Here is a 40,722-nt window from a genome sequence, read left to right as displayed (position 1 = left end):
GGTCAGCGGGGTTGCGCTGGTTGGGGGTGGGGCGTTGTTGCTTGGACGGTGGTGACCGGGCGTGTCCCGTTCCGAGTGGGGGTGACCTTGCTGGGCGCGACCTTGTGGGTGGTCACCTTGCGTTGGGCGGCTGCCAGTTCCGCAGCGCATGCGAAGAGCAGCTCGCCTACGGCGTCGCCAAGGCAGCTCGGCTCCGCCTTCGCCATCGGCTTGAGGTGGCGTGGGTGTATTGGGTTTGGTGGTTGGTGAAATACTTGGGTGAACTAGCCGTGGTGAAAGGTGGGTTCAGTGCTGCGTGGGGATGTCGGGCTTGAGCTGGGCCAGCGGGTCGCGCTTGCGTTGCGCGCTGCGCTGGACGTGGACATCACCGCCGAGGAAGCGCTGATCCGACCGTCCAACCGCGACGGTGCTGACTATCAGTGCAACGTGGCGATGAGTCTTGCCAAGAAGGTTGGGAAGAACCCTCGGGAGGTTGCCCAGCTGATCGTCGAGCACCTGGACGCTGGTGATGCGCTGGAGGCTCCGGAGATCGCTGGGCCTGGCTTCATCAACCTGAAGCTGAAGAGGGAGTGGCTGGAGCAGGAGACTGCGAAGCTGCTCAGCGACGCGCGGGTTGGTGTGCCGGTCACCGAGGCGCCTCGGCGGATCGCCATCGACTACAGCAGCCCCAACGTTGCGAAGGAGATGCACGTCGGCCACCTGCGGTCGACGATCATCGGGGACGCGTTCTGCAAGCTCCTGACGTTCGCCGGGCACGAGGTCATCCCGCACAACCATCTCGGTGACTGGGGCACGCCGTTCGGGATGCTGATCGAGCATCTGACTGACGAGGGGCATGGGGCCGATCATCAGATTGGCGACCTCAACGCGTTCTACCAGCAGGCTCGGCAGAAGTTCGACGCTGATCCGGCGTTCGCGGACCGGGCTCGGCGGCGGGTCGTGTTGTTGCAGGGTGGGGACGAGGCCACGCTCGCGTTGTGGCACGAGCTGGTGGGGGAGTCGCAGCGGCACTTCAACCAGGTCTACGAGCTGCTTGAGATCGGGTTGACGGCCGAGGACAACTACGGCGAGAGCTTTTACAACCCGTATTTGGCGGACACGATCAACGAGCTGCAGCAGAAGGGGCTCGTCGAGACCAGCGACGGTGCGCTGTGCGTGTTCCCGCCCGGTTTCACGAACCGGGAGGGTGATCGGTTGCCGCTGATCATCCGGAAGAGCGACGGCGGGTACGGGTACGCGACTACGGACTTCGCCACGGCGCGGTACTGGGTGCGGGAGCGCAAGGTCGACCAGCTGATCTACGTGGTCGGGACGCCTCAGGCGCAGCACTTCCAGATGATTTTCGCTACGTCCAAGCAGGCCGGGTGGCTGGACGACGCGCACACGGCGGTGCACACGGGGTTCGGCACCATTCTCGGGTCGGACGGGAAGACCATTCGGACGCGGGCCGGTGGGACGATCAAGTTGATCGACCTGTTGAACGAGGCGGTCGAGAACTCGTACAAGGTGATGCCCGAAACGTCCGAAGTGGAGGGTGCGGAGAAGGACGCGCTCGCCAGGACCATCGGGCTCGGGGCGGTCAAGTACGCGGACCTCTCCAACGACCGGGAGAAGGACTACGTCTTCACCTGGGAGAAGATGCTCGCGACCACGGGTGACACGTCGGTGTACATCCAGTACGCGAACGCCCGGGTTCTCTCGATCGGGCGCAAGGTCGGGCGGGAGGCGCCGGGCGACGCGCCGCTGGTGTTGCAGGAGCCGGCCGAGCGGGATCTGGCCCTGAAGCTGCTGCAGTTGCCCACGGCTGTCCAGGCGGCGATCGACGAGCTCGCTCCGCACAAGCTCACGAACTACCTGTTCGAGACGGCCACGGCGTTCTCGACGTTCTACAACCACTGCCCGGTGGCCACCGCGGAGAGCCAGGAGCTGCAGGACTCGCGGCTGCACCTGCTCACGCTGACGTCGCGGGTGCTCACGCTGGGATTGTCTTTGCTGGGCATCGGGGCACCCGAACGGCTCTGACAGGTTTACCCCTGGTCAGACCACGGGTACGCAGTGATCGCAACTCTTCCGCCCATTCAAGGGAGTCGCGATGACCTGCACGACCCGTCTGCCCAAGCCGGTCACCGACGTGTGGGACTGGCAGATGGAAGGGCTGTGCCGCGGCCAGAACAGCGCGGTCTTCTTCCACCCGGACAACGAACGCGGGTACGCCCGTGAGGCTCGGGAGGAGAAGGCGAAGGCCATCTGCGCGCACTGCCCGGTGCTGGCGCAGTGCCGCGCCCACTCGCTCGAGGCTCAGGAGCCGTACGGCGTGTGGGGCGGCATGGGGGAGGACGAACGGCGCCAGATCATCGCGGCCACCCGGCGCCGTGTCCGCGTCGCGAGCTGAGCACCTGGAGGGCTGGCCATGAACGGCGCTTTCGTGGACCTCAGGTCCACGAAAGCGCCGTTCATGGCCAGCGACAGTCGGTGGCCCTACTCCTCCAGCACGTCTCGCAGCTGCCGCAACGTCTTCGCGAGCAGCCGCGAGACGTGCATCTGCGAGATCCCGACCTTCTGCGCGATCTGCGTCTGCGTCATGTTGCCGAAGAACCGCATGATCACGATCTTGCGCTCCCGCTCGGGCAGCTTCTGCAGCAGCGGGTGCAACGCCTCGCGCTGCTCGATCATCGCGATCTCGGGGTCTTCCTCGCCGATGGTCGAGCCGAGCGAGATCGACGAGTCCTCCGACATCAGCATGTCGTCCAGAGACGCGCTCTGGTAAGCGTTTCCGGCTGCGAGTCCTTCGTGGACCTCGTCGCGTGACAGGCCCAGGTGCTCGGCCAGTTCCGACGGGGTCGGGGCGCGGCCGAGGGACTGCGACAGCCGCGAGGTGCCCGCGTTGATCGCCAGGTGCAGTTCCTTGAGGCGGCGTGGCATCCGCACCGACCAGCTGGAGTCGCGGAAGTACTTCCGGACCTCGCCCATGATCGTCGGCACGGCGAACGAGAGGAAGTCGCTGCCGCGGTCCGGGTCGAACCGGTCGACGGCGTTGATCAGGCCGACCGTCGCCACCTGCACGAGGTCCTCGTGCGGTTCGCCGCGGTGGCCGAAGCGGCGGGCGATGTGCTGGGCGACCGGGAGGTGCTCGGTGACGAGCCGGTCCCGCAGCACCTCGCGCGCCGGGCCCGGTGTGGTCACGGCCAGCTCGGCGAACAGCGGAGCGAGGTGGTCGTAGTCACCGCCCGAGCGCTTGGGCGCCTCCTCAGGGGAGGTTTTGGTCGCCTCCTCCGAGCTCGTCACGCATCCACCGCCCCTGCCGAAGACTTCACGAGGCCGATGTGGACCACGAACCCTTCGGTCTCCTCGACTCTGGTTTCGACCGAGTCCGCGAGCGCGGTCAGCACCCGCCAGCCGAAACTGCCCTCGTCGGGCCCGGCCGCGGACTTACCCGCGATCTTCGCCGACACGTGGACGGCGCCCTTGCCGTCCACCGCGAAGTGACAGCTGAGCACCGCGTCATCGGCGGCCATCGTGATCAGCGTCGAGCACGTCTCGTCCACGGCGAGCTTCAGGTCCTCGATCGAGTCGAGGTCGAAGTCCTGTCGCATCGCGATGTCCGCGGCTACCGCGCGCACGATGGACAGCTGCGTGGGATCCGCGGCCATCCGCAGTTCGACCCCTGACAATTGCGTCACACCCACCTCGTAGTCCGTTCTGCTGAAGGCCGGCATGTCATTGCCGTACCCGAATCGATCCCGTTTCACACGTGTATTGGCAGCGCGCCCCGGGAAATCACCTGCTGGAGGCAAGCGATCACGGGAGGAGCGCTGTGCTGGTGCATGAGGACTTCCTGGCTCTCCGCTTCCCCGCCGACCCACGTGAAGTTGCGCCATTGCGACATCAGTTGCGCGAATGGCTGCAGGACAGCGGGTTCACCGAGGACGAGGCGATCGACCTCGTTCTCGCGGTCAGCGAAGCGGTCAACAACTCCGTCGAACACGCCTATCCGGCCCCCGCGCGGGGCACCGTCGAGGTGAGCGCACGCATCGGCGACGACGGAGCGGTTCATGTCGAGGTCACCGACCACGGCCGATGGCGCGTGCCGCCGCCCGCGCTCACCACGCGTGGCCGGGGTCTCCTGCTCATGCGGGAGAGCGTGGACGAGGTCGAGATCGCTCGCTCGGCGAACGGCACCACCGTGCGGCTCACCAGAACGCGGGTGTCCGTTCCCGCTGAACGCCCGGCCCCACCGGAGTATGAAGTGCACGTGTACGAGACCTCCTCCGGTGTCGTGGCCGTCGTGCGCGGGAATGTGCCGGTGACGGCCGGCCCGTCACTGCGCCGGACGCTCATCACGGCCGCGCGCGGTGGCAGTGTGCCGTTGACCGTCGACCTCACCAGGCTCGGTGAGCGCAAAGGCGGTGTCGAGCACGCGTTGCGGGCCGTTTCCGAAGCACTGGAGGCGGCGGGGAACCGCCTCACCGTGTGCCCGCGCTAGTTGATGGCGGCGTCGACGGACTCGTGGACGCTGAACACCTCGCCGAGGCCCGTGGCCTCCAGCGGCCGCGTCACGGCTCGCGCCTTGGCCACCACCTTGAGGTTGGCGGAGTGCTGCGGTGCCATTCTCGCGGCCTCCACGAGCACCGCCAGGCCGGCCGAACCGAGGAATGTCACGCCGGTCATGTCCACGACGAAGGTGCCTCCGTCGGCCAGCCCGTTCATGAGGGCTTCGCGCAACGAGGGCGCGGACACCATGTCGACCTCACCGGAAACGGCGAGGACGGACACGCCGGCCGCGGGCTGCCGCACCGACAGCTCGATGGTCTGGTCCGCACGCGGGTCCTGCACAGTCACCGATCTACTCCCTCTTGGACATGGGGAGCCGCCACTGCAGCGGCCCCTGGCGCGGCTGCTGGCTCAACCGCTGCGGTCCCACCGTACGGGAGAGACCGCTCGACAGGACAGGTCATGCAGTCCGTACCCAAACGGGGTGGGACCCAAACACGGGTGCGTCACTTCCTGAGGCCGTCCCAGAGCGCTCTCGCGGTGTCGAACGCGATGCGCGGCGGCTCGACGGGCTCCTCCGCGCCGTCCTCCAGCGTGCCGCCCACGACCAGCACCAATGCGGTCGCCACGTCCCGCAGTTTCACGTTCGCGTGCTGGCTCGCCCGCACGAGCAGTTCGAAGGCCTCGGCGGGCGCGCACGGCCGCGCTCCCATCACCAGGCCCTTCGCCTGTTCGATGTACCGGCGGTGCTGCACCATCCGGACCATCTGGTCGGCCCGCAGCACCTCACCCGCGCAGAACTCGACCACCGAGGCGGCGGTCGCGACGAGCGGTTCGATCTCCTCGATGGCCTTCAGGTCCTCGACCCTCGGCGCGTGATCCAGGTAGACGGTCAGGACCACGGGCCCGCTGTCGCCCCAGCTGCCCGGCACCGCGACCACGTCGACACCACCGACCTGGCCGGACGTCTGCCGCTCGTCGCGGGAGGCGACGACGAGCGGTCCCTCGTCACTGTCGAGCTGCAGCTGGTCGAGGTCGGCCGCCCGGCCGACGGCGCGCAGCAGCTTGCCGTCCGGCCACACGCTCAGGCCCACACCCACGCACCCGTCGAGTTGCGCGGAGAGGTGGTCCATCAACCGGGAAATGAGCTCGGTACCGAATTTCGCCTGGTCCACGCAGGAAGGTTAGGCCCTGCCGAACGCGGACGGACGCCGTGCGGTCATCGGTGTACGACGAACGGTTGCGTAGGCAAGCAACCCGCCATCTGTCGAACTTCGGACCCGAACAGCTCGGCGCGCCGATTGATCCAGTTAACGCTAAGGACCCAAACAGGACACGTGTTCTGAACCACAGTCCGACAGAATTCGTTCTCAGGGATAACGCCGGAGCCCCGGTGCGCGACATCCCAGATGTCACGGAGGGACTGAAATGAGAACCGCCATGGAAACCCAGCCGCAGCAGGACGCAGAGTCCGATTCAGCGCTGCCCACCACGCCGTGCAGCGTGGTCTGGAGCCGGGGCCACGCCTACGTGCTCGAGGGTTTCCGCGCTCGCTGGGTGGGCCGTGACGACCGGGGCCGCCCGCACGCCATCACCGGTGCGGAGATGCAGCGCCGCGGCTGGACGTTCACCCGGACAGCCTGAGCACGACCCGCAAGGAACCGAACACCCCGCACCAGCCCGCAGCCAGTCGCAACCGCGCCGTGACGCCATCCGGCAGCCGTTGCGCAGTCACTCGTTTAGAGTGCGGGTGTGCGTGATCCGGCTGATCGCCTGCTGACGATTCCGAACCTGCTCAGCGTGTTGCGGCTGGCCGGTGTTCCGCTCTTCCTGTACCTGTTGCTCGGACCCCGCGCGGACGGCTGGGCGCTGCTCGTCCTCGTCTTCGCGGGGCTGTCCGACTGGCTGGACGGCAAGCTCGCCCGCTGGCTCAACCAGATGAGCAACCTGGGAGCGCTGCTCGATCCCGCCGCCGACCGCCTCTACGTGTTCTGCACGCTGCTGGCGTTCGTGATCAGGGACATCGTTCCGCTCTGGATCGCCCTCGTGCTCGTGGGGCGAGAAGTCGTCGTCGGCATCTGCCTGCTGGTCCTGCGCGGACGGGGCTGGGGCCCGTTCGAGGTCACGTACCTGGGCAAGGCCGCGACGTTCAACCTGCTGTACGCGTTCCCCCTGCTGCTGCTGGCGCAGGGCGACTCGGCGTGGGCCCAGGTCGCCCAGCCGTTCGCCTACGCGTTCACGGCCTGGGGCGGGGCGCTCTACCTGTGGTCGGCGCTGCTGTACGTCTACCAGTTCTTCCTGGCCCTGCGGGTCACTCCCGACCGGGCCGCGTGAAAAGATCACCCCATACAGGTTCAGCACGAGGAGCGCAGTCAGTTGATTCCCGAGGAGCTTCGCTACACCGAGGAACACGAGTGGGTCGCCAGCACGGGCGAGAACACCGTGCGCGTCGGCATCACCGACTACGCCCAGGAACAGCTCGGTGACGTCGTCTTCGTCCAGCTGCCCGAGGTCGGCCACACCGTCGCCGCCGGCGACACGTTCGGCGAGGTCGAGTCCACCAAGAGCGTGTCCGACCTCTACTCGCCGCTCGATGGTGAGGTCATCGCCATCAACGACGCGTTGGTGCAGGCGCCGGATTCGGTCAACACCGACCCGTACGGCGAGGGCTGGATGGTCGAGATCCGCCTGAACGACGCGGACGCGCTGGAAGGCCTGCTGGACGCGGACGGGTACAAGGCCTTGGTGGAGAAGGAGTGACGTCGATCTTTCGCCGGATCTTCGGCCGGAAGGGGAGCCGCTCCTCGGGTGGCGACTCGAACGCGATAGGTTTTACCGGAAGTGACGGATCCAGCAGCAGGAGGAGAGCTCAGGTGAGCACGAACGACGGCCCAGGCGTTCCGCCGGAGCAGTCCCCGGAGCGGACCTCCGTCTTCCGGGCGGACTTCCTCCAGGAGATGGAGGGCGGCGCCGAGGCGCCCGCCCAGGAGCCGGCCGTTGCCGGTGTTGACGCACTTCCCGCCGGTTCCGCGCTGCTCGTGGTGAAGCGCGGCCCCAACGCCGGGTCCCGGTTCCTGCTGGACCGCGACACGACGAGCGCAGGGCGCCACCCCGACAGCGACATCTTCCTGGACGACGTGACGGTCTCGCGCCGCCACGCCGAGTTCCGCCGGGAGAGCGGCGAGTTCGTCGTCATCGACGTCGGCAGCCTCAACGGCACCTACGTGAACCGCGAGCCGGTCGACCAGGCCGTCCTCGCGAACGGTGACGAGGTCCAGATCGGCAAGTTCCGCCTCGTCTTCCTGACGGGTCCTGGCTCCGCGGGAGCCTGACGCGTGACGGCCGGGCGGCCACAACGTGGGGGACTGAGCATCGGGGCGGTGCTCTCGCAGCTCCGCCCCGAGTTCCCCGAGGTCACCATCTCCAAGATCCGCTTCCTGGAAGCGGAGGGGCTGGTCCGCCCGGCACGCACGGCCTCCGGTTACCGCCAGTTCTCCGTGGCGGACGTCGAGAGGCTGCGTTTTGTGCTGTCCGCACAACGCGACAGATACCTGCCGCTCAAGGTGATCCGTGAGCAACTGGACGCCGCGCCGGTGGACTCTTCAGCGTCCAATGCGGTGTCAAGGCTCGATCTGCTTTCCCAAACCGGAATCAGCGCCGAACAGCTGTCCCAGCTGGAACGCGACGGTTTGCTGCGCCCCGGCCCCGCCGGCCGTTTCACCACCGAGGACATCGCGACGCTCCGCACGATCCGGACGATGACCGGACTCGGCGTCGAGCGCGAGCAGCTGCGCGCGGTTCGCGCGGCAGCGGATCACGAGGTGGTTCTGCTGAAGTCCTTCTCAGATCCCGAGACGGTTCGGGAATTGGCTGACCTGTTCACCTCGTTGCACACGTTGTTGGTAAGAGCGGGCCTGCGTCAATCGTCTTGATCACGTTCTGCCCGCAACAATTGAGCACACGGCCCGCTTGGCGGGTAGCGTCGAACGCATACGCCGGGGGATGCTCGGGAGACGAACCGGGTACTCCCCAACGAGTAAGAGGGAGGCGAGACCCGATGAGCGAGATGCGCGTCGTGGGCGTCCGGGTGGAGCTGCCCCAGAACCAGCCGATCCTTCTTCTGCGCGAAACCGAGGGCGAGCGGTACCTGCCGATCTGGATCGGCTCCGTCGAGGCCACGGCGATCGCACTCGAACAACAGGGTGTCCGCCCCGCCCGTCCGCTGACGCACGACCTGCTGAAGGACGTCATCGGAGCACTGGGACGCAACCTCGAGCAGGTGCGGATCACCGACCTGCAGGAGGGCACGTTCTTCGCCGAGCTCGTGTTCGACGGCGACGTGCGGGTCTCCGCGCGACCCTCGGACTCGGTGGCGCTGGCGTTGCGCGTGGGCGTGCCGATCCACGCCGAGGAGTCCGTGCTGGCCGAGGCCGGCCTCATCATCCCGGACGAGCAGGAGGACGAGGTGGAGAAGTTCCGCGAGTTCCTCGACTCGGTCTCGCCGGAGGACTTCCGCGGAGCGGATACATAGGCACTGTCGCGGAGCGGATACACAGGCACTGTCGCGGAGCGGACACGTAGGCCCAGCGGGGGCGCTGACACCTGATTTGCAGCGTGTCGCTGTCCGTCTCGTTTGGAACCGGCGTAGCCCGCAGGGGTTTCGCTCATTTGGGCTACGTTCCGCGCTCTTTGGCCGCTAAACGATCACTAAACGTCACATGAACGTCCCAGTTCGGGTGACGCTATGACTCTCCACCTGAGGTTGAGGGTCGACACTCCCCGCGCGTCGCGTTGACCTGCCCTCTGACCGGTCTTACCGTCGAACTCGAGTGGACGTCACCGGTTCGTGCGAGCTGACGTGGTGGCTTGACGGCTTCGACTTTCGTGGCCGTGGCGAGGGGAGGCAGGCGTGGCCGAGGAAGCGCCCGTGAGGGCCGAATCCGGGCAGCAGGGTGAGCTGTTCCCGGACTCCTCGCTGCCGGACGAGCTCGTCGGCTACCGGGGTCCCGCGGCGTGTCAGATCGCGGGCATCACGTACCGGCAGCTCGACTACTGGGCCAGGACCGGACTCGTCGCCCCGACGATACGGATGGCTCACGGCTCCGGGAGCCAACGGTTGTACTCCTTCAAGGACATCCTGGTCCTGAAGGTCGTGAAGAGACTGCTGGACACCGGCGTCTCGCTGCAGAACATCAGGGTCGCCGTGGACCACCTGCGCCGCCGCGGCGTGCAGGACCTGGCGAAGATCACCCTCTTCTCCGACGGCACGACCGTCTACGAGTGCACCTCGCCGGAAGAGGTCGTCGACCTGCTGCAGGGCGGTCAGGGTGTGTTCGGCATCGCGGTCAGCGGTGCGATGCGGGAGATCTCCGGAACCATCCACGAGTTCCCGGCCGAACGTGCGGACGGCATGGAGATCGCTCCCATGACCGAGGACGAGCTGACCCGTCGCCGGCGGGAGCGCGCTACCGGTTGAGACGTTCGTCGCCTCCCTGGCGACTAGTCGGGCTGCCTGCGGGTATTCTTCGCGGGTAGTCGCTGAACTCAGGCGGGAGAGACCGGGTTTCGAGCCCGGCGCCGAAGGAGCAAATCCCTCCCCGGGAACCTCTCAGGCATCCAGGACCGCGTGAGCGAGACGCCTCTGGAAAGTGGACCCTTCGGGGTCCCGCCGACGGTGAAAGCCCGCTGCTGTGTGGTGGGTGAACCTCTCAGGCGCCCCTCGGGGTACGGACAGAGCGGGGAGGGCACAGGACACGTGTGCCCGCAGCCACCCCGGAGGCGTTTGATGACGCAGGACCGCATTCCGCTCGCCGCTCTCGAGCACGGCACCCCGTTCGCCGACCGCCACGTCGGTCCGCGCCCCGCCGAACTCGCGCGCATCCTCGACGTCATCGGCGTCGGATCGCTGGAGGAGCTGGCCCAGCACGCGGTGCCCTCGTCGATCCACGAGCGCGACCTCGTGCTGGATCTACCGGCCCCGGCCACCGAGACCGAGGCGCTCGCCGAACTGCGTGAGCTCGCGGCGCGGAACCGCCCGATGACGCAGATGATCGGCCTCGGCTACTACGACACCGTCACGCCGGGCGTGATCCTGCGCAACGTGCTGGAGTCGCCCGCCTGGTACACCGCGTACACGCCGTACCAGCCGGAGATCTCGCAGGGCCGTCTGGAAGCCCTGCTGAACTTCCAGACCATGGTCGGCGACCTGACCGGGCTGCCGGTCGCGAACGCGTCCATGCTGGACGAGTCGACCGCCGCCGCCGAGGCGATGACGCTGGTGCGCCGCGCGGGTCGCTCGAAGTCGAACAAGTTCGTCATCGACGCGGACACGCTGCCGCAGACGCTGGCCGTCATCGAGACGCGCGCAGAGCCGCTGGGCATCGAGATCGTCGTCGCCGACCTGTCGCAGGGCATCGAGGGCCTCGGCCTGGGCGGCGACTTCTTCGGCGTGCTGCTGTCCTACCCCGGTGCGTCGGGTGTCGTGCGCGACCAGGCCGGGTTGATCGAGGAGATCCACGCCGCCGGTGCGCAGGCCGTCGTCGCCGCCGACCTGCTCGCGCTGACGCTGCTGCGCGCGCCGGGCGAGATCGGCGCGGACGTCGTCATCGGCACCACGCAGCGCTTCGGCGTGCCGATCGGGTTCGGTGGCCCGCACGCCGGTTACATGGCCGTCCGGTCCGGGTTGGAGCGTCAGCTGCCCGGCCGTCTCGTGGGTGTCTCCGTCGACGCCGACGGGTCGCTGGCCTACCGCCTGGCCCTGCAGACGCGCGAGCAGCACATCCGCCGCGAGAAGGCCACGTCGAACATCTGCACCGCGCAGGTGCTGCTGGCCGTGATCGCCTCCATGTACGCCGTCTACCACGGTCCCGAGGGCCTGCGCGCCATCGCGACCCGCGTGCACCGCCTGGCCACCGTGCTCGCCACGGGCCTGTGCGAGGCCGGTCTGGATGTCGTGCACGGCGAGTTCTTCGACACCGTCGAGGTGCGTGTTCCCGGTGAGGCCGCCGCGGTCGTCGAGAAGGCCCGCGCCGCCGGCATCAACCTCCGCAAGGTCGACGAGGACGTCGTCGCCATCGCGTGCGACGAGAAGACGACGCGGGCCCACCTCCTCGCGGTGTGGGAGGCCTTCGGCGTCACCGGGTCCGATGTGGACGCGATCGACGCCGACACCGCGGACGGCATCCCGGCCGACCTGCGCCGCACGTCGGACTACCTGACCCACCCGGTCTTCCACGCGCACCGCTCCGAGACCGCGCTGCTGCGTTACCTGCGTGCGTTGTCGGACAAGGACGTCGCGCTCGACCGCAGCATGATCCCGCTCGGTTCCTGCACGATGAAGCTGAACGCGACCGCGGAGATGGAGTCCATCACCTGGCCGGAGTTCTCGACGCTGCACCCGTTCGCGCCCGTCGAGGACGCCGCCGGGCTCCTGCAGATCGTCTCCGATCTTGAGGCCTGGCTGGCCGAGGTCACCGGCTACGACGCGGTGTCGTTGCAGCCCAACGCCGGTTCGCAGGGCGAGTTCGCCGGCCTGCTGGCGATCCGCGCGTACCACCGCGCGAACGGCAACGCCGACCGCGACGTCTGCCTGATCCCGTCGTCCGCCCACGGCACCAACGCCGCGTCCGCCGTCATGGCCGGCATGCGCGTCGTCGTCGTGAAGTGCGACGACAAGGGCAACATCGACATGGGCCACCTGCGTCAGACGGTCGCGGAGCACGCTCAGGACCTGGCCGCGATCATGATCACCTACCCGTCGACCCACGGCGTGTACGAGGACACCGTCCGCGAGGTCTGCGGCCTGGTCCACGACGCGGGCGGCCAGGTGTACGTCGACGGCGCGAACCTCAACGCGTTGATCGGCCTGGCCCGCTACGGCAAGTTCGGCTCGGACGTCTCGCACCTGAACCTGCACAAGACGTTCTGCATCCCGCACGGCGGCGGTGGCCCCGGCGTCGGCCCGATCGGTGTCCGCTCGCACCTCGCGCCGTTCCTGCCGAACCACCCGCTGCAGCCCACCGCGGGCCCCGCGACCGGTGTCGGGCCCATCAGTGCCGCCCCGTGGGGTTCCGCGTCGATCCTGCCGATCTCGTGGGCCTACGTGCGCATGATGGGCGGCGACGGCCTGCGCCGCGCGACCCTGACGGCCGTGGCCGCCGCGAACTACGTGGCCCGGCGGCTGGACGAGCACTACCCGGTCCTCTACACCGGTGAGGGCGGCTTCGTGGCCCACGAGTGCATCCTCGACCTGCGGCCTTTGACGAAGGCCACCGGCGTGACGGTGGACGACGTCGCCAAGCGTCTCGCCGACTACGGCCTGCACGCCCCCACGATGTCGTTCCCGGTCGCCGGCACGCTGATGGTCGAGCCGACCGAGTCCGAGGACCTCGCCGAGATCGACAGGTTCATCGACGCCATGATCGCCATCAAGCGCGAGATCGACCGCGTGGGCGCGGGCGAGTGGCCCGTCGAGGACAACCCGCTGCGCAACGCCCCGCACACCGCGGCCTGCGTGACGGTCGGCGAGTGGAACCACCCGTACACCCGCGAGGAGGCCGTGTACCCGGCCGGTACCGGTGCTCCGAAGATCTGGCCGCCCGTCCGCCGCATCGACGGCGCGAAGGGCGACCGGAACCTGGTCTGCTCCTGCCCGCCGCTTTCCGCGTACGGCAGCTGACCTCTCGTAGGAAGGAAACGGGCGCACTCGGGGGTGCGCCCGTTTCTGCTGTCCTGGTGCGCTAGACCCCTGCGGGGCAGGCGGGGTCGCCGCAGTCCTCGTCCTCGCTGAGACCCGGCTTGTTCAGGTCGTGCTCGAACGCGAAGTGGAAGCACTCGTAGTGCATCCGTTCGAACAGCTCGAAGTCGTCCTGGCTCAGCTCGACGGTCTCACCGCATCGCTGGCACGTCTGTTCCTCTGACACCGGCGAATCGTCTCACCCGCGCCGTGCGAACAGGACAGCCCCGTCCGTGCCGAGCAGCCACTGCGCCTCGACGTCGAATCCGGCCTCTGTCAGCCATTCCGCGACCCGCTCCGGCCGTCGCAGGTGGACGTTCACCCGCATCGGATGCCCGCCGTAGCCCCGCGTCTTCCGGTTCGTCCGGTCGCCGACGTGGAAACCGAGCTGCAGCAAGCCGTTCGGGCGCAACGCGTCGTGGAAGTGCTTGAAGACCGTGGGCACCTCGTCGTCCGGCACGTGGATCAACGACCACCACGCGAGGATCCCGGCCACGGAGACGCCGAGCGGTTCGGTCATCGATCCCACCTCGAACCGCAGCCCCGGATGGGTGCGCCGGGCCAGTTCGATCATCCCGGGCGACAGGTCCACGCCGAACACGTCCGCGCCGAGCGCGTGCAGGTGCGCGGTGACGACGCCGGGACCGCAGCCGACGTCCGCGACCGGCCCGTCGGCCTGCTCGGCGAACAGTCGCAGCGCCGCGCGCAGGTGCGGCAGGTCAGCGAGAAGTCCGCTGGTGTACTCGGCATAGCTGACCGCGACCGTGTCGTAGGAATCGCGGGTGTCGGTGAGCCAGTCACTCACTGAACGGCTCCGGCCGGTGCCGTCCGAACAGCGCCAGCGCGGCGATCCAGGTGTCCGGGTTCCCGTCCCAGTCCAGCGCCTTGATCTGGTCCGCCGACCGTCGTCCGCCGATCGCCCGCATCAGCTCGAACGACGTCGTCCGCAACGTTCCGGCGGGCTCACCGTGCCCCAGCACCCGATCTCCGTGCTCCAGCGTGATGCGCAGCGCCGGCACGTCGTTGTCCCGCATGCGCTGATCGAGCTGCTGCAGCGGTTTGGTGAGCGCCGCCCGCACGTCGACGCTGTCCCGTTCGCCGGGAACTCCCAGTGCCGCGCGGAGATCGTGCTCGTGCGCGATCACCTCGGCGATCAGCACGGAGCCCATGGGAGTGTCGAACAACGGCTCGGCGCGCTCACGGTTCGCGTCCCACTCCGCGAAGGCGTCCTCGAGGGAGTTGTCGCGGCGGTCGCGCACCTGCCGTTCGCCCCACTCACCGGACTCGACACCGTCGAACCGGCGGTCCACGAAGTCGCGCAGACCGCCGGCGAGGTGTGCCACCACGTCCTTGACCGACCAGCCGGGCGTCGCCGCCACGGGCGTCTGCGGATCACGGCCCTCGACCAGCGAAGTGATCCGTTGCTTGGCCGCGTCGTAGATGGGGGCGTTGGTCATCGTCAGACCTCGTACTCCAGGGTGTAGGTGCCGCTGCCATCCTCCGCCCACTCGATCGTCGCCGCACCTTTCGCGCTCAGGAACTCGCCGGTGCCGTCCACGATCTCGATCACGGCCTCGACGGACGACCGGTAGGCGCCGACGTGCCGCAGCACCAGCGTGCCCTGGTCGCAGGTGATCTCCTCCAGCGCGGTCGTCCAGGCCACGTCGTCGCCGTAGTACATGAGGTAGCGGCAGCTGCCGATCCCGGTGATGTCACCCGTGTAGGAGAACTGGACGTGCGCCTCGGTCAGCTTGCGTCCCTCGACCTCCTTGTAGGACCGGCCGTCCCAGGTGTTCTCGTCCCAGCTCTTCACTTCGATGGTTCCGGTTGCCTTCATGTGGACCACTCTGCTGGCAATTCCTGACAGTTCGTGTCAGGTTTGGTCCGTGAAATCCAGCAGGCTCATCCAGGTCCTCCTGCTCCTCCAGTCGAGGGGCCGGATGACGGCGGACGAGCTGGCCGCCGAACTGGAGGTCTCGCCGCGCACGATCTACCGCGACATCGAGTCGCTGGGAGCCGCCGGCATCCCCGTCTACGCCGACCGCGGCCCCACCGGCGGTTACCAGCTCGTCGACGGCTACCGCACCCGCCTGACCGGTCTGACGGGCGCGGAGGCCCAGTCGCTGTTCCTGGCCGGGCTTCCCGGCCCCGCCGAGGAGCTGGGGCTGAAGGAGTTCGCCGCCGCGGCCCAGCTCAAGCTGCTCGCCGCGTTGCCGACCGAGCTGCGGACGCGGGCCGAGCAGATCCGGCAGCGGTTCCACCTCGACACCCCGACGTGGTTCCGCGGCGACGAACCCACGTCGTTTCTCGCGACGATCGCCGACGCCGTCTGGGAGCAGCGCCGGGTGCGGATGACCTACCGGCGCTGGGGCAACCAGACCGTGGAACGCGAGGTCGACCCGTACGGGCTCGTGGTGAAGGCCGGTACCTGGTACTTCGTCGGCAGCGGCCGCACCTACCGCGTTTCCCGCGTGCTCGCGCTGGACGTTCTGCCCGAGACGTTCGAACGGCCTGGCGACTTCGACCTCGCGCGCTACTGGGCGGAGTGGTCCGAGCAGTTCGAGGCCCGCATGTACGGCGAGCGCATCACGGTCCGCATGACGCGAGCCGGTCTCGACAAGTCCCAGTACCTGCTCAGCGGGTACCAGGCGCGGGTGATCCGCGACGCCGCGCCGCAGCCGGGGGAGGAGTTCGGTTTCCCGACCGAGTCGACCCGCCACGCCGTCGCTGACCTGCTCAAATTCGGTGCGGACGTCGAGGTGGTCGCGCCGGTCGAGTTGAGACGCGAACTCATCGAGACGGTGAAGGCGATGCAGGACGTCTACAACGATGCGAAGCTACGCGCATGGTTCCGCTGATCTCGTTGAACAACGGAGTACGGATCCCCCAACTCGGCTTCGGCGTCTACCAGGTGCCGGAGGACCAGGTGGCCGGTGCGGTCACGACGGCGATCGAAGCCGGCTACCGGAGCATCGACACGGCGGCCGCCTACTACAACGAGTCCGGTGTCGGCGACGCCATCGCGGGTGTCCCCGGCCTGTTCGTCACGACCAAGCTGTGGAACTCCGACCAGGGCTACGACTCGACGCTGCGCGCGTTCGACGAGAGCATGCGACGGCTGCGCCGCGACGTGCTCGACCTGTACCTCATCCACTGGCCCACTCCCACGCGCGACCTGTACGCGGAGACCTGGCGCGCGCTGGAACAGCTCTACGCCGACGGCCGCGTCCGGGCGATCGGCGTGTCCAACTTCCACCGGCGTCACCTGCAGCGCCTGCTCGACGAGTTCCCGACGGTCCCCGCGGTGAACCAGATCGAGCTGCATCCGTTGCTGCAGCAGGAAGATCTGCGCAAGGTCCACAGTGCACACCGCATCGTGACCGAGGCGTGGTCGCCACTGGCCCAGGGCACTCTGCTGGGGCGCGTGGAGATCACCGGGCTGGCCGAGAAGTACGGCAAGACCCCGGCCCAGATCGTGCTGCGCTGGCACGTTCAGCTCGGCAACGTCGTGATCCCGAAGTCCGTCACGCCGTACCGGATCAAGGAGAACATCGACATCTTCGACTTCGAGCTCGCCCAGGACGACATGACGGTGATCGCCGAGCTCGACAACGGCACCCGCACCGGCCCGGACCCCGACCGCTTCAACGCCGCCTGAGTCCTTCGACGAGGTCCGCCGCCCTGGCCGCGCCACCGGCCGTTGTGATCTGCTGTCCCAGCTCCTGGGCACGTTGCCGGTGGCTCGGCCGGGCGAGTACCTGATCCACGGCTTCCCTGAGCTTGGCCGGCTTCCTCCGGACGACGCCGGCACCTGCCAGTTCGACGCGGCGCGCCACCTGCGCCTTGTCCAGCTCCCCGGGCACGACCACCATCGGCACACCCGCTTCGAGCGCCGCCAGCACCCCGCCCCACCCGCCGTTGGTGATCATCACGTCCACCCGCGGCAGCAGCAGGTCGTGCGGGATGAACTCGGCCGCGCGCACGTTGTCCGGCAACACTCCCAAGGTTGCCGTCGGCGCGCCTCCGGTCGTGGCGACGATCAGGACGTCGTCGCTGCTCGCGAACTGCTCGATCGCGGGCTTCAGCAGGTCGTCCGCGCCGGTCTCCAGCGTCCCCTGGGTCACGTGCACGACGGTCCGTCCGTCGAGATCTCCCCACCACGACGGCAGAACGGTCGGCTTGGCCGGACTGATCAACCGCCCGACGAACTCGACCTGCCGCGGCACCCGAACGGTCTCCAGGTTCCGCACCCCTTGCGCCAGCACGAGTTCCGGTGAGTAGAAGGCCTCCAGCGCGCCGGACCTGGGCTCGAGCCCGGCTTCCGCGCGCATCCGGTTGAACATCCCGTCCACGATCAGCCGCGACACCACCCGTGCGATCGGGCGGCTGACGACCAGCGGCGTCACCGCGACCGTCACCCACGGCATCTGCCGGAGCTCAGCCGCCATCGCGGCCCCGAACGCCAGATGATCGGTCACCACCAGGTCGAACTCGGCGTCGATGACGTCACGTGCCTGCGCGGCCCCGGTGCCGACCAGCACGTCCCGGACGTTGGCGAAGTTCGCCCGCATGCCCTTGCCGTCGCCGATGCTCGGAAACGTCTGCGCGAGGTCGGCGTCGTCGAAGTCCGGCGCGTGCTTCCACGGCAACCATTCGGTGCCCTCGAACTTGCCCCGGTACTTCGCCCCCGTGTGCACCACGACGTCGTGACCGCGCCTGACCAGCTCGTTCGAGACCGCGGCGAGCGCGCCGACGTGGCCGGCGAACGGCATGCACGAGACCAGGATCCTCGGTTCCCCCATGCCAGGTCGAACGATCGCGTCCAGGCGGGGGTTCCCGTCAGGCCTTCGTCGACAGCGCCTGCCCCAGCGCCGCCTCGAGCCCGTCCACGTTCTCCACCACCGACACCGACCCACCGGTGGTCTGCGCGATGTCGGTCAGCGCCGCCTTGTCCACGTCCCCGCCGATCGCGATGAAACTGATCGCCAGGTCCGTCCCGTGCAGCTGGGACTTCAGCGCCGCCAGGTCGATCCCGCCGTCCGACGACCCGTCGGTGATCACCACGACCCGGTTCACCCGCCCCGCGACGAACCCGTCGTGCGCCGTCTCGTAGCAGGCCGCGAGGGCGCTGTAGAGCTGTGAGCCCTCGGCGGTCTTGAGGTTGTCGACGGCCTTGCGCAACGCGTCGCGCTTCTCCGTCACCGGCGCGGTTCCGGCCAGCTGCTTGTAGGGCTTCGTGCCGTCGAGGTCGCGCGCGAACTCCCACAGTCCGAACGACCCCGACACCGATCTGTCGATCTGGCCGCGCAGTGCGGCCTTCACCTTGTCCAGCCGGGGTTTCATCGACGTGGAGACGTCCGCGAGCACCGTGACGACCTGTCCACCGCGGTCAGCGGACGCCCAGGCCGAGGAGATCTGCTGCGTGGTCGTCGCGTCGGCGGCCACCAGGTTCTCCGTGACAGGGGCCCAGGAAATGCCGGGCGACGGCGACGGACGGTCCTGAGTGGACTCGACGCGCAGGCCGCCGCGCGCCAGGATGGCCTGCTGCGCGGGTTCGGTCATGAACTCGCGGAACGCCTGTGCCGCACGCTGTTCGGTCTCGCCGACCTCGGCGCCGCCCAGCGCCACGTACGGGAAGTCCGCGACCGGGGCCGGTCCGGCGGGCAGCACGCCGACGAGCGGCTTCGAGGGTGCTTCCTTGCCCGTGTTGTGCTTGAACAGGTCCACTTCGGACACCGGCGTGACGGAGAAGCCCGCCGCGTTGACCGTCGCGCTGTCACCCAAGCGCCTCAACGCGTCGCGCGTCGTCGGCGGAACCTCCGGCGGCACCGTGGCCGCGAGCTTCGTCAGCGCCGCCTTCGCGGCGTCCGACCCGAGCGTCTCCGGCGTCACGGGACCCTTGCCACCGGCCAGCGCCGACTGGATCGCCAGCGCGGACGCCGTGTTCGCGGCCGGGTCGGGCATCGCGACGCTGAACCGTCCCCAGGACTGGCCGAACTTGCTCCAGTCGGTCACCTCGGGCATGTCCGTCCAGCGGAAGTTCTTCAACACGGGCGCGGCAGCCTCGGGGGCCGCCAGCAGCACCGGAGAGGTACCAACGGACTTGGGTGCCGCACCGACGAGTTTGGCGTTCAACGCCGTCAGCCGGTTCGCCCACAACGTCGAGTCAGGCAGCCACGCGTGTGGACGCTTGCCGAGCTTGTTCTCGTCCCAGTTCGTGGTCAGGCCGTCCAACACCGCTGAGGAGTCCGCTGAGGTCACTTCGATCGCGATGCAGTGGTCGTACACCACGGGCCGTGTCTTGCTGTACGCGCGTGCGACCTCCGCGACGGATTCCGCCACGCTCGGTGTCGCGGCGACGCGCAGCACTGAGTCGCCCTCGCTGCAGTTCTGGGCGAGAGCTTGGGAACGCCTGTCGAGCACCCCACCGGCCCACGACAAGACGAGCCAGCCGAGGCCGATCAGCACCACGAACACGACGATGAGCACGGGCCACTTGGCGATCCCACGCTTCACCTTCGCCCGTAGGGCGCGGTGTCGAGACATCGATCCCTCACAACTACTCTGCGGCCCCCGACGACCGTCAGTCACGCTAACAGGTGAACTCTGTCAGCGAAGTGAAGTCACTGTAAGTATCGACTGGCATACGAAAACGAGCCGTTCTCGCAACGGCCGCGCCCGCTCGGCGAACTCGGCCTGCCTGCGCGCGTACTCCGAACGGCCCTCCGGAGACTCGATCCGCACCGGCTCGTAACCGAGTTTCGCCAGGTCGTAGGGCGATGCCTGCATGTCGAGCTCGCGCACGTCAGCGGCCAGCTCGAAGCAGTCGGCGACCAGGTCCGACGGCGTCGCGGGCTCCAGCTTGTACGCCCATTTGAACAGATCCATGTTCGCGTGCAAGCACCCCGGCTGCTCGTTCGCGACCTGGTCCTCACGCGTGGGCTGCAGGGCGTTGCGCGGCCGCGCCGGCTGGGTGAAGAACCGGAAGGCGTCGAAGTGCCCGCACTGGATCCGGCCGGCCTCCACGACCTGGTCCGTCCCGTCGCTGCCGAGCCGCAGCGGCCACGCGTTGTGCCGGACCTCCTCGGGCTGCTGCCGGTAGACCATCGCCCATTCGTGGAGCCCGAAGCACCCCAGCCGCGGTGGCCTGCTCAGTGTGGCCGTGAGCAGCGCCTGGACGAACTCGAGCGTCTTCTCCCGCTGCTTCAGGAAGCTGTCGACGTCGAGCGTCACGCCGTCAGGAGTGGCCTTGTAGTGCGGAAACTCCAGATACTCGGCCGCGTCCTCCAGGACGATGCCCGGACCCGGATGCCACCGTTCGAGCCGCACGGGCCGATGGCTGTAGTACGTGAAGAGGAAGTCCATGACGGGGTGCTTCTCTTTGCGAAGCTTCCGCTCCTGGTGCGGCCCGGTGAACCGGCGCATCCGAGCGACGTGCTCGTCGCGCAATTGGTGCCATTCGGCTCGGGTCAGGACCTCCACGGGCGATTACCGTACGCGCATGGTGAAGAGCAATGCCTCCACGGTCGCCCAGTACCTCGCCGAACTGCCTGATCAGCGACGTGCCGAGGTCGAGGCTGTGCGCGACGTCATCCTCGCCAACCTCCCCGACGGCTACGCCGAGGCCATGGACTGGGGCCTGATCACCTACGGGGTGCCGCTGGAGGTGAGCGGCCCGACCTACAACAAGAAGCCGCTCCTCTACGTCGCCCTCTCCGCCCAGAAGAACTACTACTCCGTCTACCTGACCACGGTGATGGAGGAGTTCGAGGAGTCGTTCCGCGCCAGGTGGGCGGCCACCGGCAAGAAGCTCGACATGGGCAAGGCCTGCGTGCGCTTCAAGCGGGCCTCCGACCTGGCCCTGGACATCATCGGCGACGAGGTGGCCCGCCTGTCCGTGCCCGAGTTCCTCGACTGGCACGCCGAGAGCCGCGCTAAAGCGGCGGCACGAGCCCGTTGAACGTCCGCGCGCCGTTGCAGTGCGGGCACTCGCGCCCGTTGTCGACCGTCCGCGGCGCGCCCCCGATGATCGCGAGCGTGGGCGCGGCGATGTAACTGGCACCCCCGCACAGGTGACAGACCGTGCGCGGTTCGGGCGTGACGGCGAAGAGGTCGTCGACGTCTTCCTCGTCCTCGAAGTCGTCGTCCTCGGCGAACTCGTCCTCGTCGTCCTCACTCATGGCGATCAACCTACTCGGTGCCGAGTCCACCGCGGGTCCAGCACGCCGAGCACCTCGTGCCGCCGGAACGTCACCTCGTTGAAGCCGACGCGCAAGAGAGAGCGACTCATCCGTTGCCTCCTCGCCGCAGCTCCCACACGACATCCACCCCGACCCGGCTCCCGATCGGGCTCTCGCGCGGCGGTGTGCGGCGGTCGATCTCGGTGAACCCGAGGCGCCGCGGCACACCGCTGCTCGCGACGTTGGCCTCGTCGTGCCAGATCTGGACCCTGCGCACGCCGTCCAGCGCGAAGGCGAACTCGACGAGTTCCGCGCTGGCGGCGGTGGCGATGCCCTGACGGACGTGCGCGTGGTGAACCCAGTACCCGATTTCCACGAGATCTTCGTCTTGGCCGCGGTCCGCCACCGCCATTCCGACGATCGCGCCGTCGACGGTGATGGCGTGGGGGAACAGCGTTCCGTCGTCCCAGCCCTCCGCGGCTCTGCGGATGTACGCGGCAGCGGCTTCCACGTCGTAGCCGTTAACCAGCCAAGGACTCCACGGCCGCAGATGATCGAACGACTCCGTGACGGCCCGGTACAACTCCTCGGCGTCCGTGTCAGTCAGTCTCCGCAGCTTCATACTTCACCTTGTACCGCAGGTGCGTGACCGATGCGCTCTCGATTACCGAGAGCGGACCCTCCAACTCGTAGCCCATGCCGGGCGCGAAGAACGGCGTGCCTCCGCCGAGGATCACCGGCACCAGGTCGAGGAAGATCTCGTCCACCAGCCCGGCGTCGAGCGCCTGCCGGGCGATTTCGCCGGAGTTCAGGCCGACACCCTTGTCGCCCGCGTGCTTCTGAGCCACCGCAACGGCTTCCTCGATGCTGCCGTTGATGAACGTGAAGTGCTCGTTGTCCTCCAACGGCCGATGGGTGAGCACGACGGTGTGCGCGCCCAGCGGGTGCTGACCGTTCCAGCCGTTGGTGAAGTCATAGAGCTTGCGTCCCACTACCAGTGCGCCGGTCGTTTGGATCAGGCCGCCGAAGTAGGCGGCGCTGGCCGGTGTCAGGTGGAAGGTCATGGTGCCCGTCGGCACCGTGAACGCGACGTCGCCCGCCTCGTACCAGGCGAACAGCTTGTCGAAACCGGAGAAGTCCGGGCCGGAGACGTAGCCGTCGATCGAGGTGCTGGCGCCCGTGTAGACCTTGCCCATTTCGTGTGCCTCCCTGTGTGTGTCCGTCACCCATAGGTCGAACACGCGACAAGGAATTCGACGGACCCCGGAAGTCGCATACCGGTCCGCGTGGTCAGCCGATGGGTTCGGGCAGACGGGTCACCTGGTGGTCGCAGTCGATGATGTCGCCGGTCGCGGGGTCCCGCAGCTCAACGCGCCACTTCGAGGCGAACTGGTCCACGCAGTGGCGCATCGGGATGGTGCCGGACAGCGTGCCGCGCTGGATCTCCACGCCGTCCGCCCACGCGGTCAGTTCCAGCGAGCACGTCTGGATCTGCATTCTTGCTCCACGCGACACCGTGCACCTCCAACGCACGGTCCGTGTGGTCGCACGCGACGGTCAGCAGCACGTCGTCTTCGGTGACGACCAACGCCCACTCGGCCTCACCGGAGGTTCGCGCATGCTGCGTGGAGACGGACGAAGTCTGCCCGTGCCAGCGAACCGGAGGTTGTGATGCGCGAGGAACACGAATTCTTCCCGGTCGCCGAACGAGCCTGGCGCCCGGCCGATCCGGGCGTCACCGAGCGCGTCCTCAGCCGCGACCCGGACACGTCGACCCTGACCCGGATCGCGCGCTGGGAACCGGGCCTCGAAACGGCCGGCGTGCTCCGCCACGACTACCACGAGGAGGTCTACCTGCTGGAAGGCGATCTGACCGACCTGACCCTCGGCAAGACCTTCCACGCGGGCCACTTCGCGAGCCGCCGCCCCGGCATGCCGCACGGCCCGTACCGGACCGACTCCGGCTGCGTCATGATCGAGATTCGTACCGCACCTGATAACGAAGGTGCGTGACCCCAACGCCCGCCACCACCGACAACGGCCCCTCCAGCACGTATCCCTTGCCGGGCGCGAAGAACGGCGTGCCGCCGCCCAGCAGCACGGGCACGAGGTCGAGGCAGATCTCCTCCAGCAGCCCGGCGTCGAGCGCCTGCCGGGCCATCTGCCCGCTGTTGACCACGACGTCCCGGTCGCCCGCGTGCGAGCGCGCGATCTCGACTGCCCGCTCGATGCCTTCGGTGCAGAAGGTGAAGTGCTCGTTGTCCTCCAGCGGCCGGTGCGTCAACACGACCGTGTGCGAACCGACCGGCGACGTCCCACCCCACCCGCCGGTGTGGTCGTAGAGGGTGCGCCCCACGACTCCGGCGCCGGTGTTCGCCAGCAGGGCGCCGTAGTAGTCGGCGCTGGCCTGGGACGTTTTCATCCCCGCCACCTCGACGTCGCCGGAGCTGAACCACTTGAACAGGTGCTCGAACCCGGAGAAGTCCGGGCCTGAGACGTACCCGTCGATCGAAGTGCTGGCCCCCGTGTAGATCCTGCTCATCGCCGCCCCCGCCTTCCGTGTGGCTCACTCACCACCACGTCGAACACGGCCGGCGGGTTTCGACATGCGTTCGGCTCTCCTGTTCGCTGGTCCGCGCGCTGCCTCGTTACGCGAGGAAACGTAACGGCGTTTCAGGACACCTCGATCGGGTGAATCGTGTGGCCGATGCCGCTGTGAACGCCATATCCGCTGGTCAGAATACTCGGAACGCCGATGAGCCCGCGGAAGTTGTCCACAGGCTCACCGGCGTCAGACCTAGACCCAGCGCACGTGCGTGCCGTCGCGCACGGTGCCGACGTACTCCTCCAGCAAGTCCTCCAACGCCACGACACCGAGCACGGCGCCGTCACCGGACACCGCGCGCGCGAGGTGTGACTGCGCTCGACGCAGCGCGGCCAGGGCCTCGTCCAGGCGGGCGTCCGCCGGCACCTCCGGCAGGCCGCGGACCCGAGTGCGCGGGATCAGGGTTTCCGCGCCCTCCAGGTCCAGCACGTCCTTGACGTGCAGGTACCCGATCAGGCCCGCGTCCGACAGCACCGGGAAGCGCGAGAAGCCGGTCGTGGCGACGGCGGCCTCGATCTCGCCCACGGTCGGCGAGGCGGAGACGGTCGTCAGGCGGTCCAGTGGCACCAGGACGTCCGCCACCGTGCGTTCGGCGGACGACAGCGTCTGTGCCAGGCGGCGGTGTTCGGAGTCCTCCAGCAGGCCCTCGGAGCGCGACTGGCCGATCAGCAGGGCCAGTTCGTCCGGTGTGTAGGCCGACTCCAGCTCGTCGACGGGCTCCACGCCGAAGCGGCGCAACACCCACCGGCCGACCGTGGTGAACAGGGACAGGGCCGGGGCGATCATCCGCGAGAACGCGTAGTGCACCGGCACCAGCCACACGGCGGCCCGTTCGGGGCCGGCGATGGCGAGGTTCTTCGGCACCATCTCGCCGAGGATCGTGTGCAGCGCGACGACGATGACCAGGGCCACCGCGAACGCCACACCGTGCACCACGGCCAGAGGCAGGCCAACGGCGCCGAGGGGCCCCTCCAACACCGAAGCCAACGCGGGCTCGGCGATCGCACCCAGGCCCAACGAGCACAAAGTGATGCCCAGCTGCGCGCCCGCGATCAGCAACGGCAGCTGCTGCGACGCCTTGATCGCGGTACGGGCCCGCGCGGAGCCCTTGTCCGCCAACGCTTCCAACCGGTCGCGGCGCGCGGTGATGACCGCGAACTCGGCACCGACGAAGAAGGCGTTGCCCGCCAGCAACAACACGATCACCAGGAAGTTCACGTCGACACCACCCGCAGCTCGGCCACGCGGTGCTTGTCCATCCTCATGACGGTGACCCTCCAGCTGTCGACGCGGATCTCGTCGCCGACGTCGGGGATCCGTCCCAGCCGGGCCAGCACCAGGCCGGCCAACGTCTCGTAGTCACCGGTCGGCATGAGGAACCCGGTCGCCTCGGCCACCTCGTCGTCGCGCAGCAGACCCGACACGAGCCAGCTGTCCTTGCCCAGCGAACGCACCGGCGGCGCCTCGCCCCGGTCGTGCTCGTCGCGCACGTCGCCGACGATCTCCTCGACGACGTCCTCCAGCGTCACCAGACCCGCGGTGCCGCCGTACTCGTCGACGACCAGCGAAGCCTGCAGGCCCGAGGCGCGCAGCCGGTCCAGCAGGGCGTCGCCCTCCAGGGTCTCCGGCACCGAATAGACCGGACGCGTCAACGCCGACAGAGGAGTAGTACCGCGCAGTGCAGAGGGCACGGCGAATGCCTGCTTCACGTGCACCATGCCGCGGACCTCGTCCAACGAACCGTCGTGCACCGGGAACCGCGAGAAGCCGGTCTCGCGGGCCTTCAGCACGAGGTCCGCGACCGTCGCGTCGGCCCGCAGCGCCTCGACCCGCACGCGCGGCGTCATCAGCTCGCCCGCGGTCCGGTCACCGAAGCGCAGCGACCGGTCCAGCAGCACCGCGGTGCCCTGGTCCAGCGTGCCGTGCTCGGCGGAGGTCCGGACCAGCGCGCCGAGCTCCTCTGGCGACCGCGCGGACGCCAGCTCCTCGACCGGTTCCACGCCGAAGCGGCGGACCAGCCAGTTCGCCGAGTTGTTCATCCCGTTGATCAGCCACCGGAACACGGTGGAGAACGCCGCCTGGATCCCGACCACCAGCCGCGCGGTCTCCAGCGGCTTCGCGATTGCCAGGTTCTTGGGCACCAGCTCGCCGAACACCATGGACAACGCCGTGGCGATCGCCAGCGCCAGCGCCAGCGACAACCCGCCCGCCACGGCATGAGGCACGCCCACCGCCGTGAGGCCCGGTTCGATCAACGACGCGATCGCGGGTTCCGCGATGTAACCGGTGATCAGCGTGGTCAGCGTGATGGCGAGCTGTGCGCCGGAGAGCTGGAACGAGAGAGTGCGATGCGCACGGTCGATGGTGCGCGCCTTCGCATCGCCCACCTCGGCGAGGTGACGCTCGACAGTGCTTCGTTCCAGCGCGGTCAGCGAGAACTCCGCCGCCACCGCGATGAAGGTGCCCGCGGTCAGCGCCACGACGGCGACCAGACCGAGCACGCTCAGAAGGATTCCGGTCACCTAGGCGCTCCAGAGCGACAAGGGACCGGGTTGGTATGCCAGCCAGGGCCAGACCCCATGGGGACGGCTCAACTCCTCATGACTAAGTACGTGAACAGCCAGACGAGTCTAATTGTGAGCAGTCGACGCCCTGAGCACCACCTCGCCCGCCACCCGGACGGTGCGGGCCTCGTCACCACCCGTGTCCAGCACCAGACCAGCGGCGATCTCGCCCATCTCCTCCAGCGGCAGCCGCACGGTCGACAGCGCCGGAACCGTGTCGCGCAGCGTCGGGATGTCGTCGAAACCGGCGATCGACATGTCCTCCGGCACCCGCACGCCACGCTCGCGCAGGGCGGCCATCGCGCCCATCGCCATCACGTCGGTCACGGCGAACACGCAGGTAGCGCGCGTTTTCGTGGCCAGCAGCTCCATCGCGGCCGCATATCCGCCGTCACGCGTGAACGCGCCGTTGATGACCGCGGGCGGTGCGATGCCGGCGTCCGCGAGCCCTGCTTTGAACCCCGCGAGCCGGTCGCGCGCCACCACGAGTTCGGATGGTCCACCCAATACGGCGAACTTCTTGTGTCCGAGTTCGGTCAGCGCACGGGCGAGTGCGCGCCCACCTGCGCGGTTGCCCGGAACGACCGTGTCGGTGCCGAGCTTCGCCTGCGACACGCACGCGACACGCCCACCCTGCTCGGTGAACGCGTCGATCTCCGCGGCCAGCCGGGACTGCGACGCACGGTCGGTCGTCCGCGAACCGGCCAGCACGACCGCACGGGCTCGATGCGCACGCAGAGTAGAAAGCAGCTCCACCTCACGCTCGGGACGGCGATTGGTCGTGCCGAGCACGACGACGAGCCCCGCTTCCTCGGCCACCCGCGTCACCCCCGCCGCGATGCACGAGAAGTACGGGTCGGTGATGTCGTGCACCACCAGCCCGACCAACGAGCTCGAGTTGCGGGCCAGCGCCTGCGCCGAGGCGTTCGGCACGTAGCCGAGCTGCTCGGCGGTGCGCAGGACGCGGTCGCTCAGCTCCTCGCTCACCTGGCGCGTGCTGCCGTTGAGCACGCGAGAAGCGGTCGCCAACGACACACCCGCCTGCTTCGCCACCTCGGCGAGCGTCACCTGTCGGGCGGACACGACCACCTCCGTCGAACGTGCATGTGAGCGCTGAGACTAACTCGCGCGGAGGTTGACGGCCGTCAAGTGCCGCGATTAGCGTGGCGGGAAAGCGCTTTCCAGCGCTGCTACCAGGGAGGTGCGATGGCGGTTCGGACCATCGGGGTCGCGGTCAACGGCGTCACCGGGCGGATGGGATACCGCCAGCACTTGGTCCGGTCCCTTCTCCCGTTGCGCGACGAGGGCGTGCGGTTGCAGGACGGGACCGTGCTGAAGGTGGAACCGGTCCTCGTGGGCCGCAACGCCGACAAGCTCAAGGAGATCGCCGAGCGCCACGACCTCGCGCGCTGGACCACGGACCTCGACGCGGCGCTCGCGGACCCGTCGGTGGAGATCTACTTCGACTCGCAGGTGACGTCGAAGCACGTCGAATCGATCACCAAGGCGATCGACGCCGGCAAGCACATCTACACCGAGAAGCCGGTCAGCGAGACGGTCGAGGAAGCGCTGCAGCTCGCGCGCCTGGCCGACGCGAAAGGCGTGAAGCACGGTGTGGTGGCGGACAAGCTGTACCTGCCGGGCATCCGCAAGCTGAAGCGGCTGATCGACGGTGGCTTCTTCGGCCGCATCCTGAGCGTGCGCGGCGAGTTCGGCTACTGGGTCTTCGAGGGCGACTGGCAGCCCGCGCAGCGTCCGAGCTGGAACTACCGCGCGGAGGACGGCGGCGGCATCGTCTCGGACATGTTCTGCCACTGGAGCTACCTGCTGCACGACCTCTTCGGCCGGGTCGAGGCGGTGACGGCGCGCGCCGTCACGCACATTCCGACGCGCTGGGACGAGCAGGGCACCGAGTACGCCGCGACGGCCGACGACGCCGCGTACGGGATTTTCGAAATCGAGAACGGCGTGATCGCCCAGATCAACTCGTCCTGGTGCGTGCGGGTGCGCCGCGACGAGCTCGTCGAGTTCCAAGTGGACGGCACCGAGGGGAGTGCGGTCGCGGGACTGCGCGAGTGCTTCGTGCAGCCCCGCGCCGTCACGCCGAAGCCGGTCTGGAACCCGGATCTGCCGGTCACGCACCCGTTCCGCGAGCAGTGGCAGCAGGTGCCGGACAACGAGGACTTCGACAACGGCTTCAAGGTGCAGTGGGCGGAGTTCCTGCGGCACGTCTACCAGGGCACACCGTTCCCGCACGACTTCCGCGCGGGTGCACGCGGTGTCGCGCTGGCGGCTGCCGGTCTGCAGTCCTCTTCGGAGGGTCGCCGGGTGGAGATCCAGGATGTCTAGCCAAGATCAATACAATCGCGTCGTGTTCGCCGCGGCACACGTTGTGGCGAAGGATGAGCGCACAGTGGACTGGGACGCGACTTTGGCGTTCCGGCACCACCTCTGGTCGCACGGCCTGGGCGTCGCGGAGGCGATGGACACGGCTCAGCGCGGCATGGGCCTGGACTGGCCGACCGCGGCCGAGCTGATCCGCCGCAGCGCCGCCGAGAAGGCCGGGCGGATCTGCGCGGGCGTCGCGACCGATCACCTCGTCGGCGAGGTCGGCCTGGACGACGTGCTGAACGCGTACCTGGAGCAACTCGACATCGTGCAGGAGGCGGGCGCACAGCCCGTGCTGATGTGTTCACGCCAGCTCGCGGCGTGCGCGCGCGGACCCGAGGACTACGAAAAGGTCTACGGGACCTTGCTCGACCGCGTCAGCGAACCGGTGGTGTTGCACTGGCTCGGCACGGCGTTCGATCCGGCGCTGGCGGGGTACTGGGGCTCGGCCGAGGTCGCCCAGGCCACCGACAACTTCCTGGCGATCATCGCCGCGCGTCCGGACAAGGTCGACGGCGTGAAGGTCTCGTTGCTCGACGCCGACCACGAGATCGGGCTGCGACGCCGGCTTCCGGCCGGCGTGCGCTGCTACACCGGCGACGACTTCAACTACCCGGACCTGATCGCGGGCGATTCCCAGGGATACAGCGACGCGTTGTTGGGAATTTTCGATCCGATCGCACCGGTGGCTTCCAAGGCGTTGCAGAAGCTCGCACTTGGTGACACCGATGAGTTCCATCGGATCATGGCGCCCACGGTTCCGTTGTCGCGCCATCTGTTCAGCGCACCGACCTACTACTACAAGACCGGTGTGGTGTTCCTGGCGTGGCTTGCCGGGCATCAGGAACGATTCCTGCTGCTCGACGGCCTGGAAACCGCACGCAGTGTCGAGCATTTGGCCGAGGCCAAGCGACTGGCGGAGATCGCCGGCGTGATCGAGCCCGACTTCGCGGAACGGCGGTGGCAGCAGTGGCTCGCCTCTCGCTGAACCAGGCCACGATCAAGCGCGCGACCGTCGTCGAAGCCGTCGAGGGATGCGTCCGGCACGGCATCGAGTCGATCGGTCTGTGGCGCGAACCGGTCGCCGATCACGGCTTGGAACGCACCGCGAAACTCGTCGCGGACGCCGGACTGCGCGTGTCGTCGTTGTGCCGCGGAGGGTTCCTCACGGCCGTGGACAACCGTGCCGCGTTGGACGACAACCGCCGTGCGATCGAAGAAGCAGCAGCGTTGCGCACGGACACATTGGTCATGGTCGTCGGCGGTGTGGCGGGCGACAAAGACCTGATCGGCGCACGTCAGCGCGTTGCGGACGCCATCGCCGAGCTGTCGGTGTTCGCCGGGGAAGCGGGCGTGACGCTGGCGCTCGAACCGATGCATCCGGTGTTCTGCGCGGATCGCGGCGTGCTGTCGACGTTGGCACAGGCGCTGGACCTCGCGGAAAAGCACGAGTCGGTCGGTGTCGTCGTAGACGCGCTGCACGTCTGGTGGGACCCCGACCTCGACGCGCAGATCGTGCGCGCGGGGGAGCACATCGCGTCGTACCAGGTGTGCGACTGGCTCACGCCGGTGCCGGCGGACGTGCTGCTGGGACGCGGTTATCCGGGAGATGGAAACATCGATCTCGACCGGCTGACCAGGCACGTTGCCGCGACCGGATATTCGAGGGACATCGAAGTGGAGATCTTCAACGCCGACATCTGGGCGGCGGACTTCGACGAGGTGATCGGGGAGGTTTCACGCAGGTACCACTCCATTGTGGAACCGGCGCTCTAGATAACGCGGGGAAGCCGGTCGTCGACGGCGGCGACGACCGACCCCGGCGTTGGTATGTATATATCCGAAAACCAGTGCTCTTTGGTCCAGTTTTCAGATAAATCTCAGGAATCAGCCGCCGTTGACGAACCTGTAAACCTTTGCACGGTGTTTCGGCTTGGTCGTCGTGATCTTGATGACCGCGTCGAACATGGACCGGCCGAGCTCGGCGCGCGCCGCGACAGCCGGGTGCGTGGTGCTGAAGTCGGCGTCGTTCGTGGCCTTGTCGCCGTCGAACTGACCCGACGCGAACATCGAGTAGATCAGGATCGCGCGGTTGTCCTCGCTGAACATGATCCCGGCCTCGTTGCGGCCGTCCTCGAACCAGCCGGCCTTCGTGGCGACCCGCAGCCGCTCGTTGGTCGTCAGGTTGAGCCGCACGCCGTCGGTGAAGCTGGCCGTCGCGCGCAGGATGTTCAGCAGGTACGCGGTGGACGCGGGCGTGAGCAGCTGGCCGTCGACCAGCTTCTGCAGCAGCGTGTGCGTCTCACGCGCGGTCGTGGTGCCGAGGAAGAACCGGTTCGGGTTCGCGACCGGGACGACCTGCGTGTGCACGAAGCCCTTGTCCCGGAGGATCTGGTTGATCTCCAGCGCCGGCGCGACCAGGCCGCACAGACGGACCGCGGTGTTGTCCGAGACGGTGAGCAGGTTCGCCAGCGCGTGGCCGACCGTGATCTCGCTCGGGTACGCGCCGTCCAGGGCGAAGATGCCGTCGGTGTCCTGGATGACGATGGCGGCGGACACGGTGACCGTCTGGTCGAGCTTGATCAGCCCGCGGTCCACCTTGTCCAGCACGGCGACGGCCACGGCCACCTTGTTGACGCTGTAGGCCTCGACGACCTTGTCCGCGTTCTCGTCGACGGCGGACTTCGTCGTGCCGTCGAGGTCGGCGACCGTGATCAGCGACGACCAGCTGCCGCGCGCCTTGCGGGTCTGCCTGCGGTAAACCTGGGCCACGCGCTTGCGCGACCTCTCGGCGGAGGCCGGATAGCGTTCGATTTCGGCCTCCGCGTCTTCCTGTGCCTGTGCTGCACCGGTGGAGCCGAGCACGGCCGTCGCGGCCGCGACGGTTCCCAGCCCGAACACGGACCTGCGGTTCAAAGTCATACGGCACATCAAAACAGGCGGCACTGACAGATCCCTGACTAGGGTTCCGATCATGGAAAACGTCTTCGTGGTGACCGGTGCCTCCCGCGGAATCGGCGCGGCGACCGCCGCTTTGGCCGCCGACGCGGGCTATCGCGTGGTCAGGGCCTCGCGCTCGGCCGAAGAATCTGTCGGTGACCGCGGCTGGGACGCGAAATGTGACGTTTCCTCATGGGATTCCGTGCATGACCTCATGTCCCGTGTGGAGTCCCGTTGGGGTCGAATCGACGTGGTCTTCGCAAATGCGGGCGTCTCGGTCGACACCTCGTTCGTCTCTTCGGCCGGTGCCAAGCCTTCCGAATGGACGGACATGGTGGTCACGAACGTCTGCGGCCCGGCTTTCACGGCACGTGCCGCGATGCCCGCCCTGATGCGGTCCGGCGGGCATCTGGTGCTGACCGGGTCGGCTGCCGGGCGCGGGGTCCGGCCCGGCAACCTGTACTCGGCCACGAAGTGGGCGGTCACCGGGCTGGCACAGGCGATCCGGGCCGAAGCGGTGGGGACCGGCGTGCGGGTCACCGTCGTCCAACCCGGACTTGTCGACACAGACGCCATCCCGGCGTCCAGGGCCGCCGACCCCAAGCTCGCGCCGGAGGACGTCGGGCGGGCGGTGCTCTACGCGGTCTCGCAACCGTCCACGGTGGACGTCAACGAGATCCTGATCAGGCCCACCGGACAGGCCGCCCACCGCTGAGCTTCAGGTGCTGACCGCGGGCTTGGCGGGCAGGATGTTGTGCCACAGGTTGAACATGTTGCCGGGGTCGTACTCGGCCTTGATCGCGGCGAGCCGGTCGTAGTTCTGCCTGCCGTAGCCCGCGACGACGCGGTCCGCGCCCTCGTCGCCGATGAAGTTGAGGTAGACCGCGCCAGTGGTCCACGGCGCGAGCACGTCACGCAGGTGGTGCGCCCAGTCCCGCGCCTGCTGGTCGTCCGCGGGGTTCTCCCACAGTCCCAGCGGGTGCGCGATCCACGGGATGTCGCGGTTGGCCATCGGCCAGTCGTTCGCGTTGCGGGCGACCGCGCCACCCCACGGGATCATGCCCTGCTGGGAGGGCGACGGCGTGATCATCCGTGCGGAGGCGACGCAGAACTCGTGCACCGCCTCGTCCGGCAGCGACCGCAGGTACTCGGCGGACCAGTAGTTCCGGAAGCCGGGCGGATCGTCCAACATGGACTGGAGGTCGGCGTAGGGGATGTCGGTCAGCACCAGCGCTCGCGGTTCCAGTGCCGCGAGCGGGGCGATGAGGCTTTCCAGCTCCTCGGCCCTGCCCATGTAGGTCACGAGAACGCCGCAGCAGAGCTTGCCGACGAGTTCGGCGGGCACGAAGTCCTCCGGCGGCCCGGTCAGGAAGATGGCCCCACCGCCGGCCTCGTCCGGTGCGTCGTCCATGAAGTCCCGGTAGGCGCGAGTGGCGGTCTCGCCGTCCTCGGCGGGCCACAACATCAGCGCGAAGGAGAACTCCGGCAGCGGGTGCAGCCGGAACGTGAACGACGTGGCCACCCCGAAGTTGCCGCCACCGCCGTGCAACGCCCAGAACAGGTCGGGGTGCTCGGTCTCGCTCGCGGTCACCGTCCTGCCGTCGGCGAGCACCAGGTCGACGGCGAGCAGGTTGTCGCACGCCAGCCCGCACTTGCGCTCGATCCAGCCGGACCCGCCACCGAGGGTCAGCCCGCCGATGCCCGTGGTGGAGACCCTGCCGCCGGTCGTGGCGACGCCGAACGGCTCGGTGGCCCGGTCGAACGCACCCCAGTTCGCCCCGCCGCCCACCACGGCGCTGCGCGAGTCGGGCGAGATCGAGACACCGTTCATCCGGCGCAGGTCCAGCACCAGTCCGTCCTGCACGAGGCTCGCGCCCGCCACGCTGTGGCCACCGCTGCGCACCGCCACCGGCATCCCGGCCCGCTGGGCGAACGCGAGTGCTTCACGCACGTCAGCGGTGTTGTCGCACTGGGCGATCACTGCCGGTCTGGTCTCGATGGCGCTGTTGAACACCGCTCGCGCGTCCTCATAGGACTGGTCCTCTGTGGTGAGCAGGGTGCCGGAGAAGGCGGCGCGCAGGCTCGTCAGGTCGGTCATGGCAGAACCTCCTTGTGTGACTGGTGTCACACAGGTTGCGCCGCCTGTGGCCTGTCTGCTCGTTCAGTAAGAACTTCCTAATACCTCAGAGCACCGTTGCAGGAGTGCGCGTAGTTGCGTGCGCTCCTCCTCTGTGAACGCATCGGCCAGCTTCTGCTCCACGGCGACCGCGCCCTTGTCGGCCTTCTTGAACGTCGTGTAGCCGGCCTCGGTCAGCCGGTTCTCCAGGACGTTGCGCTGCCACTGGTGCGGTGTGCGCTCCACGAGCCCCATGGCGACCAGGTTCTGCAGGATCGTCGTCATCGTCTGCGGCGTGACCAGGCACAACCGTGCGAGTTCCGCCGCAGGTGCGCCGGGGTGGTCGCTGAGCGCGAGCAGTGCCGAGTATTGCGGCACGGTCAGTCCGGCCGGCCGCACCGCCGCCGCCTTCGCGGTCATCAGTTCCAGCTCGGCGCGCTTGATGTCTCCGCCGATCCGATCACCGCTCCGCATCCGTCCATCGTAGGAGTGTGATAAGAGTATTGATAGGTATCAGAACCCTGATATCTATCAGTGCTCTTACTGGAGGGAAGCAATGCGCGTCGCGCTTGCCGTCTTGGCGGCGTTGCTGCTGGTCACAGGCACGGCATCGGCCGCGCCTCGGTCCGTCGTGGCATCGTCGCCGTCGCTGCACCCCGAGGGCGTGCAGTGGGATCCGTCGCGTGGCCAGTTCCTGGTCAGCTCGCTGCGCCACGGCACGGTGTCGCTGGTCAGCACTTCCGGCCGGGTCCTGCCGCTGGTCAGCGGAACCCGGATGGTGTCCACGTTCGGGATCCAGGTGGACCGCGGGCGGCTGCTGGTCGCCTACGGGGACATCGGCTTCGGGGAGCGGTCAGAGCCCGGTCAGTCCGGGCTGGGGATCTTCGACCTGCGAACCGGGCGTCCGTTGCGGTTCGTCGACATTCCCAACGGTGCCAACGACGTGGCGGTCGATCCGATCGGCAACGCTTATGTCACCGGCACGTCGGGCGACACGATCTGGAAGGTCGATCGGGCGGGCGCTGTCACGGTGTTCGCGCGGGATTCGCGGCTGGGCGGGGCGTCGTTCGGGAACAACGGAATCGTCTGGGATCCCAGGGGATTCCTCGTCACCGGGCACTACACGAACGGCACGCTGTTCAAGGTCACGAGTGGACACGTCGAGGAACTGCCGGCGCCCAAGTTGCCGGGCGCGGACGGGCTCACGTTGACGCCTGCTGGGCTGGTGGTCGTCACGAACAGCCTCAGTGCGCCTGGGAAGAACGCTGTGACCGTTTTGGACACACGGACGTGGCAGGTGAAGTCCCAGCGTGACTGGGGGGCTGCGCCTACTACGGCGGCTCGCACGCCGTATGGCACGTACGTGTTGAGCGGGCGCATCGACCTGTTGGTCAAGGGGGAGACGACGGACGTGTTCAGCCTCGACCGATGAACTCGACGAGCAGCCGGTTGATCTCGTCCGGCCGTTCCAGATACCCGATGTGCCCGCAGTCGGCGACCTCGACGTAGCGGGCACCGGGGATCGCGTCCGCCACCTCGCGTGACAGGCGGGGTGGCAGGACGAGGTCGTCCGCGAACCCGATCACCAGCGAGCGCACGCGGATGGCGCGGTAGGCGTCCAGGCGGGGTTCGAAGTCGCAGAGGGCCAGCTGGGCACGATGGCCGGCCCCCACCGAGGACCCGGCGAACTCGTACATCTGCAGCCAGTCGCGGGCGATCATCGGGTCGGCCAGGGTCGCCGGCGAGACGTTGCGGGTAACGGCGGCGGCCGCGTAGAACGCCACCGGCAGTTCGGCGCCCTTGTCGTGCAGATCGCAGAGGGCGAGCGACCAGGCCTGCTGCAGCGGTTCGGGACGGCCGGTGGTCGCCATCAGCACGGCGGAGCGGACCAGGTCCGGGTGCTTCAGCGCCAGTTCCTGGGTGATCCGGGCGCCGAGCGACGTGCCGATCACGTGGGCCGGGGCACCGAGGTGCGAGATCAGCGCGGCGGTGTCGGCGACCATGTCGTCGATGGTGAAACCGGTGGCGCACTCGGACGACGGCTTGATGCCGCGGTTGTCGAAGTAGGCGACCCGGTAGCCGGCCTTGACCAGCGCGGGCACCTGGTAGGTGCGCCACACGCGGCCAGGGCTGCCGGTGCCCATGACCAGCACCACGAGGTCGCCGGAGCCTTCGACCTGGACGTTCAGCTCAACGCCGTTGAGCGGGACAAGCGCCATTCCGATGATCCTAGAAGCGGCACAAGGGCCTGATCGCTTCGGCGTGAGAGGGATAACGCGCGCACAGGTCGTCCGCGTGCCCGAACTCCACGATGTCGTCGGTGTACGGCGGCACCACCACCGTGCCGACCAACGACCAGTCACCGGCCGGCGCGCTGCCCTGCCACACGCCCGGAGGGACGACGACCTGTGGGTTGGACGCGCTCAAGAGAGGTTCCCGTACGGTGCCGTCGGGGAAGAGCAGCAGCATCCGCAACGGCGAACCGGCGTGGAAGTTGTAGATCTCCAGGTGCTTCAGCACGTGCATGCCGGAGAAGTCGGGCTTGCGCAACAGGTACGCGATCGCGGACACGTCGTCGGACCGGTGGGTCTGCGCGAAGTAACCGCCCTCGACGGGGAGTTCCTGCATGCCCAGCGAGGAAATCAACTGCTCAGGTGTCACGTCAGCTCCGTTGACGTTCTCCTCGCCCTCAGGGCGGGGATTCCCTTCACGCTGCGCGTGGATAGCGTGGCGTCTGGGTGGATTCCCGTTTCACGGCGCGGTGCCGGCACGGATGCTGGTCTTACCTGCGCTCCACGGTCGTTTAGTCTCTCCGCACGTCCTGCGGCGAGGATGTTGATGGCGGCATTGACGTCGCGGTCGTGGACGCTGCCACACAGGCAGGTCCACACCCGGATGTTCAACGGCAGCTTGTCGTTGACGCGTCCGCAGGCCGAGCACGTCCGGGTGGACGGGAACCACCGATCGATCCGGACGAAGGTCCGGCCGTATCGGGCCGCCTTGTATTCCAGCATGCCGACGAAACCGGCCCATCCGGCGTCGTGCACGGACTTCGCGAGCCGGGTCCGGCCGAGACCTGCGACGCACAGGTCCTCGACGTACACCGCTTGGTTGTCGCGGATGATCGCCGTGGACAGCTTGTGCTGCCAGTCCCGTCGCGTGTCGGCCACCTTCGCGTGCGCGCGGGCGACCTTGAACACGGCTTTCTTGCGCTTGTTCGAGCCCTTGACCTTGCGGCTCAGCGACTTCTGCAATCGCCGCAGCCTGCGTGCCGCCTGGCGCAAGAACTTCGGCGCAGCCACCTTCGTACCGTCCGAGAGCACCGCGAAATGCGTCAGGCCCAGGTCGATGCCGACCTCGGGTTCTACCTTCGGCAGTGTCTCGTCCTGCTTAGTCGTGACGACGAACGAGGCGAAGTACCGGCCTGCCGCGTCCTTCACGATCGTCACCGACGACGGTTCGGCGGGCAGGTCACGCGACCAGCGCACGTCGATCTCACCGATCTTCGGCAGCCGCAACCGGCCGTTGCGGAGCACCGTGAACCGGGCGTTGCGGGTGAACCGGATGGCCTGCCGGTTGTCCTTGCGGGACCGGAACCGAGGCAGGGCGACCTTGCGGCCTGTGCGTTCACCAGTGACCGAGGCGAAGAAGTTGCGGTAGGCGGTGTTCAGGTCCGCCAGCGCCTGCTGCAGCACCACCGCCGACACCCCGCCCAGCCACACCCGTTCTGGTGTGCTCTTGGCGCGGGTGATGACCTGCTTGGACAGCTCGCCGTCCGACAGGCATGGGTCGCCGTTCACGTAGGCTGCCCGGCGGGCGTGCAACGCGTCGTTGAACACCACCCGCGCGCACCCGAACGCCCGCGCCAACGCCTCCCGCTGGGCGGGCGTCGGGTAGACGCGGAAGTTGTACCGCAGCTGCACAACACCATTGTATTCAGTTGTTTCATAACCGATCTCGCGGGCGTTCGTACTGGCAGGCACTGTGTTTCTCGCCCTGCACGCACACTTGGTTCCCGTGACGAAGCACCGGCACACGGTGTTCAGCGACCGGCATCTGACCCGGCTGGAGGAATCCGGCGGACGGTCCGCGCCGACTTCGAGACCGAACTTGCTGAGTTCAATGGGAAGACCAACCGCATACACCTGCTCGTGATCTTCCCACCCACGGTTGCGGTCCCGGAACCGGTCACCAGCCTCAAGGTGTCTCGTCACGCACGATGCGACAGGAGTTCCCCGAACTGACCCGCCACCACTGGCGGGTGCAGCGGCTCTGGTCCGGGTCGTACTTCGTCGACTCGGTTGATGACGCCCGGCCAGCGTGCTGCGCCAGTACATCGAACAGCGAAACCCCCGGTCCAGGACACGCCCGGCCGTGACCGGCCTCCCGCGCGGGCCTTCACCACCGGGCTGAAGCCCGGCGCACTAGCCGCACTCCGGTAGCGGTGAACCGTGCACGACGACCATGCCCTTGCCGAGTCGTTTCGCCGTGTACATCGCGGCGTCGGCGGCACCGAGCATGTCGTCGGCCGTAGCCGTCGGGTCGTACGAAAACCGTTGTGCCACACCGATGCTGGCGTGCACGCGATGAACACGCCCGTGCACCTCGTGCGGGTGCGCGAGAGAGGCCAACAGCCGTGCGCCGATCTCGTCGGCGTCCCCGCCGTCGATCAGCACGCCGAACTCGTCACCGCCCAACCGCGCGACGGTGTCCTCTGACCGAACGCTGTTTTCCAGCCGTGCGGCGACATTGCGCAGAACGATGTCGCCCTCGGCGTGCCCGTAGTTGTCGTTGACGGCCTTGAACCCGTCCACGTCGATGAACAGCAGGATCAACGGCTGTGCGCGATCCCTGACCGCTAGCGCGCGCTCCAGCCGTTCGCGGAACAGCGAGCGGTTCGCGACGCTGGTCAACGGATCGTGCGTCGCCTCATGCCGTAGCTGTTCGCGAGAGACGCGGAGCTGGTCCATCAGGCGGACGTTGTCCATCATCGTGAAGAGCTGACGCACGATCACGAGACACACGACGGCGAGACCGACGTAGATCTCGATCGGGTTGAGGCGCCCGCCGGTCGCGGTGTTCCACATGATGAACAGACCGGTGATCGCGAGCGGCACGTACGGCACGAACAGGTGCAGCAGGTCGGCCATGCGCATGCGGCCGGACGTCGGTTCGAGGCTGCGGGCCGGGGCCAGCGTGCCGAGGAAGAACAGCGCCGGGCACAGCATGAAGCCGATGTCCGCGGTCGCCGGGATCTCCGTGATGCCCTTCGAGATGTAGAACGCGAACACCCAGCCCGACGACGACTGCGCGATACCGGCCAGTGCCACGAACAACATCGGCCACTGACGCACGGAGTGATGAGTCCACGACAGCACAACGATCGCCACGAGCAGCACGAGGTACGCGGCGGGATGCGCGACAACAGTGGCGAAACCGGGCCCTTCGGTCGCCCACGCGCGTGTGAGTGATTCCAGCGCGGACACCCACGTCAGCACAAAGAGCGACCCGATCACGATCAGCCCGTCGAGCACCACGACCGTGCGGCTGCGGTAGTTCGGCAACAGGTCGTCGGCGCGCCGTTGTTGTGCCTTCACGACCACCGCGGCCAGGCACAGGACCGGCACGAGCGTGAACCCGAGCGGCGCGATGGTCGACGTCGGCAGTTGCACACCGAGGATCTGCTGACCCCAGATCCACGCGGACAGCCCGACCGTCAGGCTCGCCATCGCCGCCGTCATCCAGCGGTTGCGCCGGCGCGCGTACGCGACGAGCGCGGCGATCGCGAACAGGAGCTGCACGACCTTGTCGATCGCGACGCCGATCTCACGCGGCGCGGCGAGGGCGGTGAGGATGGTGATCGCCATGAAGGTGCCGACGCACCCCACCACGAGCCAGAACCTCTTCACCGTTACTCCCGTGATCGAAACCCGACCACCGTAGTAACGCCGACCTGGACTTGTCGAACCGTGTCGGTGCTCCGCACCTTTAGGTGCACCGGATATGGTTCGAACTGTTGTTCGTTCGGCGATCCGGGGAGCTGTTGTGCGGGTGTTCGGGGTCGACCCCGGTCTGACCAGGTGCGGCTTCGGCGTGGTCGACGGTGGGCCTGGGCGCGTGGTGCGCGCCGTGGCGGTCGATGTCCTGCGCACGCCCGTCGACGCTCCACTGTCCGTGCGACTTCACGAGCTGTACATCGGTGTCTGCGAGTGGCTCGACCGTTATGAACCTCATGTCGTGGCGATCGAACGCGTCTTCGCGCAACACAACGTCCGCACCGCGATGGGGGTCGCGCAGGCGTCCGGGGTCGTGGCTCTGGCCGCGGCACAACGGAACCTGCCGGTCGAGTTCCACACCCCGTCCGAGGTGAAGGCCGCGGTCACGGGGTCAGGGCGCGCGGACAAGGCGCAGGTGACGGCGATGGTCACGAAGCTGCTCGGGTTGAAGGTGGCGCCCAAGCCGGCGGACGCGGCGGACGCGCTGGCGCTGGCGATCTGCCATCACTGGCGTGCGCCGATGCGGTCGCGGCTGGAGGAAGCCCAGGCCCGCGCAGCTGAACTCGCCCGCGTGCACAAGGCCAAGCTGGCCGAGGCGGCGCGGCGGACCGCGCCGTGACGGCGGGTCGTGCGGTGGCGTCGGGTCGTGCGGTGATGTCGGGCTGTGCGGTGATGTCGGGTCGTGCGGTGATGTCGGGTCGTGCGGTG

At 68.2% G+C, this 40,722-nt stretch carries 47 protein-coding genes, 2 pseudogenes and 1 riboswitch; of the genes and pseudogenes, 22 read left to right on the top strand and 27 right to left on the bottom strand.

Annotation, left to right across the window (positions count from 1 at the left end):
• The first annotated feature begins 288 nt into the window (after nt 1-288).
• The gene (gene argS, locus B0F77_RS36930; protein ID WP_086667685.1) at nt 289-2,022 is read left to right on the top strand and encodes an arginine--tRNA ligase; all 1,734 of its coding nucleotides are present in this window, start codon (nt 289-291) and stop codon (nt 2,020-2,022) included.
• Between the two features lie 70 nt (nt 2,023-2,092).
• Nucleotides 2,093-2,392 carry a WhiB family transcriptional regulator gene (locus B0F77_RS36925; RefSeq protein ID WP_086667684.1) on the top strand — a complete coding sequence of 100 codons (300 nt, stop codon included), beginning with the start codon at nt 2,093-2,095 and terminating at the stop codon, nt 2,390-2,392.
• An 86-nt stretch (nt 2,393-2,478) separates the two neighbouring features.
• Here the strand turns inward: B0F77_RS36925 and B0F77_RS36920 are convergent, their stop codons facing one another.
• Nucleotides 2,479-3,285: a SigB/SigF/SigG family RNA polymerase sigma factor gene (locus B0F77_RS36920; RefSeq protein WP_086667683.1), complete on the bottom strand. Its 807-nt coding sequence runs from the start codon at nt 3,283-3,285 to the stop codon at nt 2,479-2,481.
• Complete coding sequence (locus B0F77_RS36915) at nt 3,282-3,680, bottom strand: ATP-binding protein (RefSeq protein WP_245849133.1); 399 nt, start codon at nt 3,678-3,680, stop codon at nt 3,282-3,284. Before B0F77_RS36915 ends, B0F77_RS36920 begins: the two co-directional genes overlap by 4 nt.
• A 134-nt stretch (nt 3,681-3,814) precedes the next feature.
• Between B0F77_RS36915 and B0F77_RS36910 the strand changes: the two genes are divergently transcribed.
• Nucleotides 3,815-4,483, top strand: coding sequence for an ATP-binding protein (locus tag B0F77_RS36910; protein ID WP_158102924.1), 669 nt, complete (start codon nt 3,815-3,817; stop codon nt 4,481-4,483).
• On the opposite strand, the gene B0F77_RS36905 is transcribed toward B0F77_RS36910, so the two are convergent.
• Together B0F77_RS36905 and B0F77_RS36900 are read right to left on the bottom strand one after the other, a co-directional pair.
• Nucleotides 4,480-4,839, bottom strand: coding sequence for an STAS domain-containing protein (locus tag B0F77_RS36905; RefSeq protein ID WP_143467104.1), 360 nt, complete (start codon nt 4,837-4,839; stop codon nt 4,480-4,482). The two genes, B0F77_RS36910 and B0F77_RS36905, sit on opposite strands and share 4 nt — an antisense overlap.
• A gap of 158 nt (nt 4,840-4,997) precedes the next feature.
• Complete coding sequence (locus tag B0F77_RS36900; RefSeq protein ID WP_143467102.1) at nt 4,998-5,666, bottom strand: ANTAR domain-containing protein; 669 nt, start codon at nt 5,664-5,666, stop codon at nt 4,998-5,000.
• 253 nt (nt 5,667-5,919) lie between these two features.
• On the opposite strand from B0F77_RS36900, the gene B0F77_RS36895 reads away from it, so the two are divergent.
• From B0F77_RS36895 to gcvP, 8 genes are all read left to right on the top strand, one after another.
• The gene (locus tag B0F77_RS36895; RefSeq protein ID WP_086667678.1) at nt 5,920-6,135 is read left to right on the top strand and encodes a hypothetical protein; all 216 of its coding nucleotides are present in this window, start codon (nt 5,920-5,922) and stop codon (nt 6,133-6,135) included.
• Between the two features lie 108 nt (nt 6,136-6,243).
• A complete protein-coding gene (gene clsA / locus B0F77_RS36890) occupies nt 6,244-6,825 on the top strand; it encodes a cardiolipin synthase ClsA (RefSeq protein ID WP_086667677.1) in 582 nt (193 codons plus the stop codon).
• 42 nt (nt 6,826-6,867) lie between these two features.
• The gene (gene gcvH / locus B0F77_RS36885) at nt 6,868-7,251 is read left to right on the top strand and encodes a glycine cleavage system protein GcvH (protein ID WP_086667676.1); all 384 of its coding nucleotides are present in this window, start codon (nt 6,868-6,870) and stop codon (nt 7,249-7,251) included.
• Nucleotides 7,252-7,364: 113 nt separating this feature from the next.
• Nucleotides 7,365-7,823, top strand: a complete 459-nt coding sequence (garA, locus tag B0F77_RS36880) for a glycogen accumulation regulator GarA (protein ID WP_030476302.1) — start codon at nt 7,365-7,367, stop codon at nt 7,821-7,823.
• Nucleotides 7,824-7,856: 33 nt separating this feature from the next.
• Nucleotides 7,857-8,423, top strand: coding sequence for a transcriptional regulator FtsR (ftsR, locus tag B0F77_RS36875; protein ID WP_169731038.1), 567 nt, complete (start codon nt 7,857-7,859; stop codon nt 8,421-8,423).
• Nucleotides 8,424-8,548: 125 nt separating this feature from the next.
• Complete coding sequence (locus B0F77_RS36870) at nt 8,549-9,022, top strand: bifunctional nuclease family protein (protein ID WP_030468959.1); 474 nt, start codon at nt 8,549-8,551, stop codon at nt 9,020-9,022.
• A 378-nt stretch (nt 9,023-9,400) separates the two neighbouring features.
• On the top strand, nt 9,401-9,967 hold the full coding sequence (locus B0F77_RS36865) for a MerR family transcriptional regulator (protein WP_086667674.1): 567 nt from the start codon (nt 9,401-9,403) through the stop codon (nt 9,965-9,967).
• A 63-nt stretch (nt 9,968-10,030) separates the two neighbouring features.
• Nucleotides 10,031-10,126: riboswitch (glycine riboswitch) on the top strand.
• Between the two features lie 150 nt (nt 10,127-10,276).
• Nucleotides 10,277-13,168 (top strand): aminomethyl-transferring glycine dehydrogenase, encoded by a 2,892-nt coding sequence (gene gcvP / locus B0F77_RS36860; RefSeq protein ID WP_086667673.1) that lies wholly within the window; start codon nt 10,277-10,279, stop codon nt 13,166-13,168.
• Nucleotides 13,169-13,229: 61 nt separating this feature from the next.
• Here the strand turns inward: gcvP and B0F77_RS36855 are convergent, their stop codons facing one another.
• Genes B0F77_RS36855 through B0F77_RS36840 form a run of 4 tightly spaced genes read right to left on the bottom strand, consistent with a single transcriptional unit; the run spans nt 13,230 to nt 15,062 of the window.
• Entirely contained in the window at nt 13,230-13,412 is a 183-nt protein-coding gene (locus B0F77_RS36855) for a hypothetical protein (protein ID WP_086667672.1), read from the bottom strand.
• Nucleotides 13,413-13,424: 12 nt separating this feature from the next.
• On the bottom strand, nt 13,425-14,030 hold the full coding sequence (locus B0F77_RS36850; protein WP_086667671.1) for a class I SAM-dependent DNA methyltransferase: 606 nt from the start codon (nt 14,028-14,030) through the stop codon (nt 13,425-13,427).
• Complete coding sequence (locus B0F77_RS36845) at nt 14,023-14,682, bottom strand: maleylpyruvate isomerase family mycothiol-dependent enzyme (protein ID WP_086667670.1); 660 nt, start codon at nt 14,680-14,682, stop codon at nt 14,023-14,025. The genes B0F77_RS36850 and B0F77_RS36845 overlap by 8 nt, the downstream gene beginning before the upstream one ends.
• A 2-nt stretch (nt 14,683-14,684) precedes the next feature.
• The gene (locus tag B0F77_RS36840) at nt 14,685-15,062 is read right to left on the bottom strand and encodes a DUF3224 domain-containing protein (RefSeq protein ID WP_086667669.1); all 378 of its coding nucleotides are present in this window, start codon (nt 15,060-15,062) and stop codon (nt 14,685-14,687) included.
• Nucleotides 15,063-15,111: 49 nt separating this feature from the next.
• Here B0F77_RS36840 and B0F77_RS36835 point away from each other — a divergent pair, with 49 nt between their 5' ends.
• Nucleotides 15,112-16,083 carry a helix-turn-helix transcriptional regulator gene (locus B0F77_RS36835; RefSeq protein WP_086667668.1) on the top strand — a complete coding sequence of 324 codons (972 nt, stop codon included), beginning with the start codon at nt 15,112-15,114 and terminating at the stop codon, nt 16,081-16,083.
• Complete coding sequence (locus B0F77_RS36830) at nt 16,071-16,883, top strand: aldo/keto reductase (protein WP_086667667.1); 813 nt, start codon at nt 16,071-16,073, stop codon at nt 16,881-16,883. The genes B0F77_RS36835 and B0F77_RS36830 overlap by 13 nt, the downstream gene beginning before the upstream one ends.
• Here B0F77_RS36830 and B0F77_RS36825 read toward each other — a convergent pair.
• The 3 genes from B0F77_RS36825 to B0F77_RS36815 form a co-directional block, all read right to left on the bottom strand.
• The gene (locus tag B0F77_RS36825; protein WP_086667666.1) at nt 16,870-18,027 is read right to left on the bottom strand and encodes a glycosyltransferase; all 1,158 of its coding nucleotides are present in this window, start codon (nt 18,025-18,027) and stop codon (nt 16,870-16,872) included. The genes B0F77_RS36830 and B0F77_RS36825 overlap by 14 nt on opposite strands.
• A gap of 37 nt (nt 18,028-18,064) precedes the next feature.
• Nucleotides 18,065-19,741 (bottom strand): vWA domain-containing protein, encoded by a 1,677-nt coding sequence (locus B0F77_RS36820; protein WP_245849129.1) that lies wholly within the window; start codon nt 19,739-19,741, stop codon nt 18,065-18,067.
• 93 nt (nt 19,742-19,834) lie between these two features.
• Nucleotides 19,835-20,650: a 3-methyladenine DNA glycosylase gene (locus tag B0F77_RS36815; RefSeq protein ID WP_245849135.1), complete on the bottom strand. Its 816-nt coding sequence runs from the start codon at nt 20,648-20,650 to the stop codon at nt 19,835-19,837.
• 76 nt (nt 20,651-20,726) lie between these two features.
• Here B0F77_RS36815 and B0F77_RS36810 point away from each other — a divergent pair, with 76 nt between their 5' ends.
• Nucleotides 20,727-21,185, top strand: coding sequence for a DUF1801 domain-containing protein (locus B0F77_RS36810; RefSeq protein ID WP_086667663.1), 459 nt, complete (start codon nt 20,727-20,729; stop codon nt 21,183-21,185).
• Here B0F77_RS36810 and B0F77_RS36805 read toward each other — a convergent pair.
• The 5 genes and pseudogenes from B0F77_RS36805 to B0F77_RS50980 form a co-directional block, all read right to left on the bottom strand.
• The gene (locus B0F77_RS36805; protein WP_086667662.1) at nt 21,160-21,405 is read right to left on the bottom strand and encodes a hypothetical protein; all 246 of its coding nucleotides are present in this window, start codon (nt 21,403-21,405) and stop codon (nt 21,160-21,162) included. The genes B0F77_RS36810 and B0F77_RS36805 overlap by 26 nt on opposite strands.
• 106 nt (nt 21,406-21,511) lie before the next feature.
• On the bottom strand, nt 21,512-22,027 hold the full coding sequence (locus tag B0F77_RS36800) for a GNAT family N-acetyltransferase (protein WP_086667661.1): 516 nt from the start codon (nt 22,025-22,027) through the stop codon (nt 21,512-21,514).
• On the bottom strand, nt 22,005-22,601 hold the full coding sequence (locus tag B0F77_RS36795) for a dihydrofolate reductase family protein (protein WP_086667660.1): 597 nt from the start codon (nt 22,599-22,601) through the stop codon (nt 22,005-22,007). The genes B0F77_RS36800 and B0F77_RS36795 overlap by 23 nt, the downstream gene beginning before the upstream one ends.
• Nucleotides 22,602-22,695: 94 nt before the next feature.
• Nucleotides 22,696-22,902, bottom strand: a complete 207-nt coding sequence (locus B0F77_RS50985; protein WP_245849138.1) for an FAA hydrolase family protein — start codon at nt 22,900-22,902, stop codon at nt 22,696-22,698.
• 37 nt (nt 22,903-22,939) lie between these two features.
• Nucleotides 22,940-22,993: pseudogene (locus tag B0F77_RS50980) on the bottom strand (hypothetical protein); the annotation flags it as partial.
• A gap of 83 nt (nt 22,994-23,076) precedes the next feature.
• Between B0F77_RS50980 and B0F77_RS36785 the strand changes: the two are divergent.
• Complete coding sequence (locus B0F77_RS36785; protein WP_086667659.1) at nt 23,077-23,418, top strand: cupin domain-containing protein; 342 nt, start codon at nt 23,077-23,079, stop codon at nt 23,416-23,418.
• Here B0F77_RS36785 and B0F77_RS36780 read toward each other — a convergent pair.
• From B0F77_RS36780 to B0F77_RS36765, 4 genes are all read right to left on the bottom strand, one after another.
• Nucleotides 23,375-23,947, bottom strand: a complete 573-nt coding sequence (locus B0F77_RS36780) for a dihydrofolate reductase family protein (protein ID WP_086667658.1) — start codon at nt 23,945-23,947, stop codon at nt 23,375-23,377. The genes B0F77_RS36785 and B0F77_RS36780 overlap by 44 nt on opposite strands.
• A gap of 255 nt (nt 23,948-24,202) precedes the next feature.
• Nucleotides 24,203-25,228, bottom strand: coding sequence for a hemolysin family protein (locus tag B0F77_RS36775; protein WP_086667657.1), 1,026 nt, complete (start codon nt 25,226-25,228; stop codon nt 24,203-24,205).
• Nucleotides 25,225-26,532 (bottom strand): hemolysin family protein, encoded by a 1,308-nt coding sequence (locus tag B0F77_RS36770; RefSeq protein ID WP_086667656.1) that lies wholly within the window; start codon nt 26,530-26,532, stop codon nt 25,225-25,227. The genes B0F77_RS36775 and B0F77_RS36770 overlap by 4 nt, the downstream gene beginning before the upstream one ends.
• Nucleotides 26,533-26,640: 108 nt before the next feature.
• Complete coding sequence (locus tag B0F77_RS36765; RefSeq protein ID WP_086667688.1) at nt 26,641-27,657, bottom strand: LacI family DNA-binding transcriptional regulator; 1,017 nt, start codon at nt 27,655-27,657, stop codon at nt 26,641-26,643.
• A 123-nt stretch (nt 27,658-27,780) separates the two neighbouring features.
• Here B0F77_RS36765 and B0F77_RS36760 point away from each other — a divergent pair, with 123 nt between their 5' ends.
• From B0F77_RS36760 to B0F77_RS36750, 3 genes are read left to right on the top strand one after another with little or no spacing between them, the layout of a single operon-like run.
• On the top strand, nt 27,781-28,923 hold the full coding sequence (locus tag B0F77_RS36760) for a Gfo/Idh/MocA family protein (RefSeq protein ID WP_086667655.1): 1,143 nt from the start codon (nt 27,781-27,783) through the stop codon (nt 28,921-28,923).
• A gap of 22 nt (nt 28,924-28,945) precedes the next feature.
• A complete protein-coding gene (locus tag B0F77_RS36755) occupies nt 28,946-29,950 on the top strand; it encodes a dihydrodipicolinate synthase family protein (RefSeq protein WP_245849127.1) in 1,005 nt (334 codons plus the stop codon).
• Entirely contained in the window at nt 29,932-30,738 is an 807-nt protein-coding gene (locus B0F77_RS36750) for a sugar phosphate isomerase/epimerase family protein (RefSeq protein ID WP_211294218.1), read from the top strand. Before B0F77_RS36755 ends, B0F77_RS36750 begins: the two co-directional genes overlap by 19 nt.
• A gap of 111 nt (nt 30,739-30,849) precedes the next feature.
• Here the strand turns inward: B0F77_RS36750 and B0F77_RS36745 are convergent, their stop codons facing one another.
• Nucleotides 30,850-31,884 (bottom strand): serine hydrolase, encoded by a 1,035-nt coding sequence (locus B0F77_RS36745; RefSeq protein WP_086667652.1) that lies wholly within the window; start codon nt 31,882-31,884, stop codon nt 30,850-30,852.
• Between the two features lie 49 nt (nt 31,885-31,933).
• On the opposite strand from B0F77_RS36745, the gene B0F77_RS36740 reads away from it, so the two are divergent.
• Nucleotides 31,934-32,617, top strand: a complete 684-nt coding sequence (locus tag B0F77_RS36740) for an SDR family oxidoreductase (protein WP_086667687.1) — start codon at nt 31,934-31,936, stop codon at nt 32,615-32,617.
• Between the two features lie 3 nt (nt 32,618-32,620).
• On the opposite strand, the gene B0F77_RS36735 is transcribed toward B0F77_RS36740, so the two are convergent.
• Nucleotides 32,621-34,000, bottom strand: a complete 1,380-nt coding sequence (locus B0F77_RS36735) for an FAD-binding oxidoreductase (protein WP_086667651.1) — start codon at nt 33,998-34,000, stop codon at nt 32,621-32,623.
• 63 nt (nt 34,001-34,063) lie between these two features.
• On the bottom strand, nt 34,064-34,492 hold the full coding sequence (locus B0F77_RS36730) for a MarR family winged helix-turn-helix transcriptional regulator (protein WP_086667650.1): 429 nt from the start codon (nt 34,490-34,492) through the stop codon (nt 34,064-34,066).
• 82 nt (nt 34,493-34,574) lie between these two features.
• Between B0F77_RS36730 and B0F77_RS36725 the strand changes: the two genes are divergently transcribed.
• The gene (locus B0F77_RS36725) at nt 34,575-35,450 is read left to right on the top strand and encodes a hypothetical protein (RefSeq protein ID WP_086667649.1); all 876 of its coding nucleotides are present in this window, start codon (nt 34,575-34,577) and stop codon (nt 35,448-35,450) included.
• Here the strand turns inward: B0F77_RS36725 and B0F77_RS36720 are convergent.
• The 3 genes from B0F77_RS36720 to B0F77_RS36710 are packed head-to-tail and all read right to left on the bottom strand — an operon-like array spanning nt 35,434 to nt 37,941.
• Nucleotides 35,434-36,237 (bottom strand): alpha/beta fold hydrolase, encoded by an 804-nt coding sequence (locus B0F77_RS36720; RefSeq protein ID WP_086667648.1) that lies wholly within the window; start codon nt 36,235-36,237, stop codon nt 35,434-35,436. The two genes, B0F77_RS36725 and B0F77_RS36720, sit on opposite strands and share 17 nt — an antisense overlap.
• Nucleotides 36,238-36,247: 10 nt before the next feature.
• Nucleotides 36,248-36,679 (bottom strand): cupin domain-containing protein, encoded by a 432-nt coding sequence (locus B0F77_RS36715; protein ID WP_086667647.1) that lies wholly within the window; start codon nt 36,677-36,679, stop codon nt 36,248-36,250.
• The gene (locus B0F77_RS36710; protein WP_086667646.1) at nt 36,676-37,941 is read right to left on the bottom strand and encodes an RNA-guided endonuclease InsQ/TnpB family protein; all 1,266 of its coding nucleotides are present in this window, start codon (nt 37,939-37,941) and stop codon (nt 36,676-36,678) included. Before B0F77_RS36710 ends, B0F77_RS36715 begins: the two co-directional genes overlap by 4 nt.
• 287 nt (nt 37,942-38,228) lie before the next feature.
• Between B0F77_RS36710 and B0F77_RS50975 the strand changes: the two are divergent.
• Nucleotides 38,229-38,396, top strand: a pseudogene (locus B0F77_RS50975) (transposase); the annotation flags it as partial.
• 46 nt (nt 38,397-38,442) lie between these two features.
• Here B0F77_RS50975 and B0F77_RS36700 read toward each other — a convergent pair.
• A complete protein-coding gene (locus B0F77_RS36700; protein WP_245849125.1) occupies nt 38,443-39,927 on the bottom strand; it encodes a GGDEF domain-containing protein in 1,485 nt (494 codons plus the stop codon).
• 136 nt (nt 39,928-40,063) lie between these two features.
• On the opposite strand from B0F77_RS36700, the gene ruvC reads away from it, so the two are divergent.
• Nucleotides 40,064-40,633, top strand: a complete 570-nt coding sequence (ruvC, locus tag B0F77_RS36695) for a crossover junction endodeoxyribonuclease RuvC (RefSeq protein ID WP_169731037.1) — start codon at nt 40,064-40,066, stop codon at nt 40,631-40,633.
• Nucleotides 40,634-40,722: the final 89 nt, after the last annotated feature.

The organism is Lentzea kentuckyensis (assembly GCF_002150765.1).
In the GTDB taxonomy this organism is placed as follows: Bacteria; Actinomycetota; Actinomycetes; order Mycobacteriales; family Pseudonocardiaceae; genus Lentzea; species Lentzea kentuckyensis.
Note: the sequence above shows the minus strand (reverse complement) of the source record. Positions and strands in the feature narration are given on the sequence as shown.

What these genes read in the sequence shown, in the direction of transcription:
- B0F77_RS36760 (WP_086667655.1), top strand. Translation starts at nt 27,781, where the DNA reads ATGGCGGTTCGGACCATCGGGGTCGCGGTCAACGGCGTCACCGGGCGG.
- B0F77_RS36735 (WP_086667651.1), bottom strand. Translation starts at nt 34,000, where the DNA reads ATGACCGACCTGACGAGCCTGCGCGCCGCCTTCTCCGGCACCCTGCTC.
- gcvP (WP_086667673.1), top strand. Translation starts at nt 10,277, where the DNA reads ATGACGCAGGACCGCATTCCGCTCGCCGCTCTCGAGCACGGCACCCCG.
- B0F77_RS36795 (WP_086667660.1), bottom strand. Translation starts at nt 22,601, where the DNA reads ATGGGCAAGGTCTACACGGGCGCCAGCACCTCGATCGACGGCTACGTC.
- B0F77_RS36825 (WP_086667666.1), bottom strand. Translation starts at nt 18,027, where the DNA reads ATGGGGGAACCGAGGATCCTGGTCTCGTGCATGCCGTTCGCCGGCCAC.
- B0F77_RS50985 (WP_245849138.1), bottom strand. Translation starts at nt 22,902, where the DNA reads ATGCAGATCCAGACGTGCTCGCTGGAACTGACCGCGTGGGCGGACGGC.
- B0F77_RS36925 (WP_086667684.1), top strand. Translation starts at nt 2,093, where the DNA reads ATGACCTGCACGACCCGTCTGCCCAAGCCGGTCACCGACGTGTGGGAC.
- B0F77_RS36780 (WP_086667658.1), bottom strand. Translation starts at nt 23,947, where the DNA reads ATGAGCAGGATCTACACGGGGGCCAGCACTTCGATCGACGGGTACGTC.
- B0F77_RS36845 (WP_086667670.1), bottom strand. Translation starts at nt 14,682, where the DNA reads ATGACCAACGCCCCCATCTACGACGCGGCCAAGCAACGGATCACTTCG.
- B0F77_RS36725 (WP_086667649.1), top strand. Translation starts at nt 34,575, where the DNA reads ATGCGCGTCGCGCTTGCCGTCTTGGCGGCGTTGCTGCTGGTCACAGGC.
- B0F77_RS36785 (WP_086667659.1), top strand. Translation starts at nt 23,077, where the DNA reads ATGCGCGAGGAACACGAATTCTTCCCGGTCGCCGAACGAGCCTGGCGC.
- B0F77_RS36870 (WP_030468959.1), top strand. Translation starts at nt 8,549, where the DNA reads ATGAGCGAGATGCGCGTCGTGGGCGTCCGGGTGGAGCTGCCCCAGAAC.
- B0F77_RS36840 (WP_086667669.1), bottom strand. Translation starts at nt 15,062, where the DNA reads ATGAAGGCAACCGGAACCATCGAAGTGAAGAGCTGGGACGAGAACACC.
- B0F77_RS36745 (WP_086667652.1), bottom strand. Translation starts at nt 31,884, where the DNA reads ATGACTTTGAACCGCAGGTCCGTGTTCGGGCTGGGAACCGTCGCGGCC.
- B0F77_RS36815 (WP_245849135.1), bottom strand. Translation starts at nt 20,650, where the DNA reads ATGCGCCGGTTCACCGGGCCGCACCAGGAGCGGAAGCTTCGCAAAGAG.
- B0F77_RS36810 (WP_086667663.1), top strand. Translation starts at nt 20,727, where the DNA reads ATGGTGAAGAGCAATGCCTCCACGGTCGCCCAGTACCTCGCCGAACTG.
- B0F77_RS36895 (WP_086667678.1), top strand. Translation starts at nt 5,920, where the DNA reads ATGAGAACCGCCATGGAAACCCAGCCGCAGCAGGACGCAGAGTCCGAT.
- B0F77_RS36830 (WP_086667667.1), top strand. Translation starts at nt 16,071, where the DNA reads ATGGTTCCGCTGATCTCGTTGAACAACGGAGTACGGATCCCCCAACTC.
- B0F77_RS36730 (WP_086667650.1), bottom strand. Translation starts at nt 34,492, where the DNA reads ATGCGGAGCGGTGATCGGATCGGCGGAGACATCAAGCGCGCCGAGCTG.
- B0F77_RS36805 (WP_086667662.1), bottom strand. Translation starts at nt 21,405, where the DNA reads ATGAGTGAGGACGACGAGGACGAGTTCGCCGAGGACGACGACTTCGAG.
- B0F77_RS36720 (WP_086667648.1), bottom strand. Translation starts at nt 36,237, where the DNA reads ATGGCGCTTGTCCCGCTCAACGGCGTTGAGCTGAACGTCCAGGTCGAA.
- B0F77_RS36800 (WP_086667661.1), bottom strand. Translation starts at nt 22,027, where the DNA reads ATGAAGCTGCGGAGACTGACTGACACGGACGCCGAGGAGTTGTACCGG.